Below are 42,537 nucleotides of genomic sequence, written 5' to 3'. Positions count from 1 at the left end.
CGCCGAGGTTGCCGGTGGTGTCGACGGTGACGGGCCGGGTGGCCTCGGGTGAGGATCTGCGGTCCGCGGACTACTGGGTGGACCAGGTCCGCCGGCCCGTCCGCTACGCCGACGCCGTCACCACCCTCCACGACAACGGCGTGCGGGCCTTCGCCGAGATCGGCCCCGGCGGCGTACTCACCGCCCTCGCCCGGACCGTCCTCGCCGACAGGCAGGACACCACGGTCCAAGCCCTCCAGCGCCACGACAGGACCGAGCCGCACGCGCTGGTGGAGGGTATCGGCATCCTCCACGCCCGGGGCGTCTCCGTCGACTGGGAGGCGTTCTTCGCCGGCACCGGAGCCCGCCGGGTCCCGCTGCCCACCTACGCCTTCCGCCACCAGCGGTACTGGGTCGAGGCCGGCGGAGGCAGCGGCCGGGACGCCGGCGGCCTCGGCCTCGACACCACCGACCACCCCCTGATCGGCGCAGCGCTGTTCCCCGGCGACCGCGACGAGGCGTTGTTCACGGCCCGCCTGTCGGCCCGCACCGCCGGTTTCCACACTGCGCACACCGTCGCCGGCGAGACCGTCGTACCGAACACGGTCCTGGCCGAACTGGCCATCCGGGCCGGCGACGAGACCGGCTGCACGGCCGTCGACCAACTCACCCTCGACATACCGCTGGTGCTGCCCCGCACCGGTGCCGTGCACCTCCAGGTCCGCGTCGGCGAACCGGACACGGCGGGCCGGCGCGTCCTCACCGTCCACGCCCGGCCCGACGACACCGGCGCGTCCTGGACGCGCCACGCGCACGGACTGCTGAGCCAGACACCGCTCGTCCCGCCGACGGCCACCGAGCCGCCGGCGCAATGGCCGCCGGCGGACGCCGAACCGGTCACCGGCGAGGACGACGCGCCCGACGGTGCGTCCGGCGCGTCCGCGATGTACGAGCGCTTCGCCGCCGCCGGATCGGAGTACGGGTCCCAGTACCAGGGGGTCAGCCGGATGTGGCGGCGCGGCGACGAACTGTTCGCCGAAGTGGCCCTGACCGCCGAAATCGGCGCGCAAGGCGACGGCTTCGCCCTCCACCCGGCCCTGCTGGAGGCCGCCCTGCAGCCGCTGTACGCCACCGGCCTGCCCGGTCTTCCGCGCACCGCGACCCGGTGGCGCGGCCTGCGCCTGTACGCCACCGGCGCCGACACCCTGCGCGTCCACATCGCCCCGCTCCCCGGCGCCGCCGACACCTACGCGGTGCACCTCACCGACCCGGCCGGGCAGACCGTCGCGGTGGTCGACGCCGTGACCATCGGTCCCGTCCACGCGGAAACGCTGCGGGCGGCCCGCTCGCGTCACCACGACGCGCTGCACCACATCGAGTGGCTCGCGCGGCCCCTGCCCGCCGCCGCCCTGCGCTGGATCACCCTCGGCTCGGACGCGTACCCGGACGTGCCCTCCGTGACCGCCGCCGTGGCAGCCGGCGACGGGATCGACGCCGTACACCTGGATCTGACTACCCACGCCGGACTCGTCGCCGAGGACGCCGTTAGGGACACGGTGGGCCGGGCCCTGGCATGGGCCCAGCAGTGGCTCGCCCAGGACACCCTGTCCGCGACGCCGCTGGTCGTCGTGACCCGCGGCGCCGTGGCCGTCACCGAGGACGAGGACATCACCGACCCGGCCTCGGCCGCCGCCTGGGGCCTGCTGCGCTCGGCGCAGTCGGAGGCACCGGGACGCATCGTCCTGGCGGACGTGGATGCCGGTTCGGGCACCGTTGCGGACGCCCTGTCCGCCGTGGTCGCCGCCGGCGAACCGCAGGCCGCGGTTCGCGGCACCGACACCACCGGCGCCCCCGGGATCCGCGTACCGCGCCTGTCGCGCACGCCGAGGCAGGCGCCCCCCGCGCCCGCCGGCCCGCAGACGGACTGGGACCCCGACGGCACCGTCCTGATCACCGGCGGTACCGGATCGCTCGGTGCGCACTTCGCGCGCCACCTGGTCACCTGGCACGGAGTGCGCCACCTGCTGCTGGCCGGCAGGCGTGGCCCGGACGCCCCGGGCGCCGAGGAACTGCGGGCCGAACTCCTGGCCCTGGGCGCGTCGGTGACCGTGGCCGCGTGCGACGTGGCCGACCGCACGGCACTCGCGCGGCTGCTGGCGTCGGTGCCGGCCGAGCATCCGCTGCGGGCCGTCGTCCACACCGCCGGCGTGCTCGACGACGGAGTCATCGCGTCGCAGACCCCACAGCGGCTCGACGCCGTGCTGCGGCCCAAGGCCGACGCGGCCTGGGCCCTGCACGAGCTGACCCGGGACGCCGGCCTGACGGCGTTCGTCCTGTTCTCGTCCGTCGCCGCGGCCATCGGCGGCCCCGGCCAGTCCACCTACGCCGCGGCCAACGCCCACCTTGACGCACTCGCCCGGCACCGCGCCGCGCTCGGCCTGCCCGCCACGTCCATCGCCTGGGGCCTGTGGGAGCAGGCGACCGGCCTGACGGGCGGCCTGACCGAGACGGACCTCAAGCGGATCGCCCGCAGCGGATTCCTCCCGGTCCGCCAGGAGCAGGGCACAGCCCTGTTCGACCTGGCCGTGCGGACCGGCCGCCCGTACACTGTGGCGACCCCGCTCGACGCCTCGGCCCTGCGCCGGCAGCCACAGGTTCCGGCGCTGCTCAGGTCCCTGGTGCGGGTGCCGGCCCGGGCCACGGCGAGTGGCGCGGCCGACGCGGGTCCCGCCCTCGCCGACCGGCTCGCCGGACTCGACGAACAGGCACAGCACACGGTCGTCCTCGAAGCCGTGACGGCGGAGATCGCCCGGGTTCTCGGCCGTGCCGACACCGCGGGCACCGACCCCGAACGCCCGCTGCAGAGCAGCGGCTTCGACTCGCTGACCTCCGTGGAACTGCGCAACCGGCTCGCCGCCGTCACCGGTCTGGGGCTGCCGGCGACCCTGATCTTCGACCACCCGACCCCCCGGGCCCTCGCCGCGCACCTGCGCACCGCGCTTCTCGCGTCCCAGGACGAGAACGAGAGCGCGGCGTCCGCCGAGGGCACGGCCGTCGACTACGGCGCCGACATCGAACTGCCCGACGACATCCGCCCGGCCGAGCAGGTCGTACGTACCGTCGTCGCCCCGGCCGACATCCTGCTCACCGGCGCGAGCGGGTTCCTCGGCGCGTTCCTGCTGCGTGATCTGATGCGCACCACGACCGCCCGCGTCCACTGCCTGGTGCGTGGCACGGACGACCGGGCGGCGTACGAGCGGCTGCGGGACAGCCTGGTCTGGTACCGCGTCTGGGACGAGATCGACGAGAGCAGGCTGCGCGTACTCGCCGGCGACCTGGCGAGCGAGCGTCTGGGACTGACCGAGGAGGCGTACGACAGCCTGGCCCGCACCGCCGACGTGGTCTACCACGCGGGCGCCACCGTGCACTGGCTGCACCCCTACGAGGCGCTGCGGACCGCCAACGTCCTGGGCACCCGGGAGATCCTGCGCCTGGCGGCCCGCCATCGCACGGTTCCGGTGCACTACATCTCGACGGTCGGCGTGTTCAACGGGCCGGTCACCCCGGGCGTTCCGCTGAAGGTGACCGACCCGACCGGTCCCGCCGAAGTGCTGCCGAGCGGGTATCTGCAGTCCAAGTGGGTCGCCGAACAGATAGTGGGCCTCGCCCGGGACCGGGGTCTGCCGGTGTCCGTGCACCGCGTCGACGTCATCTCCGGCGACACACGCAACGGGGCCTGCCAGACACGGGACTTCGTCTGGCTCAGCCTCAAGGGCCTTCTCCAGGCGCAGGCCGCGCCCGCGGGAGCCGGCGGACGTTTCCATCTTCTGCCGGTCGACTACGTCAGCGCTGCCATCGTCGGCATCTCGCTGCGGGGGGAGGCCGGTGGCACCTTCCACCTGTTCAACCGCAGCGCGCTGAGCCTCGCGGACTGTGTGTCGTACCTGCGCGAACTCGGCTACCGGCTCGACGAGCCGGACTGGGAGCGGTGGAGCGCGGCGGTGCGGGCCGACCGGGACAACGCCCTGCTCCCGCTGCTGCACGCGTTCGAGATGATGACCTCCGACACCGACGGCTTCTATCCGCCCATCGACACGACGGAGACCGAGGCGGCTCTCGCCGGCACGGACATCTCCTGCCCGCCCCTGACCCGTGAACTCTTCGGCCGGTACGTGGACTTCTTCGTCGAGGAAGGGCACTTCCCGCCCGCCCCGTGACCGCCCACGACCGCCGATCGGACGACCTCGTCCGGCCGTCCGGCCCCCGTCCGTTCGACTGTTCTCAGGGAGCAGCCGGACGGACGGCCCTTTTCCCCCGACTCCGTCCCCGAATCCGAGGTTCCGTCATGGGCGCTGCACAGGTGCGTTCGTTCGCCGAGATCGAGGCCGCCTTCGTCGAGTACGTCCAGCAGATCGTCTACTGCACGATGATCACCGTCGACCGTGCGAACCGCCCCCGGGCCCGGGTTGTCCTGCCCGTCTGGGAGGTGGTCGACGCGCGTCCCGTGGGTTGGCTGGCCGCCTACCGGACCCCGGTCAAAGCGGCCCACCTGGCGAACAACCCCCACACGACGTACTCGTACTGGCACCCGTGCCAGAACGCGGTGGCCGTCGACAGCGTCTCCGCCTGGGTGCACGACCCGGACACCAAACTGCGAGCCTGGGAGCTGTACCACCACAACAGCCCCCCTGGCGTCGGCTACGACCCCCACACCTTCTGGAGCGACGGCCCCACCAGCTCCGACTACCACCTGCTGCGCATCGATCCCTGGCGCGTCCAGGTCCTGCGCGGCTCCGACCTGGCCAGCCGTATCTGGGCCGACGAACCCCCCGAATGAGGCCGGTGTGCGCCGAGGACATGAAGGGATGTGACCGGCGCGCGCCGCTCCCAGCCGCCCCGCACGACCTTCGTACGTACCGTGGTCTTCATCTGTCTGCCAGGCCAACTGCCCAGCCGACACCCGAGGTCGGAAACGGCTCAGTGGCTGAGGAGCTGGGTTGTCTGGAGGGAAAACCTCCCTCCAGACAACCGACTTGCAGCTCTAGAAGAACCCAAGTTTCTTCGGACTGTATGAAACAAGAAGGTTCTTCGTCTGCTGATAGTGCTCCAGCATCATCTTGTGGTTCTCCCGGCCGATCCCGGACTGCTTGTAGCCGCCGAACGCCGCGTGCGCGGGATAGGCGTGGTAGCAGTTGGTCCACACCCGGCCCGCCTGGATCGCGCGGCCCGCCCGGTACGCGGTGTTCATGTCCCGGGTCCACACGCCCGCCCCGAGACCGTACAGCGTGTCGTTCGCGGTCTTGATCGCGTCGTCGAAGTCGTCGAACGAGGTCACGGACACCACAGGCCCGAAGATCTCCTCCTGGAAGATCCGCATCCGGTTGTCACCCTCGAAGATGGTCGGCTGGACGTAGTACCCGCCCTTCAACTCACCGTCGTACTCGATGCGTTCACCACCCGTGAGGATCCTGGCCCCCTCCTGCCGGCCGATGTCCAGATACGAAAGGATCTTCTCCAACTGGTCGTTGGACGCCTGCGCGCCGATCATCGTGTCCGTGTCGAGCGGGTGCCCCGGCTTGATGAGCTCGGTGCGGGCGACCGCGGCCTGGAGGAAATCGGCGTAGTTGCCGCGCTGGATCAGTGCTCGGGACGGGCAGGTGCACACCTCGCCCTGGTTGAGCGCGAACATGGTGAAGCCCTCGAGCGCCTTGTCACGGAAGTCGTCGTCCGCCGCCCACACGTCGTCGAAGAAGATGTTCGGCGACTTGCCGCCCAGCTCCAGCGTGACCGGCTTGATGTTCTCCGAGGCGTACTGCATGATCAGCCGCCCCGTCGTGGTCTCACCCGTGAACGCCACCTTCGCCACCCGCGCACTCGACGCGAGCGGCTTGCCCGCCTCCGCCCCGAAGCCGTTGACGATGTTCACGACACCCGCCGGCAGCAGGTCCGAGACCAGGCTCATCCAGTAGTGGAGGGACGCCGGCGTCTGCTCGGCAGGCTTGATCACGACCGCGTTGCCCGCCGCGAGCGCGGGCGCCAGCTTCCAGACCGCCATCAGGATGGGGAAGTTCCACGGGATGATCTGCGCGACCACACCGAGCGGCTCATGGAAGTGGTACGCCACCGTGTCGTCGTCGAGTTCGCCGAGCGACCCCTCCTGCGCGCGGATCGCGCCCGCGAAGTAGCGGAAGTGGTCGATGGCGAGCGGGATGTCGGCGGCAAGGGTCTCCCGTACCGGTTTGCCGTTCTCCCAGGTCTCGGCGACCGCCAGTGCTTCGAGGTTCGCCTCCATCCGGTCGGCGATCTTCAGCAGGATGCCGGACCGCTGGGTCACCGACGTACGGCCCCACGCCGGCGCCGCCGCGTGCGCCGCGTCGAGCGCGAGCTCCACATCCTCGGCGGTGCCCCGCGCGATCTCCGTGAACGGCTGCCCGTTCACCGGACTCGGGTTCTCGAAGTACTGCCCCCGGGTCGGCGGCACGTACTCGCCGCCGATGAAGTGGTCGTACCGCGCCTGGTAGGAGACGATCGCGCCGTCGGTACCGGGCGCCGAGTAACGGGTCATGCTGGCCTGCCTCCTTCAGCAGAGCCGCCCGCCGTTGGGCCGCTCTCGCCGCGAGGCTAGAAGCAGCGAGGTTGCAGACAGGTTGCGCACCGGTCCGTGGGCGCTGGGGCCGGGCTGGGTGCGTGCAGGGTCAGCCACGATCGCGGGAGGTGTACAAGGGCGCCGCCGCGTGGGCCGACAGGTGCCTGATACCCGCGTGAGTCGTGGAACCTGCGCCCCGGCCTCCGGCGTCGGTGTTCCGTCAGCGCCGGGCGGCCGGATGCGCCCAACCCCGTGGCGCCGCCTGTTCCGACTCCAGCTCGTTCAGGCGTGCCCCTACGGCCGCCGTCGGTCGCACTGCCGCGAGCGCACGCCATACGTCGAGGTCGTCCTCGCCCCACGGCGCGTGGGCCCAGTCGGCCAGCAGGTCCGGGTCCCGGCGGGCCACCAGCGCGGTGCGCAGGCCGTCGGCGAGCCTGCGCCGCAGCCGGGCCACCGCCGGTGCCCGGGAACCGGGCAGCAGCGGACCGGCATACGCCCGCACCGCCGTCGTGACCGCACCGGTCTCGATCGAGCGCTCCACGACGGCGATGTCCGACTCGACCCGCACCGTCAGCCGGTACGGGCGCGAAGCCAGCAACCCGGGCGCCAGGACACGGCGCAGCCGGGCCAGTTCGGCGCGCAGCGTCACCGGTGTCACCGACTCGTCCTCGTACAGCGCGCACAGCAGCTCGTCGCCGGTCAGCCCTTCCGGATGGCGGGTGAGCAGGACGAGAAGTTCGCTGTGCCGACGGCTGAGCCGCAACGCGCGCCCGGCGACAAGCAGATGAGCCTCGTCACGGCCCAGCGCGGTCAGTTCGAGCGCTTCCGTGGCGGGGCCGGCCGGGGCGAGCAGCGCCAGCTGGGACTCGGCGGCCCGCGCCACCGCCTGCACGAACCCGAGGCTGTGCGGATGCGCGAGCCCGTCCCGGCCGGTGATGTCCACGGCACCGAGCACCCGTCCCGTGCGCGGATCGTGCACCGGAGCCGCCGCGCACGTCCACGGCTGCACCTGCCGGATGAAGTGCTCGGCCGCGAACACCTGCACCGGCCGGTCCACGGCGACCGCCGTACCCGGCGCGTTCGTACCGACCGCGGACTCCGCCCAGCGCGCCCCCGGTACGAAGTTGATCCGCCCCGCCTGCCGTCTGGTGGTCGGATGCCCCTCGACCCACATCAGCCTGCCCTGCGCGTCGCACACCGCGAGCAGATGCTCGCCGTCGGCGGCGAAGGTGCCCATGAGCTCACGGAACAGGGGCATCACCCGGGCCAGCGGATGCTCCGCACGGTAGGCGCCGAGGTCGCCGTCCATCAGATCCACGCTCGCGGTGCCGTCCGGCCCCACCCCTGCCCGGGCGGAACGTCTCCAGGAGTCCGCCACCACGGAACGCACCGGCAGTGTCACCGTCCCCGCCTCGGTGAACGTCTCGTGCGCGCGACGCAGCACGCGTCCCCGTTCGACGGGGTCGGCTCCCTGTTCCAGGGCCACCCATGGATCGGTCAACTGGGCCTCCCGGAAGGCGATGCGGCTGGTGACATCGTCACTCGGGGGATGGACTGGGACAACCGTTTCGACGCCAGGAGACCGGTCGACGGCACCATCGCTTCGCTCAGGCGGCGTTGACGAGGCGTATGTAACGCGTCCAGTCCCAGTCGGGCCCCGGATCGGTGTGATCGGTACCAGGAACTTCGTAGTGCCCGATGATGTGCGTGCGCTCCTTCGGTATGCCGTAGCGCGTGCAGACCGTCGCGGTGAGCCTCGCCGACTTCTCGTACAGGGCGTCCGTGAAATAGCCGGGGCGGTCCACCCACCCTTCGTGTTCGATGCCGATGCTGCGCAGGTTGTGGTTCCAGTCGCCCGCGTGCCAGGCGATGTCGTGTTCCCGCACGCACTGCGCCACGTGTCCGTCGCCGGACCGCACGACGTAGTGCGCGGACACCTTCTTCCGCGGGTGCTGGAAGACGGCCAGGGTGTTGGCGTAGGAAGCCTGGGTGACATGGATGACGACGAGGTCGGGGACCCGGGTCACCGGGCGGCCGGACGCCGTGTAGTTGGCGGTGGTCGCTGGCTCCCAGGTGCCGAGCGGGTAGTCGAGCGACCGGGGCCGGGCGCCGACTCGGGGAGCGGGGAGCAGGGCGTAGAAGCCTGCGGTGAGCGCTGAGCTCTTCAACAGCCGTCGTCTGCTGGGGAACGACATGGTCCGCTCCATGCGTGAAATTCCTTTCGACTACGGGCGGGGGCTGGGGACTGGTAGGGGACTGGGGGCTACCGCGTATGAGACGCGTTGGTGTGGCAGGAGGATGCGGAGGCCTGAGAAGTGCTCGGCTCAGCGCTGGAGTGCCGTCGCCGTCTCGCGCAACTGTGCGTGCAGCCCACGATGGGTCTCGCGGGCCGGCAGCCACTCCTTGCGGATCTTCGCCACGCATGTGTAATTGGTGTCGCAAACGTTGGCCAGCGGGGACTCGACGGCCTGGGACGCGAACTGGTACGCGTCCAGTTCACTGAACCCGTAGTCCCGCACCAGCCATCGCACCAGGTCGAGCTGGGATATCCGGAACGCGTCCTCCAACGGCCGGGCCGAGCCGGTCGAGATGATGTGCGTGTCGGACTCGATACGCGGCCAGGGGGTGGCAACTCCCTTGAGCAGCTCGACGATCACCACGGTGTTCATCGCGCACTCGACGGCGACCCCGCAGGTCTCGCCCTCGCCCTGGCGGGCGTGACCGTCGCCGAGGCTGAGCAGCGCACCCTCGACGTTCACCCCGAGATAGCAGGTGACACCGGCTCGCATCTCCGGCGTGTCCATGTTCCCGCCGTGCGCGTCGGGCACCAGCGCGGACCGCACCTCCAGGTTGGCGGGCGCCACGCCCACCGTGCCGTGCATCGGGTCCATCGGCAGCTCGATCTCGATGTCGCTGTCCCGCGCGCGGAACAGTGCCGTGCGCCGCGTCCGGTCGAGTTGCCAGATCCAGACCGTCTCCGGCAGCGGAGGCTGCAGTGTGGCCGTGGTGTGGGTGGAGGTGAGCGCCCCGAACAACGGGACCGTTGTCGACGCCGCCCAGTCCCTTGCCGGCTCGATGGACACGAAGTGCACCGCGACGGTGTCGCCCGGTTCCGCGCCCTCCACATGGAAGGGACCCGTCTGCGGGTTCAGGAACGGGAACTCGCAGACCTCGGACACCAGATCCTTCTCGGAACGCACGCGTCCGGCGAAGCAGTCCTCCGTATACAGGTCGAGAACAGTGCCTGGCGCGATCCGCGCGACGGGCGGCGCGCCGCCGAACGTCCAGGCGTACTCGCCCGGTTCGGGGCGCACGGTCAAAATCCTGGGGTCGGTCATCGCTGCACAGCTCCGTTCTGCGGAAGGTCGGCGGTGGGGGCGCACCAGGCGGGCAACGTGACGGGCTGCGCCTCACGTGGATCACGCTACGGCGCTTCGTGGTCGGGCAGGAAGAGCCCTTGGATTTCGGTGGATGACCGAGTGATTGTGGATAACTCGGCCACTCCAACGGGTGACGGTGGCGTGCCGTGCCGGGCATCGAAGCCGCGGTCGGGGCAGCTCAGCTCCGCCCCGCCACCGCCCCGGGATCGTCCAGCACCGCCCGCACCACCGAGTGCGCGGCGCCCAGCAGCGGACCCTCGGGTCCCAGGCGCGACACCGACACCGCACAGGCGGGTCCCGCCGTGCGTCGGGCCAGTTCCGCCTCCAGCGACGGCAGCAACCACGGCGCGAGCCCGGACAGCGCACCGCCCAGGACGACGACCTCGGGGTCCAGCAGATTGACCGCGCCGGTCAGCGCGATACCGAGTGCTGTGCCGGCCCCCTCCAGAGCCCGCCGTACGTCCATGTCGCCCTGGGCGGCGCGCTCCGCGAGCAGCCCGACGCGGTCCTCGCCCGGCTCGACCCCCGCTGCCCGTAGGACCGCCTCCTCACCCGCGTACTGCTCCAGGCATCCGCGCCCGCCGCACGCGCACTCCGGTCCCTCCGGACGGACCGGCACATGCCCCAACTCGCCCGCGAACCCCCGCGTTCCACGCAGCAGCCGCCCGTCCACGACCACCGCCGCGCCGATGCCGATCTCGGCCGACACATGCAGGAAGTCGGACGGAGTGCCATCTCCGAGCCAGAGTTCCGCCAGCGCGCCGAGATTGGCCTCGTTGTCCACGGTCAGCGGAAACCCGGCGGGCAGGAGCGCGCCGAGATCCGTGTCGTTCCAGTCGAGGTTGGGGGCGCGGACGACCGTGCGCCCGTCGCGGGCCACGAGCCCCGGCACGGCGACCGCGAGACCGGCCGGCCACAGGCCCTCGCGCTCCACCTCGGCGATCACCTCTCGCACCAACCCGGTCAGTTCCTCGATCACCGGTTCGGGGGAGCGCCCGCGGTTGGCGCCGTGTCGCACGGCGCGTGCCCGCACCGCGCCCCGCAGATCGACCGCGCAGACCGCGAGATGGTCGACGCCGACCTCCGCGCCGATCCCGGCAGGACCATGCCCGCTCACGGCGAGCGCCGATCCGGGGCGCCCGACGCGGCCGGGCCGCTCGGGGCCCAGCTCCTCGAGCAGCCCCGAGCGGATCAGCTCGTCCACGAGTGTCGACACCGCCGCCCGGGTCAGCCCGATGCGAGAGGCGACCCCGGCACGGGACAGCGGCCCCTCGGCGCTGACGGTGTGCATCACGCGTGCGAGGTTGCGTCGGCGCATGCCCTGCTGTGTGTCGGGCAGCCGGGCGCCGGCGCCGGGCGGGCGGGCCTCGTGCAGCGGTGCGGTCATGCCTCCGTCAGTCCTCGGTCGGTGTCCGTGAGCCGACGTTCGTGGACGGACGTACGTCGGCGTCAGGGGTGGTCGGCGTCCTTCGGCGGATGTCGGTTCGGTTCCGTCGATTCGTGTTCGTGCCTCGGGCCGTCAGACGGTGTCCGTCCCCCGCTCCAGCAGCGGCGATGCGTCGGAGAGTACCCCGGCGATCCGGTCCAGCGTCGCCTGGTCCCGCTCCACCGCGTCCAGTACCGGCCCTCGGGCTGTGTCCCAGCGGCGGGCCACCGCGGCCGGATCCTCGCCGGTCAGCAGGCCCGCCGCCTGTGCCGCGGCGCCGAGCGCGACCAGTTCCTTGGCCTCGGGCACCTGGACGGGCCGTCCGGACAGCCGGCGTACGGTCTCCTGCCAGGCCGTACCGCGCGCGCCGCCGCCGATCAGCAGCAGCGGTGCCGAGCGGTCCGCCTCCGAGTCGAGCACCAGATCGAGGGCGCCGAGCAGCGAGTGCACCGCCCCGTCGTACGCGGCCTGGAGCAGTTGTCCGCCCGTCGTGTCGTGACGCAGTCCGTGCAGCAGCCCCGAGGCGCCCGGCAGGTTCGGGGTCCGTTCGCCGTCCAGGTAGGGCAGGAGGGTGACGGCCGTACCGGGTTCGACGGCCTCGCGGTCGAGGCCGAGCAGGGCCGCGACGCGGTCGACGGCGAGCGTGCAGTTGAGGGTGCAGGCCAGCGGCAGCCAGTCACCACGTGCGTCGGCGAAGCCCGCGACGGTACCGGTCGGATCGGCGGGCCGATGCGTCGAGACCGCGTACACCGTGCCCGACGTGCCGAGGCTCAGTACCGGAGTGCCGGGGCGCAGCCCGAGGCCCAGCGCGGCGGCGGCGTTGTCCCCGGTGCCCGCAGCGACCAGAGTGCCCTTGGAGAAGGGCAGATCATGGCCGTCACGGACGGTCCCGGCGACCTCACCCGGCCGGACGACCCGGGGCAGCAGCGCGGGGTCGAGCCCCACGTGCGCGAGCACCTCGGCGTCGTACGCCTCCGTCCCGGACGCCCACCAGCCCGTCCCGGAGGCGTCGCCGCGGTCGGTGGTGCCCTGGCCCGTGAGGCGCTCGGTGAGGTAGTCGTGGGGGAGCCGTACGGCCTTGACGGCACGAACCGCCTCCGGTTCGTGCTCCGCCAGCCAGGCCCACTTCGTGACCGTGAAGGAGGCTCCCGGCACGCTTCCGGTGCGCTCCGCCCAGCTCTTCGCGCCGCCGAGTTCCTCGACCAGCCGGCGAGCCTGGGGCGCGGAGCGCACGTCGTTCCACAGCAGCGCCGGACGGACCGGGTCGCCATGGGCGTCCAGGGTGACGAGCCCGTGCTGCTGGCCGCCGATCGACACGGCGGCGGCCTCGCGGGCCGCGTCACCGCATTGGCTCAGTGCCTCGCACAGGGCGCTCCACCACTGCCGCGGGTCGCTCTCGCGTCCTGCCCCGGTGGTGACGGTGTGCGCTGCCTGGCCGCTCGCCACGACCTGGCCGGTGGCCGCGTCGACGACCAGCGCCTTGGTGGACTGGGTCGACGTGTCCACGCCGACAACGAGCGGACCCTCGGCTGCTGACATCGCGTTTCTCCCTCTTCCGCGGCTCCGCGGGATCTGGCCTGGTGTTTTCCGGTGCTTGTCCGGGTCGCGGCGACCCGTCCCCACCCTCAGTCTCTGCTCAGGGAAACGTTTCAGGGACACGTTGTCTCTTCCCAGAGATGCTTCCGCATACTAATTTGTAAACTGCCATGACGAAATAGTCGGAGCAAGCAAGGAGCCGCGGCATGAACTACCAGCCCACCCCCGAGGACAGGTTCACCTTCGGCCTGTGGACCGTCGGCTGGCAGGGACGGGATCCGTTCGGCGACGCCACCCGCCGTGCGCTCGACCCGGTCGAGACGGTCCAGCGTCTGTCCGAGCTCGGTGCCCACGGAGTGACCTTCCACGACGACGACCTGATCCCCTTCGGGTCCTCGGACACGGAGCGTGAGTCGCACATCAAGCGCTTCCGCCAGGCCCTCGACGCGACCGGCATGAAGGTGCCGATGGCCACCACCAACCTCTTCACGCACCCCGTCTTCAAGGACGGCGCGTTCACCGCCAACGACCGCGAAGTGCGCCGCTACGCGCTGCGCAAGACGATCCGCAACATCGACCTCGCGGTCGAACTCGGCGCCGAGACGTACGTCGCCTGGGGTGGCCGGGAAGGCGCCGAGTCCGGCGCCGCCAAGGACGTACGGGTCGCACTCGACCGTATGAAGGAGGCCTTCGACCTCCTCGGCGAGTACGTGATCTCCCAGGGCTACGACCTGAAGTTCGCGATCGAGCCCAAGCCGAACGAGCCGCGCGGTGACATCCTGCTGCCGACGGTCGGCCACGCCCTGGCCTTCATCGAGCGCCTGGAGCGCCCCGAGATGTACGGCGTCAACCCCGAGGTCGGCCACGAGCAGATGGCCGGGCTGAACTTCCCGCACGGCATCGCCCAGGCCCTGTGGGCGGGCAAGCTCTTCCACATCGACCTCAACGGCCAGTCCGGCATCAAGTACGACCAGGACCTGCGCTTCGGTGCCGGTGACCTGCGTGCCGCCTTCTGGCTGGTCGACCTCCTGGAGATCGCCGGGTACGCGGGCCCGAAGCACTTCGACTTCAAGCCGCCGAGGACCGAGGACCTCGACGGCGTGTGGGCTTCGGCGGCCGGCTGCATGCGCAACTACCTCATCCTGAAGGAGCGTACGGCCGCCTTCCGTGCCGACCCGGAGGTCCAGGCGGCGCTGCGCGCCTCGCGTCTGGACGAGCTGGCGCAGCAGACGGCGGCGGACGGTCTGGCGGGCCTGCTCGCGGACCGCTCGGCCTTCGAGGAGTTCGACGTGGAGGCGACCGCCGCGCGCGGGATGGCCTTCGAGCAGCTCGACCAGCTGGCCATGGATCATCTGCTGGGCGCGCGAGGCTGAGTCGTGAGCCGGGGGCGCCCGTCCACCGATGGGCGCCCCCGGTCACTGGTGCTTACAACTGCGCTCCGGTTGATCCCCTGTGACCGGTCCTGGCGCTGATTGCTCCGGAATCATGCGGTCCATGGCATGAGCCCGTATCAACTTCCGCGCGGGGGTCGCGCGCTGACCGGTTCGCGGCGAGTCTTGACGGTATGGCCATGCCGCCCGTACCGCCTCAGCCGCCCGGGCCCCCCGGAGACAGTCCGCCTCCGGGCGGTGGCTTCGGCCCGCCCTCCGGGGGAGGCTACGGAAGCGGGGGCTACGGCCCTCCTCCCGGAGGCTACGGCCCGCCTGCGCAGGGCGGCGGGGGCTGGATGCCGCCGTCGGTGCCGCCCGAACCGCCCGAGGGCCCGGGCGGACACCGGAGCCCCGGCCGACGTCCGAGCACTCTGTTCATCCTGCTCGCAGCGATCGTCGCGGTCGGAGCCATCACCGCGGTGGTGCTCATGGTCTCCGGAGGCGACGGCACCCCGGACAAGAACCCGCCCGGGAGCAGCCAGAGCTCAAGCCGAACCCCCGAGCCGTCGTTCAGCATCCCGACCGAACTGCCCACCAGGCTTCCCACCAAGCTGCCCACGTTGCCGTCCGGGCTTCCCACCGAACTTCCGTCCGAATTCCCCACCGACCTGCCGAGCGGGTTTCCGAGCGACCTGGAGTCGCTCGTCCCGCTGGCCGGCGACGAAGTGCCGTACTACATGCTGCGAACCGGCGACTGTTTCAACGCGGATGCCGCCCATCCCGGACAGGCCGCGAAGCGCGCATGCGGGGATCCGCACGACGCCGAGGTCGTGAAGGTGGTCGAACTCGAAGGCGGATACGCGACGGACACCGCACTGAAGAACGCCGCCTACTCCTTGTGCCGGCCATCCCTGGAACGCGAGGCGGCAGAACAGCCCGCAGGCAGCGTCAAGGGCAGCCTGGTGCAGTATCCGGACACCGCGGTCTACCGGTTGGGCATCGACAACGTGGCGTGCAGCCTGGCCGCCGACCTCGGCTCCGACACCCGGAAACTCACCACACCACTGGCCTGACGTCCCGGCGGATCGAGGTCCACGCGTGCGTGCCGATCGATGGGCCGCCTTTCGTCCCGGTTCGAACCGGGACGAAAGGCGGCCCGCCCTGTCGCCTCGTCCTCCTTGGTGAGGTCCCTAAGGAGATCCCTCCACGGTTGTCTGCTCCATCGAGGCCAGCGCGGTCCCCGGGTCCTGAGCCGCCCGTCCGGCGAGCACCCAACGGCCGCTCTGCTTCTGATACGGCCACCAGCGGCCGTCATGCCCCAGACGCAGCTGACTGCCCGCGCCGACCACCGTCCACCGGTTGCGGGCCGCCCGCAGCACCGGCCGCTCGGCCTCCTCCCAGGCCGAGTCGAGCGCGGCACGCGCGCGTGCGAGCACCTCGCCCTGGACCGTCCACTCCTCCTCCAGGACCGACAACGCCGCCGAGCCACCGAACCGCCAGGCCCGAACCGCCGACGCCAACTGGTCCCGGCCGCGCCCCGACCCCTCCGCGAGCCGGTCCGAAACAGCTTCCGAAGGGCTGTCCACGGCCAGTCGAACCGCGTCCTGAGCCATCGTCAACTCAGCCTCGACCGGCCGCTGTCCATGACCGGCCCCGAGCGCCTCGGCAAGCAGCCGATGTGCCTCTACGGCCGTCCGCGCGGCCAGGAACTCCAGCGCGCCGGCGTCCACCCCGGGCGCGGGCGGGACGTCGGTGTCCAGGGTCGGCGGTGCCCCGGGCCCATCGGGCAGCGGAGGCAGAGCAGGCAGCGTCGGGAGGATGCCCCCGGCCGCGTACGCCTCCGCCGCGTCCACGCCCTCCGGCCCGGCGGACCCGTCGGCGGGCATGGCGCCACGGCTCTGCAGGTCGTCCAGCAGGGCGCGTTCGCCGCGTCCCCTCATCAGCAGCAGGACGAAGGGGTCGTGGTCCAGCAGCCGCGCTACCTGGTAGCAGAGAGCGGCCGTGTGACCGCAGTGGTCCCAGGCGCCGCAGTCGCACTCCGGCTCCAGATCACCCATGCCGGGCAGGAGTTCGACTCCGGCGGCAGCAGAGTCCTCCACCAGGTGCGGGGGCATGTCCCGGTCGAGCAGGGCAGCGATGTGACCGGCCTGCTCGACCGCCATGTCCAGGAAACGGTCCCACTGTTCGTCGGACAGCTGCTGAAGCAGGACGTCGGAGCGGTGCGTGGTGAGGTCGCGGCCCTGGACGACGGCTGTGATGCGTCCCGGGCGCACCGACACGGCACCCACAGCTCCCGCGCGCGCGAGCCGGCGGCCCGCCCGCACCTGTTCCGAGTCCAGCGCCGCGTCCTCCAGCGACTTCAGCCAGGCACGCCCCCACCACGTCTCCGCGAAACCACGCCCTGGCGGGGGAGGCAGCGCGGCGAACGTGCGCTCCAGGTCGGCGCCGGCCGGGTCGCTCTCGTACGCCTCGCCTTCGTGGTCGTCACCGTTGTGCTCGTCGCCGTTGTCCTGGTCACTGTCGTGCTGATTCATCGAGCGTCCCCTCGCAGTCGCACCAGGTCGGCCAGTTCGGTGTCCGTGAGTTCGGTGAGCGCGGCCTCGCCGGAGCCGAGCACGGCGTCGGCCAGTGCCCGCTTGCGGTTCAGCATCTCGGCGATGCGGTCCTCGATCGTGCCCTCGGCGATCAGCCGGTGCACCTGCACGGGGCGGTTCTGGCCGATGCGGTACGCGCGGTCCGTGGCCTGGGCCTCGACTGCGGGGTTCCACCAGCGGTCGTAGTGCACCACGTGCTCGGCCCTGGTCAGGTTGAGGCCGGTGCCTGCGGCCTTCAACGACAGCAGGAAGACGGGTACTTCACCCTCCTGGAAACGCTCCACCATCGCCTCGCGTTCCGCGACGGGCGTGCCGCCGTGGAGGAACTGCGTGGGCACTCCGCGTGCTGCCAGATGCCGTTCCAGAAGCCGCGCCATCTGCACGTACTGGGTGAAGACCAGAACGCTCGCTCCCTCGGAGAGGATGGTGTCGAGCAACTCGTCCAGCAGTTCCAGCTTTCCGGAACGTCCCGCGATTTTCGGGCGGTCCTCCTTGAGGAACTGCGCCGGATGGTTGCAGATCTGCTTCAGGCCGGTCAGCAGCTTCACGATCAGCCCGCGCCGCACCATGTTGTCGGCGCCGGAGATCTCCGCGAGCGTCTCCCGTACCACGGCCTCGTACAGCCCTGTCTGCTCCTTGGTGAGCGACACGGCACGGTCGGTCTCCGTCTTCGGCGGCAGTTCGGGAGCGATACCCGGGTCCGACTTGCGCCGCCGCAGCAGGAACGGGCGTACGAGCCGGGTCAGACGCTCGGCGGCGGCCGGGTCCTGACCGCCCTCGACGGACTGCGCGTACTGCGAGCGGAATGTGCCGAGCCGGCCCAGCAGTCCCGGAGTCGTCCAGTCGAGGATCGCCCACAGTTCCGACAGGTTGTTCTCCACCGGGGTGCCGGTGAGCGCCACGCGTGCGCGTGCACCGATGGAACGCAGCTCCCGGGCCGTCTCCGAGTACGGGTTCTTGACGTGCTGGGCCTCGTCCGCCACGACCATGCCCCAGGGCACCTCGGCCAGCCGCCGCGCGTCCAGGCGCATCGTGCCGTACGTGGTGAGCACGAACTCGCCGTCGGCCAGGGCCTCCAGGCTGCGCCGGGATCCGTGGAAGCGGCTTACGGGCGTACCGGGCGCGAACCGTTCGATCTCTCGCTGCCAGTTGCCCATCAGGGACGTCGGACAGACGACGAGCGTGGGCCCCGCCGCCGAGGCGTCGGTCTGCCGGTGCAGATGCAACGCGATCAGCGTGACCGTCTTGCCGAGGCCCATGTCGTCGGCCAGACAGCAGCCGAGACCCAGGGACGTCATCCGGGCCAGCCAGTCGAGGCCCCGCAGCTGGTAGTCGCGCAGTGTGGCGGCGAGCGCGGCCGGCTGACCGACAGGGTCCTGGGCGTCCGGGTCCGAGATACGGTCCCGCAGGGCCGCCAGCCACCCGGTGGGCCGCACTTCGACCGAGCGGCCGTCGACCTCAGTGGAGCCCGTCAGAGCGGCGCTGAGGGCGTCGACGGGGGTGATCTTGCGGTCCTGCTGCGCGCGGGCGCGGCGCACCTCCCGAGGGTCTACGAGGACCCACTGGTCACGCAGCCGCACCACGGGGCGGTTCGCCTCGGCGAGCCGGTCCAGCTCCTCGCGTGTGAGCTGCTGGTCGCCCAGTGCGAACCACCAGTTGAAGGCGAGGAGCGCGTCGGCGGACAGGAACGACGGCGTGTCCGACGAGACCTTCCCGGTGCCCGTGCTGTCGTCGGGTGGGCCGACGACAGCACGGGCCGTCAGCTTGCGGGCCAGCTCCTTGGGCCAGTGCACCTCGACACCGGCGGCGGACAGGGCAAGGGCGCCTTCCCCGAGCAGCTCGGTGACCTCTTCGTCGGCCAGTTCGACGGCGTCCGGTACGGCTGCGGAGAGCAGGGGTGTGAGCGGCGGCCAGGTCCGGGCCGCGCGGCGCAGCGTGAGCAGAGTGTCCATCCGCGCGCGGGGGCCGAAGGCGCGGCCGGGGGCGCCGGCCGAAACCCACACGTCGGCCGCGTCCGCGACCAGCCCGGGCTCGCTCACACTGTGCACCTGGAGGACGGCCCGGAACCGCAGCGCCGTCTCGTCCGGTCCGGCCGACGCCAGCCCCGGTACCTCCACCCGCAGTGAGATCCGTACGCCCGCGTCGTGGCCGGCGGCGACCTCGGAGGCCCACACGCGCTGCTCCGGCACGTGCTGCGGGTCCCGCACCGCGTAGGCCGCCCCGCCCGCGGCGAGCGAGGCGGCTGGAGAGCGGGGCAGTGCGTCGGCCACCGCGTCCAGGAAGGCGCGCAGCAGCCGTTCCGGGTCGGGCAACCGTGGCGGCTCCGTGCCCTCCAACGGCACGGCATGCGCTTCCGGGGGCATCGCGGAGGCGAGTTCGCGGACGCGCTCCATGTCCGGCGCGTCGAGAGGCCCGGCCCGCCAGGCGTCGTGGTCCCCCGCGGAGACGCCGGGCAACAGCATTCCGCGCGCGGCCAGTTGCAGGGCGAGGACGGCGGCCGTACCCCAGAACGCCGTTGCTCTGTGGCCCAGCGTGGCGCCACGCGCCCGCGTGAGGACCGGCAACGCCGCACGCACCGGGAGCAGCACGGCGGTCACCCGAGTCGGTACGACACCACGGTCACCCGCCAGGATCACGGTCAGGTCGCCGACGGTTCCGGCGGCGACGGAGGGCGGCGCGTCTCCCTCGGGCCGCCAGAACGCGACCAGGCCGGTGCGGGCCGGATCGCCGGGCACGAACACGGCGCAGCAGCGGGCAAGTTCGGAGATCTCGGAGGGGGTTGCCGCGGGAATCCTCTGCACAGCGATGGCCGCATTCCTCAAATTTGACTACTGGGGTTCGAGTCGCCGAGGGTACAGCACCCTGGCGACCTGTCCGGCATCGCTGAGCCATGACTCGGGTCACCACTCCCATTCGTACGTTTCCTCAAGCCGGCCCGATCCCCGAAGAGACCCCCGGAGCCCGTCCATGCCCCGCCGCGACTGCGGCTCGCCCGGCCGATGTGCGCGCCTACTGCCGTGAGTTGGGTATTACCTGTACGGAGACGGGGCTCGTCGATTCGTACCGACAGGCCTTGCGGCACATCTACGAGGTGGGAGTGTCCCTCAGGGGCGAGTAGGGGTCGAGTCTCAGGGACGTCTCAGGGTCGCGGTCCGGAACTGTGGGAGGCGCGGACCCGTTTTTCATGGCAGAGAGCGGCACTGGCCGCGAAGGAGGCGACACTCATGTCGAGGAACGCGAAGATCGCCGCAGGGGGCGTGGCAGCCGGGATCATCCTGTGGATCTGGTTGCCCTGGTGGGCCGCGCTGCTGATAGTGCTGGGAGTTCCGGCGGCTGCCTATCTCGCGCTGGACCCCGCACAGCGGCGGAGGCTGCGCCGCGTCACACGCAAGGAGATCGGCCGCTGAGGCGGCGCCATTCGATGCCGCGCGTGCCGCACTCCGGCTGACACCCCGCGTGGCCCGCAGCACGATCGCCTTACCGAACGCCGCCCGGAACCAAGGGATCCGGGCGGCGTCGGTCGGCGGCGCTCAGCTGGGGCGTACGGCCATCCTGTCGAGCGCCTCGAGGAGACCGGGCAGCTCCGGCCCCCGGCCCACCGGCAGCACCTCGCCGGGCTCGTCGTCGAGCAGGACGAAGGCGATGTCGTCGGTCCTGGCCACCATCGACCAGCCTGGACCGTCGGCGCGCAGTGTCCGCGCGTCGCCTGGAGCGAACGAGGAGCGGACGCGGCCGAGAGGCGGAGGGGTCTCCACGTACGCGCGTGCCTCCGCGAGGACGCGCCGGATACCGGAACGGGGCCGGTTCACGGTGTCCTCGGCATGCCCCGGGTTGTTCTCGGGCGGGGTCTCGGCGTCCCCAGCCGGGTCTGTTGCGCCCGCAATCCGATCCGTGCCCACCTCGGCCCCGTCCGGCTCGCCCTCGGGCGCCGCTGACCTGCCACCCGGAAGAGTGAAGTCTTTGTCACTGAGCTGTTCCCGCCAGATCACCCACTGGCGCGCGATCTCGTCGGCGCCGAGACGCCGCTGCGCCGGCCCCCACGAGGTGGTGTCCGGCGGAGCGAGCGGTGGCCGGTCCGTGAGTTCGGGGCCCGGATCGTGCGGGGCGGGCACGTCGGGAGCCGCGACGGCGACCGCGAGGGGCCAGCCGGGCAGGGCCGCGACGACCGTGTGCTCCTCGGGCGACAGGTCGTACTCCATGCCGCAGTCCCACGAAGCGATCGCGACCGCGACCAGGGAAACGTCGTCGATGGCCACTGTCCACCGCGCGCCGTCGCCGTCCTGACCGAGCACCAGCCCGTACCCGTCGGCGAGAGGCGCGAGGCCGAGCGCCTCACATGCCTCCGGATAGTCGTCGCCCAGCACACTCGGGAACTGCGCGGGCGTCAGCAGCATCGCCGTGAGCACATAGAGCGCGTCGTCCGCGGTGGCGACGGCTTCCTCGTCCGTCTCTGCCATCCCAGTCTCCCCATCTGTTCGTCCATCGGCGCGCACCCTAATCCGATCGGAAGGCTGCTGTCACGACTCCCACCCCACCCGGAGCTGCTGGTTCCTGCCGGGCAGGGGGGAATCGACCGGATGTACCCGCTTCGGTCAGGTCGGCGGCAGTCCGAGGAGTTCCCGGGCGACCGTCCGCGGCGACTCGTCGCGCTCTCTGGCCAGGGCGATGACGGCACGGCACGCCAGCTCGTTCACCCCGAACGACAGAGCCTCCGGCGACACCCAGGCCAAGGCCTCGTCCATCTGATCCTGGTCGTCCTCCGCACACGCCGACACGTACACAGCAGCGGCCTCGAAGAGATTGTGCGTGCGCTTCTCCCGCACCGCGCTCGCTTCCGAGCGCCAGGAACGGAGAAAACTGGTGAACGATTTCTGGATACCGCCGAACATGCGGACCACCTTCCCCCTGTGTGGTTGCCACGGTTGATCGTTCATCTGCTGCTGTCCAACGTAGAGACGGAGTTCCGGCGGCAGAAGAGGGCAGGTGCGGTGAGGGGTGCGGTGCGCCGACGACCGCCGGCTCAGATCGGTCGCACGGCCAGCGCCAGAAACCGTGCGTCCTCGTCCACGTACGACGTCAGCTGCCACCCGGAACCGGCGAGCAGCGGACCGAGACCGGCCTCCGCGCGCAGGTCATCAGGGGTGATCCGCCGACCCTGCCGGGCGGCCAGAGCGGCCCTGCCGATCGGGTGGAACAGCGCCAGGGTGCCGCCGGGGCGTACCACGCGCGCGAGTTCCCGAAGATTCTCGCCGGGCTGCGGCAGGTGCGCGATCAGGCCCGCCGCGAACACGGCGTCGAGGGACTCCGAACGCAGCGGAAGAGCGGCCGCGTCGGCGAGCAGCAGCTGTCCGTCGAGGCCCCGTCCGGCGCGTACCGCGGCATCCAGCATGGCCGGGGTCAGATCCACTCCCAGGACCACTCCCGAGGGCCCCACGGCGTCACGCAGCGGCGCCAGGGCCCGCCCGGTGCCACAGCCGGCGTCCAGCACTCGGGCCCCCTCGCGCAGCCGCAACTCGGCGACCGCTGCGGCGTAGGCGGGCCCGTCGTCCGGGAACCTGCTGTCCCAGTGGGCCGCGCGGGCGGCGAAGAAATCCTGGACGTGTGTGTGGTCGTCGCTCATGTTCCGCATGATCCCGCACGGACGAGAAGTACCCCACGGCGCACACGTTCGAGCGGGACTCGATCGTTCAGGCGTCATTCCCTGCCATATTTCAATACCTTTCGAAATGCGCCCCCTTTGTGCTCCTGTGCCCCCACTAGCGTCCCGTCGTCATGGGACACCTGGACCACGCCGCCTTCGGCTGGCTGACCCCCGCACTGTCATACGTGATGGCCTGCATAGGCGCCGCCCTCGGGCTGCGCTGTACCGTCCGTGCGCTCGGCGCGACCGGCCGCTCGCGACGCAACTGGCTCGTCACCGCGGCCTCCGCGATCGGTACCGGCATCTGGACCATGCACTTCGTGGCCATGCTCGGCTTCAGCGTCCGCGGCACCGACATCCGCTACGACGTGCCGCTGACCATTCTCAGCCTCCTCGTCGCCATGGCCGTCGTCTCCGCCGGGGTCTTCGCCGTCGGATACGGGCACGACCGCGCTCGCGCGCTCTTCGTCGGTGGACTCACCACCGGGCTGGGCGTGGCGAGCATGCACTACCTCGGCATGGCCGCGGTACGGCTGCACGGTGACGTGAAGTACGACCCGGCCCTCGTCGCGCTCTCCGTGGTGATCGCCGTCGTCGCGGCCACCGCGGCCCTGTGGGCGGCGCTGAACATCAAGTCACCGATCGCGGTGACCGTCGCCTCGCTCGTCATGGGGGCGGCCGTCAGCAGCATGCACTACACCGGGATGTTTGCGGTGCACGTGGACGTCACACCCTCCGGCGAGACGCTGCCCGGGGCCACGGCGATGCAGTTCATCTTCCCCCTCGCCGTCGGCCTCGGGTCCTATCTCTTCCTGACCTCGGCGTTCGTCGCGTTGTCGCCGACGGCCGGGGAACGTGAGGCATCCGCGTCAGCCCAGCGGCCGGTCGACAGCGTCGCTGCCCGGTAGGCGCGCGCACCGGGTCGACGACGCCCGCAAGCGCACCCCGAACCACTACGAGCGAGGAGGCCATGCGCACACCCCGTAGGACCCCGATACCTGGCGCCGGGACGGCGCCCCCGCCGCGCGGACGCCGCGCACACGCCGGTCCGCCGGCCGACGAAGACTCCGAGGAATCGTTCGGAGCCCTGCCCGACGAGGTGCCCACGCGCGCGGGACGCTGGCGCGTGCGGCCGGGAACCGTCCGCGCCAAGATCGTCTGCCTCCTGATGGTGCCGGTTGTCTCCCTGCTCGCGCTGTGGGCGTACGCCACCGTCACCACAGCCCAGGACGTCGCCCGGCTGCGGCAGTTGCAGCGCGTCGACTCCCAGGTGCGCGCGCCGGTCGCCGCGGCCGTCGCCGCGCTCCAGGCCGAACGCACGGCCGCAGTACGCCACGCCACCGATCCGGCGGCGGTACCGGGCGTCGACCTCAGGGCGCTCGGGGAGCGCACCGACCGGACCGTGGCGAAGCTGCGCCTCGGAGGCCGCAACACCGTCGCCGACGGCGAGGAACTGCCCGCCGGAGTCGCGGAGCGCCTGGAGAGCTTTGTCGCCGGTGTCGAACAACTGCGCACGCTGCGGACCTCGGTACTCGGCCGGCGTACCGGATGGGCCGAGACGTACGCGCAGTACACCAGGAGCATCTCGGCGGCCTTCGCCGTGGGCGGCGCGCTCACCGGCATCCAGGACGCCGAACTCGGCTCCGACGCGCGCGTACTGCTCGAATTCTCCCGCGCGGGAGAGGCCTTGGCCCAGGAGGACGCCGTTCTCGCCGGGGCGCGTCTCGCCGGGCGCCTGGACGGACCGCGGCTGCGGCTGTTCACCGGAGCCGTCGACACCCGCCGCACCCTCCTCGAAGCCACCGCCTCCGACCTGCGCGGCCCGGAACGAGCCACCTGGCAGAGTCTCGCGGCAGGCACCGCCTACGCCACTCTTGCCGCCGTCGAGGACAAGGTGCTCGGCGCCCGCCCGGGCGCCAGGGCGATCGCAGCCGCGCCCGACGCCACCTGGACCAAGGCACACGCACGCGTGCAGGGCGGCATGCGTGCCATCGAGGCGGACGCGGGCCACGACGTCGCGGACCGGGCCGATCCCTTCACCCGGGGCCTGCTCACCCCGGCCGGCGCCGCGGTGCTGTTCGGCCTGGCCTCCGTCGTCGCGTCCCTGGTGATCTCCGTACGCATCGGACGCGGCCTCGTCGTCGAGCTGGTGAGTCTGCGCAACACCGCCCTGGAGATCGCCAGGCACAAACTCCCGCAGGCCATGCTGAAGCTGCGCGCGGGAGAGGAGATCGACATCCGGGCCGAGGCACCCCCCGGACCGCCCGCCGAGGACGAGACCGAACAGGTCGCGGAGGCCCTGGGCACCGTGCACCGCGCGGCCCTGCGCGCCGCAGTGGAACGCGCGGAACTGGCCAGCGGCATCTCCGGGGTCTTCGTCAACCTCGCGCGACGCAGCCAGGTCCTCGTACACCGCCAACTGAGCCTCCTCGACAGCATGGAGCGCAGATCAGACGACCCGAACGAGCTCAGCGACCTGTTCCGGCTCGACCACCTCACCACCCGTATGCGGCGCCACGCGGAGAGCCTGATCATCCTCTCCGGAGCGGCACCTGGACGGGCCTGGCGGCTGCCGGTCTCCCTGACGAACGTGGTCCGCGCCGCCGTCTCCGAAGTCGAGGACTACGCGCGCGTGGAGGTACGTCAGTTCCCCGAGGCGTCCGTCACCGGCGCCGCGGTCGCCGACCTCACGCACCTCCTGGCCGAGCTCGTCGAGAACGCCGCCCAGTTCTCACCCCCGCACACCAGGGTGCGCATCACCGGCGAACCGGTCGGCAACGGCTACGCCGTGGAGGTCGAGGACCGGGGACTCGGGATGGGCAAGGAGACCCTCGCCGAGGCGAACCGCCGCATCGAACAGTCCGAGACGCTCGACCTGTTCGACAGCGACCGGCTCGGCCTCTTCGTGGTCAGCAGACTCGCCGCGCGACACAGCATCAAGGTGCACCTGCGGACCTCGCCCTATGGCGGCACCACCGCGGTCGTCCTGCTGCCCACGGCCCTGCTGCACGGTGGCGCGGCGGAACGCTCCCCCCGCGCGGCGGTGGACCGGGAGCCGGCCGTCGAACGCGAGTACGCGCGCGTGCCCGCTGCCGCCCCGCACCAGGAACCGGTCCGGGCTTCGGCGGACCGCCCCGCACTGGTGGCGACCGCACAGGCCCCGGCGGAGACCGCCCCCGAAACCCCACCACCAGGAGTGACCGCCCTGCGACTGCACCGGACGCCCGAGGAACCCGGCGACGCGGAGGAGTCCGACGACCTCCCACGCCGCGTCCGGCAGGCGCACCTCGCCCCGCAACTGCGCGAACAGCGCCCCGAGGAGCCGACCCGCACGCCGGGTTCCCGGAGCAAGGAGAAGCGCACCCCCGAGGCCGTACGGGACCGCATGGTGGCCTACCGCGACGGCTGGGTGCGAGGCGGCGGCAGTTCACCCGGTGGTGGAGCCACCCGAGGCCGCGAAACCGGCAGAGACAGCAGCGAAGGAGACCGCGCATGATCAAGGACCCGAGCACGAGGGCGGATCGGCGGTCCGGTGAACTCGACTGGCTGCTGGACGACCTGGTACTGCGCGTCAGCGAGGTACGGCACGCGGTGGTGCTGTCCAACGACGGCCTCGCGGTGGGAGCCTCCACCGATCTCAAACGTGAGGACGCGGAGCACCTCGCCGCGGTCGCCTCCGGCTTCCACAGCCTGGCCAAGGGCGCGGGACGCCACTTCGGCGCCGGCGGCGTGCGCCAGACCATGGTGGAGATGGACGACGGCTTCCTGTTCGTCGCCGCCGCGGGCGACGGCTCCTGCCTCGCGGTGCTCACCGCCGCGACCGCCGACATCGGCCTCGTGGCGTACGAGATGGCGCGGCTGGTGAAACGTGTGGGCGAGCACCTCCACACGGCGCCGCGGGCAGCGGGCCGCCCGCCCGCCGCCGGATGAGGCGAGAGGGCGGTCCGGGCAGATGACCGAGGACACGACAGGCACCATGCAGGAGTCGGGCAGCCAGTGGTACGACAACGAGGCCGGGCCCCTCGTCCGCCCTTACGCCATGACGGGCGGACGCACCAGATCCGGCCCCACGGGGGTCCGCTTCGACCTGATCGCGCTCGTCACGCTCGACACGGGCGCGCCCGCCATGGACGACGACACCGCGCTCGGCCCCGAGCACCGGGTGCTCATCGACCTGTGCCGTACGGAGACGCAGTCCGTCGCCGAACTCGCCGCGGACGCAGACCTCCCCGTAGGGGTGGTGAGGGTGTTGCTCGGCGACCTGCTGGAGCTGGGCTGCGTCACCGTCAGCCGTCCGGTGCCGCCCGCGCAACTGCCCGACGAACGCATTCTGCGCGAGGTGATCGAAGGACTGAGGGCGCTGTAGATGAGAGACACGGAACCATCCGGACCACGCCGAGTTGTGCACCCTTCCGGACACCGAACAGGTGCGAGCCGGTCACATCGGTCTAATAGCGGTCCAATTCCCCGGCTGGGAGCGGTAGTTGTCATGATGCTGACTTCGCCCACACTCGGCGACGCCGCGCGCGGATCCACCGTGAGGGCGCGGCGCGCACCTATGAACGTCGACCGTTGCCGGCCCTCCCGAGAGAAGTGATCGATGGTCTCCGAGCACTCCGACGCCGCGGACGACGAGACGTCCGCCCTGGCGTTGAAGATACTGGTCGCCGGCGGGTTCGGCGTGGGCAAGACCACCATGGTGGGCGCGGTCAGTGAGATCAGGCCGCTGCGCACCGAGGAACTGCTGAGCGAGGCCGGCCAGTTGGTGGACGACACCGACGGCGTGGACCAGAAGGTCACGACGACCGTCGCCATGGACTTCGGCCGCATCACCATCCGCTCAGGCCTCTCGCTGTACCTGTTCGGTACGCCGGGCCAGGACCGTTTCTGGTTTCTGTGGGACGAACTGTCGCAGGGCGCCCTCGGCGCCGTCGTCCTCGCGGACACTCGCCGACTGGAGGACTGCTTCCCCGCCGTCGACTACTTCGAGCACCGGCACATCCCGTTCGTGGTGGCTGTCAACTGCTTCGCGGGTGCCCGCTCCTACGGCGCCCAGGACGTGTCGCGCGCCCTTGACCTCGACCAGGGCACGCCCGTGGTGCTCTGCGACGCCCGCAACCGCGACTCGGGCAAGGAAGTGCTGATCCGGCTGGTCGAGTACGCCGGGCGGATGCACACCGCCCGGCTGCTCGACTCCGTGAGCTGAAGCGAGGAGGACGCGGCTGAGCCGCGTCCTCCCTCAGTGGGCGACGGCGGCCTGCGCCAGCACCTTCTCGATGCGCACGCGGACGAGCAGTTCCCCCGGCACGCCGTTGCGGGCGCCGAACTCCTCGGCCCGCTCCTCGCCCATGTAGCGCGCGCCGATGCGCGCGGCCCAGTGCCGGACGTCGTCGAGTTCCTCCGACAACGTCGCCCGGCCCTGAATCACCACAAACGTGAACGGTGGCTGGTCGTCGTCCACGCACAGGGCGACCCGGCCGTCACGGGCCAGGTTGCGCCCCTTCACCGTGTCCTTTCCCGTGTTGAACACAAGGTCGTCACCGTCGAGCAGAAACCAGATCGGGGCCACGTGAGGGCTCCCATCGGCTCGGACGGTCGACAGTTTTCCGGTGCGGGTGCCGTGCGAGACGAAGGCCCGCCATTCCTCGTCAGTCATCTTCTGTGCCATGCACCCATCCTCCTTGCTCGGAGAGCGGCCGTGGGTGAGGCTGACTGACCGGATCCTTCGGCTTGGAGGACCTGCCGCACGGGGAGATCAGAAACATGGCGCAGAACCAAGGACTTGGCTGGCTGCTCGACGATCTGACCGAGCGTGTCGAGCACATACGACATGCGCTGGTCCTGTCGAACGACGGGCTGGTGACAGGCGCCAGCACAGGACTGCGACGCGAGGACGCCGAGCATCTCGCAGCCGTGTCCTCGGGTCTGCACAGCCTGGCGAAAGGCTCGGGACGCCACTTCGGTGCGGGCAAGGTGCGTCAGACGATGATCGAGTTCGATGACGCGGTGCTGTTCGTCACGGCGGCCGGCACCGGCAGCTGTCTGTGCGTACTCAGCGCCGCGGAGGCCGACATCGGCCAGATCGCCTACGAGATGACACTGCTCGTCAATCGGGTCGGCGAACACCTCGACGTGGATGCCAGGCAACCCGAACAAACTCCGTCATCAGACAGCTGACCTGCGGGTATGGCGTCACGCGAGAGAGTTATCCACAGGCTCGGCGGTCGGGGCGCCGAACCGGCTACGGTTTTTCCCGAGGCCGGCGCACACGGCGCGGGCCATCCACTCCACGGGGGAGACCGACCATGTCCGGCGTCAGCATCACACGACCCACCCAGACGGCCACCGCACCGGCCGCCGGCACGCTCCGCACCTCTGGCGCGCCCTTCGCGCCCAGCCGCGCCGCACGCGAGCTGGGCCTGAAACGCAGTGAGTTCGACCTCGCGGTCCATCTCGGGTGTGTCCGGACCGTCCCTGACGAAGGGGGTGGCGGCCGACGCGTCGGCCGCGACGAGATCGACCGGCTGCGCAACGACACACGTTTCCCCGAGACACTGCGAGAACGCGTCCGGTCCGTGGGTACGGCGGATGGCGCGAAGCTCATGGATGTGACGCCCACCCGGTTCACCCGCCTGGCACGGCTGGGCCTGGTGACGCCGGTGACCTTCTACCTCAACCGCTACCGGGCCGTGGTCTGGCTGTATCTCGCCGACGAACTAGGGCAGTTCGCCGCAGGCACGGACTCCGCCCCGCTGCTGACCGGCCGCACTTCCCCGAGTCTGCGGGACCAACTCGCAGCAGGCATTGACCGGCGGCCCCGGAACTGGCGGGGACGACAACTGGGATTCCTGCTTCGAACGGCCGACGATCCGTGGGCGCGGGCCGCCGTCGTGGCATCCTTCCTCGATCCCGGCCAGGTAACGGAGATCGCCAACGACCCGTACGAACGCGCTTACTTGAACCGCTTCCGGCCGGAGCAGCCGGCCCACGGGGTGCCGGGTTCACCCGCCGCCCGTCTCGCGGAACGGATCATGACGGCGGACGACCCGGACGAGATCGGCTGGCTCCGCGCGGACCTGACCGGAAGCCTGGCCGAGGCCCGCGACCATCGGCCCGCACCGCGCCCGGGGGCGGAACAGGTTCCGCCCCCGGCCGAAAAGCTCGAACAGGAGGCTGGCCGGTCCGTGCCCCCGCAACAGGACAGTCACCCCGGGGCACCCGAGCGAACCCGCGGTCTGTTGAGCCGCCTGCGCGGCAGAAACCCACGCCCCGCCCGGGACCGGAAGCGCGCCGCGCGAGTCTGAACAGGACGAGACTCCTCAGCTCAGCTCAGCTTCCGGAACAGCCCCTCCTGGACGACGGAGACGAGAAGCCTGCCCTCGACGTCGTAGATCCGGCCGCGGGCCAGCCCGCGCCCGCCCGTGGCGATGGGGGACTCCTGGTCGTACAGGAACCACTCGTCCGCGCGGAACGGCCGGTGGAACCACATGGCGTGGTCCAGCGAGGCCATGTCGAAGGTCCGCGGGCCGAACAGGGGCTCCACCGGGAGGCGGACGGCGTCGAGCAGCGTCATGTCGCTGGCGTACGTCAACGCGCACGTGTGGACGAGCGGGTCGTCCCCCAGCGGGCCGACCGTGCGCATCCACACCGCGCTGCGCGGCTCCAACTGCTGGACCTCCTCAGTGGTCCAGAGCAATCGGTCCACATAACGGATGTCGAAGGGCTGACGGCGTGCCATTCGCTCGAACTGCTCGGGCAGCGCGCCGAGATGCTCCTTGATCTCCTGGGTGACGTTCGGCAGGGACTCCGGATCGGGGACCTTCCGGGCCGGCGGCAACTGATGTTCGAAGCTGCCTTCCTCGGGCTTGTGAAAGGAGGCGGTGAGATTGAAGATCGTGCGGCCCTGCTGCACGGCCGTGACCCGCCGGGTCGTGAACGACCGGCCGTCACGGACCCGTTCGACCTGGTACACGATCGGCACGCCCGGACGGCCCGGGCGCAGGAAGTACGCGTGCAGCGAGTGCACCGGGCGCTCGCCGTCCGTGGTGCGCCCGGCGGCGACCAGCGCCTGGCCCGCCACCTGGCCACCGAAGACCCGCTGGAGGGACTCGTCGGGGCTGCGGCCACGGAAGATGTTGACCTCGATCTGCTCCAGGTCGAGCAGGTCGACGAGTCTCTCGGCTGGGTTCGTCATGGGTGCGATTCTCCTGTGCTCACAGCTGGCCGACGGCGGTGACCTTGATGACCGCTCGGCCCTCCGCGTCGGAGGCCACGAGGTCTACCTCCGCGCTGATGCCCCAGTCATGGTCACCGTTCGGGTCGGCGAAGGCCTGCCGGACGCGCCACAGCCTGTTCTGCGGCTCCTCCTCGATCATCAGCAGCCGGGGGCCGCGGGCGTCGGGGCCGGTGCCGAGGTCCTCGTACTCGTCCCAGTACTTGTCCATCGCCTCGCCCCACGCGTCGGCGTCCCAGCCGGCCTCCGAGTCCAACTCGCCCAGGGCCCCCACCTGGTCGAGCGCGGCAAGCTCGACGCGGCGGAACATGGCGTTGCGGACGAGGACACGGAAGGCCCGCGCGTTGGCGGTGACCGGCTTGACCTGGTCCGCCTTCTCCTGGGCCTCCTCGGCAGTCATGACCTCCGGGTTGGCGAGCTGCTCCCACTCGTCCAGGAGGCTGGAGTCGACCTGGCGCACCATCTCGCCCAGCCAGGCGATCAGATCCTGCAGGTCCTCGGACTTGAGGTCGTCGGGGACGGTGTGGTCGAGGGCCTTGAAGGCGCCGGCGAGATAGCGCAGCACGATGCCCTCGGTGCGGGCCAGATCGTAGTGCGACACCAACTCGGTGAAGGACATGGCTCGTTCGTACATGTCACGGATGACGGATTTGGGGGAGAGAGGATGATCGCCGACCCACGGGTGGCTCTTGCGGTACGTGTTGTAGGCGTGGAAGAGCAGCTCTTCCAACGGCTTCGGGTACGAGACGTCCTGGAGGCGCTCCATGCGCTCCTCGTACTCGACGCCGTCCGCCTTCATCGCCCCGACGGCCTCACCGCGCGCCTTGTTCTGCTGGGCCGCGAGAATCTGGCGCGGGTCGTCCAGCGTGGACTCGACCACCGACACCATGTCCAGAGCGTACGAAGGCGACTCCGGGTCCAGAAGCTCGAACGCGGCCAGCGCGAAGGTGGACAGCGGCTGGTTGAGCGCGAAGTCCTGCTGGAGGTCCACGGTCAGACGCACGATGCGTCCGGTCGCGTCCGGCTCGTCCAGCTTCTCGACGACGCCGCCGTCCAGCAGCGAGCGGTAGATGGCGATCGCGCGCCGGATGTGCCGCAACTGCTGCTTGCGCGGCTCGTGATTGTCCTCCAGCAGGTGCCGCATCGCGTCGAAGGCGTTGCCGGGGCGGGCGATCACCGACAGCAGCATCGTGTGGGTCACCCGGAAGCGGGACGTCAGCGGCTCCGGATCGGAGGTGATGAGCTTCTCGAAGGTGTTGTCCGTCCAGCCGACAAAACCCTCGGGCGCCTTCTTGCGGACCACCTTGCGGCGCTTCTTCGCGTCGTCGCCCGCCTTGGCGAGCGACTTCTCGTTCTCGATGACGTGCTCGGGAGCCTGTGCGACGACGAAACCAGCCGTGTCGAAGCCCGCGCGGCCCGCCCGGCCGGCGATCTGGTGGAACTCACGCGCGCGCAGGTTCCGTACGCGATTGCCGTCGTACTTCGTCAGCGCGGTGAACAGCACCGTGCGGATGGGCACGTTGACGCCGACGCCGAGAGTGTCCGTGCCGCAGATGACCTTCAACAGGCCCGCCTGGGCCAGCTTCTCGACCAGACGGCGGTATTTGGGGAGCATGCCGGCGTGGTGGACACCGATACCGTGCCGGACGTAACGGGACAAGTGCTGGCCGAACTTGGTGGTGAAGCGGAAGTTGCCGATCAGCTCGGCGATCTTGTCCTTCTCCTCGCGCGTGCACATGTTGATGCTCATCAGGGCCTGCGCCCGCTCCACCGCCTGCGCCTGCGTGAAGTGCACGATGTAGACGGGCGCCTGCCGGGTCTCCAGGAGTTCGGTGAGGGTCTCGGTCATCGGGGTCAGCTTGTACTCGTACGACAGCGGGACCGGGCGGATCGCCGAGCGGACCACCGAGGTCGGGCGGCCGGTGCGGCGGGTGAGGTCCTGCTCGAACATCGAGACGTCGCCCAGCGTCGCCGACATCAGGATGAACTGCGCCTGCGGCAGCTCCAGGATCGGGATCTGCCAGGCCCAGCCGCGATCGGCCTCGGCGTAGAAGTGGAACTCGTCCATCACGACCTGGCCGACATCCGCCTGCTTGCCGTCGCGCAGCGCGATGGACGCCAACACCTCGGCCGTGCAGCAGATGACGGGGGCATCCGAGTTGACCGAGGCGTCGCCGGTCAGCATCCCGACGTTCTCCGTGCCGAAGATCTTGCACAGCTCGAAGAACTTCTCCGAGACCAGGGCCTTGATCGGAGCGGTGTAGAAGGTGACCTCGTCCCGGGCCAGCGCGGCGAAGTGCGCGCCCGCCGCGATCATGCTCTTGCCGGAGCCGGTGGGCGTCGACACGATCACGTTCGCACCCGAGACAGCCTCGATCAGCGCCTCCTCCTGGTGCGGGTAGAGCGTGAGACCGCGCTCCTGGGACCACGACTCGAAGGCTTCGTAGAGGGCGTCGGGGTCTGCGGTCTTCGGCAGCTGATCGATGAGGGTCACACCCCCATCTTGCCTGTGATCCCAGGTGAAGGGGGAATCGGATGCCCGTCCGAAGATCACGGCGGCTACGCTGTGTCGCCGACGGAGCGTCAGCGCACCCGGTCAACTGGACAGCGGCGTACGAGGAATAGGGCGGAACACGGCCATGATGGGACCAGCACACTCACTCTCGGGGGCCGCGGCCTGGCTCGGGGTCGGAGCCGCCGCGGCCGCGGCCGGCAAGCCGATGCCCTGGCCGGTGCTCCTGGTCGGTGCCCTGATCTGCGCCGGTGCCGCACTCGCCCCGGACCTCGACCACAAGGCGGCGACCATTTCGAACGCCTTCGGCCCGATCTCGCGCGGCCTGTGCGAGATCGTCGACAAGCTCTCCTACGCCGTCTACAAGGCGACGAAGAAGCAGGGCGACGCGCGCCGCTCGGGCGGGCACCGGACACTGACGCACACCTGGCTGTGGGCGGTTCTGACCGGTGGGGGCGCCTCCGCGGTGGCGATCGCCGGCGGCCGTTGGGCGGTGCTGGCGATCCTCTTCGTGCACATCGTGCTCGCCATCGAAGGCTTGCTGTGGCGGGCGACGCGCGGCTCCAGCGCCGACGTCCTGGTCTGGCTGCTGGCAGCGACCAGCGCCTGGATCCTGGCCGGCGTCCTGGACAAGCCGGGCAACGGCGCGGACTGGCTGTTCACGGACCCGGGGCAGACGTACCTGTGGCTCGGGCTGCCGATCGTGCTCGGCGCGCTGGTGCACGACATCGGGGACGCGCTGACGGTGTCCGGCTGCCCGGTCCTGTGGCCCATCCCGATCGGCCGCAAGCGCTGGTACCCCATCGGCCCGCCGAAGGCGCTGCGGTTCCGGGCGGGCAGCTGGGTCGAGCTGAAGGTGCTCATGCCGGCGTTCATGCTGCTCGGGGGAGTGGGCTGCGCGGCGGCGCTCAACCTCATCTGAGGCCGGCCGCCGGGACAGCCGTCTCAGCTCTGGTCCTCACCGCCGCCGTATCGCCGCTCGAAGGCGGCGACGCGGCCCTCGGTGTCCACCGTCCGGGCCTTGCCGGTGTAGAACGGGTGGCTCTCCGAGGAGATCTCCACGTCCACGACCGGGTACGTCTCGCCGTCGTCCCACTCGATGGTCTGCTCGCTCGTCGCGGTGGACCGGGTCAGGAAGGCGTATCCGGCGGTCCGGTCCCGGAAGACGACCGGCTGGTAGGCGGGCTGCTTGTCCTGCTGCATGCGCGTGCTCCTGGTTCGGGCTGTCGGCCCCGCGGGGCCCTTGCGTCAGGGAGAGGACCAGCCGGACAGGGCGTCCTCATCGACGATGTGCATAGCGGCCTCCTCGGCCGAGGCCGCGGCGCCGTCGATGCCCACGTCGGTGGCGATCAGCCCGCTCTCCCCGTCCTCGTGCGCCCCCTCGTTGGGGGCCACCAGACGACCGGAGCGGACCGCGCCCACCTCGTTGTCCAGCGGCTCGCCGTCCGTGCCCGCGCAGTCGCCGATGCCGTCGCCGTCCGGTGCCGCGACGTCCGGCAGTTCCTCGGCGAGGCGCTGGTCCAGGGTCTCGCCCCGCTGGCGCTCCGCCGCCGTCACACCGGTGCGCTCCACCGCCCAGGGCCGGTCCGGAGGGGACCAGCCGCGGTCGAGAGGATCATCGACCCCGTCGGTGACCAGGGTGTCCTCGGCGTCCAAAAGGCCCGCGTCGTCCTGAACCTCGGATCCGTCGGGCTGGTAGACGTCGTCTCCCCATCCCTCGTCACTGTCCACGGGTACCTCCAGATGGGTCGGGACCGGCCCCGGCGCCGCCAGGATGGGCGGGCAGCCGCCTCCAGCGTTCCACCCACCGCCGGGACCGCGCAACGGGACGGAGCCGGCCCGGCCCCGCCCCGCTGCCCGATCACCGGTGTGTCACCCGTGCCACGACCGCCACAGCGCCGCGTACGCGCCGTCCGCCGCGACCAGCTCGTCGTGGCTGCCCAGCTCGCTGATCCGGCCGTTCTCCACGACGGCGATGACGTCCGCGTCATGGGCCGTGTGCAGCCGGTGGGCGATGGCGACGACCGTACGGCCGTCCAGGACCCGGGCCAGGGACCGCTCCAGATGACGGGCCGCACGCGGGTCGAGAAGCGAGGTCGCCTCGTCCAGGACCAGTGTGTGCGGGTCGGCCAGGACCAGCCGGGCCAACGCGATCTGCTGGGCCTGCGCCGGCGTGAGAGCGAACCCGCCCGAGCCGACCTCGGTGTCCAGGCCCTCGTCCAGCGCCCGGGCCCAGCCGTCCGCGTCGACCGCGCCCAGCGCCGCCCACAGCTCGGTGTCCCCGGCATCCGTGCTGGCCAGCAGCAGGTTGTCGCGCAGGGAGCCGACGAAGACGTGGTGCTCCTGGTTGACCAGCGCGACGTGCGAGCGGACCGCCTCGGCGGGCATCTTCGACAGGTCGGCGCCGCCCAGGGTGATGTGGCCGGTCCGGGGCGCGTAGATCCCGGCGAGCAGCCTGCCCAGCGTGGACTTGCCCGCGCCCGAGGGGCCCACCAGGGCCAGCCGGGTGCCGGGCGCGACCTCCAGGGACACCTCGCGCAGCACGTCCACGCCCTCCCGGTAGCCGAAGTGCACCCTGGTCCGCGTGCACGTCCCGCCCGTCCGGGGCCAGCGAGGGGTCACCGGCGTCCGGCTCGATGTCCCGGACGCCGACCAGCCGGGCCAGCGACACCTGGGCGACCTGGAGCTCGTCGTACCAGCGCAGGATGATCCCCACCGGGTCGACGAGCATCTGGGCCAGCAGTGCGCTCGTGGTCAGCTGCCCCACGTCGATCCAGCCCTGGAGCACGAAGACCCCGCCGACCATCAGAACCGAGCACAGCACGGTCACATGGGTGGCGTTGATGACGGGGAAGAGCACGCACCGCAGCCACAGCGTGTAGCGCTCCCAGGCCGTCCACTCGCTGACCCGCCGGTCGGACAGTTCGATCCGGCGGTCGCCCAGACGGTGGGCCTCGATGGTCCGTCCTGCGTCCACGGTCTCCGCGAGCACGGCGGCGACAGCGGCATACCCGGCGGCCTCCGAGCGGTAGCCGGAGGGTGCGCGCCGGAAGTACCAGCGGCAGCCGACCACCAGCAGCGGGACCGCGAGGAGCACGGCCGGAGCCAGCGGCGGTGCCGTGACGACAAGACCGCCGAGCAGCAGCGCAGCCCACACCACACCGATGGCGAGCTGGGGCACTGCCTCGCGCATCGCGTTGGCGAGCCGGTCGATGTCGGTAGTGATGCGGGAGAGCAGATCACCCGTGCCCGCCCGCTCCAGGACACCCGGCGGCAGCCCGACCGCGCGGACGAGGAAGTCCTCGCGCAGGTCGGCCAGCATCCGCTCGCCGAGCATCGCGCCGCGCAGCCGCACCTGCCGTACGAACACGGCCTGCACGACCAGCGCGGCGGCGAACAGGCCGACGGTGAGCTCCAGATGGAGTTCGCGGGCGTTGTCCGAGACTCCCTCGACGAGGTCGCCCAGCAGGTACGGACCGACCATGGAGGCCACCACGGAGACCGTGTTGACGGTGACCAGCAGCAGGAAGGCACGCCGGTGCCTGCGGAACAGTTCGGCCACGTAGGCGCGTACGGTCGCGGGGGCGCCGACCGGCAGGGTGCTCGCCGTTGTCGGGGCCGCCGGGTCGTACGCCGGTGGCGCCACGCCGATCATGCCGTCTCTCCGATTTCCTTGAGTTCTGCGAGTTCTTCCAGGTCGTCGAGATCGTTCAGGTCGCGGCCGATCGCTTCCTCGTCCTCGTTCTCCCTGGTCACCACGGCCCGGTACCGCGGTTCCGTGTGCACCAGTTCACGGTGCACACCGACGGCCGCGACCTCGCCCTCGTGGATCAGCACGACCCGGTCCGCCTGGTCCAGGAGCAACGGCGATGAGGTGAACACCACCGTGGTCCGGCCTGCACGCAACTTCCTTACCCCGTCCGCGATCCGGGCCTCGGTGTGCGAGTCGACGGCCGACGTGGGTTCGTCGAGCACGAGCACCTCGGGGTCCGTGATCAGCGACCGTGCCAGCGCCAGCCGTTGGCGCTGCCCGCCCGACAACGACCGCCCGCGCTCGGTGATCCGCGCGTCCAACGGGTCCTCGGCGTCCAGGGACCCCTGCACGAGCGCCTCCAGCACGTCGCCGCACTGTGCGGCGGCCAGCGCCGCTGTCGCGCTCACCGCACCCGAGGCGGGCACGTCGAGCAGCTCGTGCAGCGAACCGGAGAGCAGTACCGGGTCCTTGTCCTGGACGAGGACGGCCGTGCGGGTGCTGGAGAGCGGCAGCTCGTCCAGCGGTACGCCACCGAGGAGCGCCGACGTGCCCTTCTCGGAAGGATGGCCGCCGAGCCGTTCCGCCAGCACACCCGCCGCGTCCGGATCGCCGCACACCACTGCGGTCAGACATCCGGCGGGTGCCAGCAGGCCGGTCGCGGGGTCGTACAGATCCCCGGCCGGCGCGACCGCCTCGCGCGAGCCCGCCGTGTCCGTGGCGCGCTCCAGGGACAGCACCCGTGCTGCCCGTTTCGCGGAGGGCCGGGAGAAGGAGTACGCCATGGCGATCTCCTCGAAGTGCCGCAGCGGATACGTCAGCAGCATGACCGCGCTGTACACGGTGACCAGCTCGCCGACGGTGATCCGGCCCTGCCTGGCCAGGTGCACACCGTGCCAGACGACCGCGATCATCAGCAGACCCGGCAGCAGCACCTGGATCGCCGAGATCAGCGCCCACATACGGGCGCTGCGCACGGCCGCGTGCCGTACTTCCTGCGAGGCCCGGCGATAGCGGTCGAGGAAGAGTTCCTCGCCGCCGATGCCACGCAGCACCCGGAGTCCCGCGACGGTGTCCGAGGCCAGTTCGGTCGCGCGGCCCGCCTTCTCCCGCTGGAAGTCGGCCCGCCGGGTGGCGCGCGGCAGCAGCGGGAGTACGGCGACGGCGAGGACCGGGATGCCCACGGCGACGACGATGCCGAGCGCCGGCTGGTAGACGTACAGCCCGACGCAGACCAGCACGATGGTCAGCGCGGCGGCGGTGAACCGCGAGAAGGCCTCCACGAACCAGCCGATCTTCTCCACGTCCCCGGTGGAGACCGCGACGATCTCACCGGCCGCGACCCGCCGAGTCAAGGCCGAGCCCAGCTGGGCGGTCCTGCGGGCCAGCAGTTGCTGGACGCGGGCCGCCGCCGTGATCCAGTTGGTGACCGCGGCCCGGTGCAGCATGCTGTCGCCGAGTGCGATGGCGACGCCGCACAGCACCATCAGCCCGCCCGCGAGAGCCAGCCGCCGGCCCGAGCGTTCGACAACGGCCTGGACGGCGAACCCGACGCCGAACGGCAGTCCGGAGACGGCCACGAAGTGCACCAGTCCCCAGGCCAGGGCGTTGAGCTGCCCGCCGAGCTGGTTGCGGAAGAGCCACCACAGAAATCTGGGGCCCGAGCGCGCGTCCGGTACACCCGGGTCTCGGTACGGAAGGTCTTGGATCTTCATGACGTCCCAGTGGCTCGAATCTCGCATGAGGGGGTGGATGTGGGGGTGGGAGGGGCCGGGAAGGCCGACAACGGGCCGTGAAAGGTTCGCGTCACCGTGTGGTCGGAGGCAAACGATTTTCCGGCGAGAGGCATGGTTTCGGCCTGTTTGGCGGCTGTTCGCCTCATTGCCGCGCGGGGCCGACTGCCCGTAGAACACCGGCCATGAGAAGCCGGATCACCATGTCCATGCTTGCCGGAGCGGCCCTCCTGGCGAGCACCCTCCTGGGAGCGAACCCCGCTCGGTCGGCCGAGGCTGCGGCCCAGCCCGTCGACGTACCCGCCGAGTTCGGCACCGACTGGCACGACCCGGTCACCGCGGCGCCCGCGGTCACGCGGCCCGTCGGCTCCAGATCCTGCGAAGTCACCATCGCCGACGCCCAGTTCAAGGACTTCACGCCCTACGAGGGCACGTACAGGCCTCCGAGCGGCTGCGGCGCGAGCTGGAGCAAGGTCGTGCTGCGGATGGACGGCAAGGTCAAGGGGCGTCAGTACGACCGCCTCGGCTACCTGCACATCGGCGGCGTCGAAGTCCTCCGTACCTCCACTCCGCAGCCCTCGCCCGACGGCATCTCCTGGTCCGTCGAGAAGGACGTCACGCGCTACAGCGACACCCTGAGCAAGGCACAGCCCGTGGAGATGCTCATCGGAAACGTTGTCAACGACACCTATACCGGCATCCTCGACGTCAAGGTCACGCTGACGTTCTACGCGGGGAAACCCGCCGCGAAGGTCACTCCCGACCGTGTCCTCACCCTCCAGGACGGCACCCTCACCACTCCGCGCAACAGCGAACGTATCGTCGCCGAGGTGTACGCGACCGGTTCCGGCGGCGGTTGCGAGGAGTACTGGTACCTCACCGTCCCCGACGCGGCCCCCTACTCCTGCAAGGCCACGGACGGCCCGTACCGCGAGGTGCAGATCAAGGTCGACGGTCAACTGGCCGGAATAGCAGCCCCGTTCCCGACCGTGTGGACCGGCGGCTGGTCCAACCCCTTTCTCTGGTACGTGGTGCCGGGACCGCGCGCCTTCGACATCAAGCCGATCGAATACGATCTGACCCCCTTCGCCGGGCTCCTCAACGATGGCCGGCCGCATGACGTGGAGGTCTCCGTCGTCGGCGTCCCGGAAGGACAGGCGGGCTGGAGCACCCCCGTCAACGTCCTCGTCTGGCAGGACGCCGAGCGCGCGCGGGTCACCGGCGGGCTCACCGTCCACCATGCCGGCGACCTCGCCAACTCCTCGACGTACACACCCGGCTCGGCCGGCCGGCAACACCGCCTCGACACCGACGGCGGTCACCGGCTGACCGTCGCCGGCTACGTCGACACCTCGCACGGCCGGGTCGTCACCACCGTCAGCCGTGCCCTGACCAGTACCTCCGTGCACCGCTGGACCGACGGCGAGAACACCGACGGACTCACCGCCACCTGGACGGACGCCGAGAACGTCACCGCCGACGGACGCGGCCCGGCCACAACGACCCGTACGCAACGGACGTACACGATGGACGGCACGACCACACTCGGCGCCGGCGACCGGCTGCGGACCGCGCTGACCCTTGGTGACCGGGAGGCCGTCACCGAGACGTTCGCGGGCCGGCGTAGGGCGTGGTCGTGGCTCGACGACTCGTACGCGGGCGACGCGACATACACGGCGAACGTGCCGCGCGACCAGCGCCACGCCGTCGGGACGACGAGCGAGCGCTACCGGCTGTACGGCTCGGCCGGCTGCCACGACCGCTCTCTGGTGACCGTGCAGGGGGTGCTCACGGAGGACCACGACGGCTGCTGAGAGGGCTGTGCTCGCGGTGGGGACGGCCGATGATTTACACCGCTGAAATGCGGGGGTTGCAGACGGGATCCATGACTCCTCAATAGTGTGCGACGCGGAATCACTTTTCCGCATCTCAGAAACTTCCTGGAGGAGTGCTCGTGCCGCAGTCCGTACCGTCCCTGCCGCGACGCGTCGCACGCATACTGCGTACCTCACTGTTCGCGCAGGTTGCCGTCGCGCTTGTGCTCGGCATCGTTGTCGGCAAGCTGTGGCCCGACGTGGCCACGGATCTCAAGCCGCTCGGCGACGGTTTCACCCGGCTCATCAAGACGATCATCTCGCCGCTCGTGTTCTGCGTGGTCGTCGTCGGCATCGCCAAAGCCGGAGATCTCAAGGCGTTCGGCCGGATCGGGCTCAAAGCCCTGATCTGGTTCGAGGTGGCGAGCACGCTCGCCCTGGTCATCGGGCTCCTCGCCGCCAACATCGTGCAGCCCGGCTCGGGCATGAACGTCGACCCGTCCACGCTCGACACCTCGGCGATCGACGCGAAGACGGGCGGCGGCTCGCTGCCCTCGACGACCGAGTTCGTCGTCAACGCGATTCCCACCAGTTTCGTCGGCGCCTTCGCCGAGAACGAACTCCTCCAGGTGCTGATCCTGGCCTGCCTGGTGGGCGCCGCGCTGCTCCACCTCGGCCACACCAGGGTGCCGAAGGTGCTGCCCGCCATCGAGCAGGCCCAGGAGATCATCTTCGCGGTCGTCGGCTTCATCATGCGACTCGCCCCGATCGCAGTGTTCGGCGCGATGGCGGTCCTGATCGGCCAGTACGGACTCGGTGTTATCGAGACGTACGCCAAACTGATCATCCTCTGCTACGCGGCTGCCGCGCTCTTCGTCGCGCTGCTCGGCGTCGCTCTCAAGATGGTCACCGGGCTCAGCCTCTGGAAGTTCCTCCGCTACATCCGCGAGGAGATGCTCCTCGCGCTAGGCACCGCCTCCACCGAGTCCGTGATGCCGCGCGTGATGCTGAAGCTGCGCAAGGCCGGCGCCCGCGACGACGCCGTGGGTCTGGTGCTGCCCACGGGGTACTCCTTCAACCTCGACGGTGCGTCCCTCTATCTCTCCATCGGTACCCTGTTCATCGCCCAGGCCGTGGGCGTGGACCTCAGCCTCGGCCAGCAGATCACCGTGGTCCTGGTGCTCATGCTCACCAGCAAGGGCATGGCCGGCATCCCCGGTTCGGCCTTCCTCGCCCTGTCCGCGACCGCTTCCTCGCTCGGGGCCATCCCGGCAGGGGCCGTCGCCCTGCTGCTCGGTGTCGACCGCATCATGGACTCGATGCGCGTCGTCACGAACCTGCTCGGCAACTGCGTCGCCGTCTTCGCGGTCTCCCGCTGGGAGGGCGCCCTGGACCTGGAGCGCGCGAAGAAGGTGCTGGACCGGGAGATCGTGATCTCGGAGGAGGACGACTCGGCCGACGCGAAGGAACCCGTGGAGGCGGCGGTTCCGGCCCAGGTGGCCGCAGCCAAGGAACCCGCGAGCTGACCTGCGGCAACTGTGATATTCGAAATTCGAACGGGCCGTGGGTTCGCCTGCAGGACTGCTGGAGGCGAACCCACGGCCCGTTCGTCTGCAAGGACCAGTGTCGCTCCGGTTCAGCAGCGTCCCTCGGGCGGCGCCCCGCCCCCGTCCATCAGCGTGTCCAGCAGCCCGCCCAGTACATTGCGCTCCAAGTCCGTCAGCGGCGCGAGAATCTCCTCCGCCGCCGCCCTGCGCGCTCCGCGCAGCTCGCTCAGCGCCTTGCGTCCGTCGTCCGTGAGTTCGATCCGGATGACCCGGCGGTTGTCGGGGTCTGGCACCCGGCGCACCTTGCCGCTCGCCTCCAGCGCGTCCACCAGCGTCGTCACCGCCCGGGGTACGACCTCCAGTCGCTCCGCCAGATCGGTCATCCGCGGTGGGGAACCGTGGTGCTGGAGGTGGTGCGAAAGGGTGCGCAGCAGC

General features: G+C 71.0%; 33 protein-coding genes and 2 pseudogenes (1 of these 35 cut by a window edge). 16 read left to right on the top strand and 19 right to left on the bottom strand.

Going from position 1 to position 42,537, the window contains the following annotated elements:
- Positions 1–17 precede the first annotated feature (17 nt).
- Together G3I56_RS22460 and G3I56_RS22455 are read left to right on the top strand one after the other, a co-directional pair.
- Positions 18–4,196, top strand: a complete 4,179-nt coding sequence (locus G3I56_RS22460) for a thioester reductase domain-containing protein (RefSeq protein ID WP_343240025.1) — start codon at positions 18–20, stop codon at positions 4,194–4,196.
- Between the two features lie 128 nt (positions 4,197–4,324).
- Positions 4,325–4,816 carry a pyridoxamine 5'-phosphate oxidase family protein gene (locus tag G3I56_RS22455; RefSeq protein WP_164411635.1) on the top strand — a complete coding sequence of 164 codons (492 nt, stop codon included), beginning with the start codon at positions 4,325–4,327 and terminating at the stop codon, positions 4,814–4,816.
- Between the two features lie 204 nt (positions 4,817–5,020).
- Here G3I56_RS22455 and G3I56_RS22450 read toward each other — a convergent pair whose 3' ends face one another.
- The 6 genes from G3I56_RS22450 to xylB all read right to left on the bottom strand — a co-directional run bounded on the left by G3I56_RS22450 (position 5,021) and on the right by xylB (position 12,910).
- A complete protein-coding gene (locus G3I56_RS22450) occupies positions 5,021–6,544 on the bottom strand; it encodes an aldehyde dehydrogenase family protein (RefSeq protein ID WP_164411633.1) in 1,524 nt (507 codons plus the stop codon).
- Between the two features lie 241 nt (positions 6,545–6,785).
- Positions 6,786–8,066, bottom strand: a complete 1,281-nt coding sequence (locus tag G3I56_RS22445; RefSeq protein WP_203690399.1) for a GAF domain-containing protein — start codon at positions 8,064–8,066, stop codon at positions 6,786–6,788.
- A gap of 106 nt (positions 8,067–8,172) precedes the next feature.
- The gene (locus G3I56_RS22440) at positions 8,173–8,772 is read right to left on the bottom strand and encodes an N-acetylmuramoyl-L-alanine amidase (RefSeq protein ID WP_164411630.1); all 600 of its coding nucleotides are present in this window, start codon (positions 8,770–8,772) and stop codon (positions 8,173–8,175) included.
- A 117-nt stretch (positions 8,773–8,889) separates the two neighbouring features.
- Positions 8,890–9,903 (bottom strand): acetamidase/formamidase family protein, encoded by a 1,014-nt coding sequence (locus tag G3I56_RS22435; RefSeq protein ID WP_164411628.1) that lies wholly within the window; start codon positions 9,901–9,903, stop codon positions 8,890–8,892.
- Between the two features lie 220 nt (positions 9,904–10,123).
- Positions 10,124–11,332: an ROK family transcriptional regulator gene (locus tag G3I56_RS22430; RefSeq protein WP_164411626.1), complete on the bottom strand. Its 1,209-nt coding sequence runs from the start codon at positions 11,330–11,332 to the stop codon at positions 10,124–10,126.
- 132 nt (positions 11,333–11,464) lie between these two features.
- Positions 11,465–12,910, bottom strand: coding sequence for a xylulokinase (gene xylB / locus G3I56_RS22425; RefSeq protein WP_164411624.1), 1,446 nt, complete (start codon positions 12,908–12,910; stop codon positions 11,465–11,467).
- A gap of 203 nt (positions 12,911–13,113) precedes the next feature.
- Between xylB and xylA the strand changes: the two genes are divergently transcribed.
- A complete protein-coding gene (xylA, locus tag G3I56_RS22420; RefSeq protein WP_164411622.1) occupies positions 13,114–14,280 on the top strand; it encodes a xylose isomerase in 1,167 nt (388 codons plus the stop codon).
- A 353-nt stretch (positions 14,281–14,633) separates the two neighbouring features.
- Positions 14,634–15,350: a hypothetical protein gene (locus G3I56_RS44015; RefSeq protein WP_239135022.1), complete on the top strand. Its 717-nt coding sequence runs from the start codon at positions 14,634–14,636 to the stop codon at positions 15,348–15,350.
- A 117-nt stretch (positions 15,351–15,467) separates the two neighbouring features.
- Here G3I56_RS44015 and G3I56_RS22410 read toward each other — a convergent pair whose 3' ends face one another.
- Both G3I56_RS22410 and G3I56_RS22405 read right to left on the bottom strand, forming a co-directional pair.
- Positions 15,468–16,811 carry an SWF or SNF family helicase gene (locus tag G3I56_RS22410; RefSeq protein WP_239135021.1) on the bottom strand — a complete coding sequence of 448 codons (1,344 nt, stop codon included), beginning with the start codon at positions 16,809–16,811 and terminating at the stop codon, positions 15,468–15,470.
- Complete coding sequence (locus G3I56_RS22405) at positions 16,808–19,672, bottom strand: DEAD/DEAH box helicase (RefSeq protein ID WP_164411620.1); 2,865 nt, start codon at positions 19,670–19,672, stop codon at positions 16,808–16,810. Before G3I56_RS22405 ends, G3I56_RS22410 begins: the two co-directional genes overlap by 4 nt.
- 185 nt (positions 19,673–19,857) lie before the next feature.
- Between G3I56_RS22405 and G3I56_RS44010 the strand changes: the two are divergent.
- Both G3I56_RS44010 and G3I56_RS22400 read left to right on the top strand, forming a co-directional pair.
- Positions 19,858–19,989, top strand: a pseudogene (locus G3I56_RS44010) (acyl-CoA desaturase); the annotation flags it as partial.
- Between the two features lie 106 nt (positions 19,990–20,095).
- On the top strand, positions 20,096–20,278 hold the full coding sequence (locus G3I56_RS22400) for a hypothetical protein (protein ID WP_164316518.1): 183 nt from the start codon (positions 20,096–20,098) through the stop codon (positions 20,276–20,278).
- A gap of 123 nt (positions 20,279–20,401) precedes the next feature.
- Here the strand turns inward: G3I56_RS22400 and G3I56_RS22395 are convergent, their stop codons facing one another.
- From G3I56_RS22395 to G3I56_RS22385, 3 genes are all read right to left on the bottom strand, one after another.
- A complete protein-coding gene (locus tag G3I56_RS22395) occupies positions 20,402–21,328 on the bottom strand; it encodes a hypothetical protein (RefSeq protein WP_164411618.1) in 927 nt (308 codons plus the stop codon).
- 135 nt (positions 21,329–21,463) lie between these two features.
- Entirely contained in the window at positions 21,464–21,760 is a 297-nt protein-coding gene (locus G3I56_RS22390; protein WP_164411616.1) for a hypothetical protein, read from the bottom strand.
- Positions 21,761–21,891: 131 nt separating this feature from the next.
- Positions 21,892–22,500 (bottom strand): methyltransferase domain-containing protein, encoded by a 609-nt coding sequence (locus tag G3I56_RS22385; protein ID WP_203690396.1) that lies wholly within the window; start codon positions 22,498–22,500, stop codon positions 21,892–21,894.
- Between the two features lie 143 nt (positions 22,501–22,643).
- On the opposite strand from G3I56_RS22385, the gene G3I56_RS22380 reads away from it, so the two are divergent.
- The 5 genes from G3I56_RS22380 to G3I56_RS22360 all read left to right on the top strand — a co-directional run bounded on the left by G3I56_RS22380 (position 22,644) and on the right by G3I56_RS22360 (position 27,718).
- Entirely contained in the window at positions 22,644–23,420 is a 777-nt protein-coding gene (locus tag G3I56_RS22380) for an MHYT domain-containing protein (protein WP_164411612.1), read from the top strand.
- Between the two features lie 62 nt (positions 23,421–23,482).
- Positions 23,483–26,008 (top strand): nitrate- and nitrite sensing domain-containing protein, encoded by a 2,526-nt coding sequence (locus G3I56_RS22375; RefSeq protein WP_164411610.1) that lies wholly within the window; start codon positions 23,483–23,485, stop codon positions 26,006–26,008.
- Positions 26,005–26,442, top strand: coding sequence for a roadblock/LC7 domain-containing protein (locus G3I56_RS22370; protein ID WP_164411608.1), 438 nt, complete (start codon positions 26,005–26,007; stop codon positions 26,440–26,442). The genes G3I56_RS22375 and G3I56_RS22370 overlap by 4 nt, the downstream gene beginning before the upstream one ends.
- Positions 26,443–26,464: 22 nt before the next feature.
- The gene (locus tag G3I56_RS22365; protein ID WP_164411606.1) at positions 26,465–26,878 is read left to right on the top strand and encodes a DUF742 domain-containing protein; all 414 of its coding nucleotides are present in this window, start codon (positions 26,465–26,467) and stop codon (positions 26,876–26,878) included.
- Between the two features lie 234 nt (positions 26,879–27,112).
- The gene (locus G3I56_RS22360; protein WP_164411604.1) at positions 27,113–27,718 is read left to right on the top strand and encodes an ATP/GTP-binding protein; all 606 of its coding nucleotides are present in this window, start codon (positions 27,113–27,115) and stop codon (positions 27,716–27,718) included.
- Between the two features lie 33 nt (positions 27,719–27,751).
- On the opposite strand, the gene G3I56_RS22355 is transcribed toward G3I56_RS22360, so the two are convergent.
- Positions 27,752–28,180, bottom strand: coding sequence for a PPOX class F420-dependent oxidoreductase (locus G3I56_RS22355; protein ID WP_164411602.1), 429 nt, complete (start codon positions 28,178–28,180; stop codon positions 27,752–27,754).
- Positions 28,181–28,275: 95 nt separating this feature from the next.
- On the opposite strand from G3I56_RS22355, the gene G3I56_RS22350 reads away from it, so the two are divergent.
- Together G3I56_RS22350 and G3I56_RS22345 are read left to right on the top strand one after the other, a co-directional pair.
- Positions 28,276–28,689: a roadblock/LC7 domain-containing protein gene (locus G3I56_RS22350; protein ID WP_164411669.1), complete on the top strand. Its 414-nt coding sequence runs from the start codon at positions 28,276–28,278 to the stop codon at positions 28,687–28,689.
- 128 nt (positions 28,690–28,817) lie between these two features.
- The gene (locus G3I56_RS22345; RefSeq protein WP_164411600.1) at positions 28,818–29,816 is read left to right on the top strand and encodes a DUF6397 family protein; all 999 of its coding nucleotides are present in this window, start codon (positions 28,818–28,820) and stop codon (positions 29,814–29,816) included.
- A gap of 20 nt (positions 29,817–29,836) precedes the next feature.
- Here the strand turns inward: G3I56_RS22345 and G3I56_RS22340 are convergent, their stop codons facing one another.
- Both G3I56_RS22340 and G3I56_RS22335 read right to left on the bottom strand, forming a co-directional pair.
- Entirely contained in the window at positions 29,837–30,706 is an 870-nt protein-coding gene (locus G3I56_RS22340; protein WP_164411598.1) for an acyl-CoA thioesterase II, read from the bottom strand.
- Positions 30,707–30,725: 19 nt separating this feature from the next.
- Positions 30,726–33,239: a DEAD/DEAH box helicase gene (locus G3I56_RS22335; protein WP_164411595.1), complete on the bottom strand. Its 2,514-nt coding sequence runs from the start codon at positions 33,237–33,239 to the stop codon at positions 30,726–30,728.
- 145 nt (positions 33,240–33,384) lie between these two features.
- Here G3I56_RS22335 and G3I56_RS22330 point away from each other — a divergent pair, with 145 nt between their 5' ends.
- A complete protein-coding gene (locus G3I56_RS22330; protein WP_164411593.1) occupies positions 33,385–34,179 on the top strand; it encodes a metal-dependent hydrolase in 795 nt (264 codons plus the stop codon).
- Between the two features lie 23 nt (positions 34,180–34,202).
- Here the strand turns inward: G3I56_RS22330 and G3I56_RS22325 are convergent, their stop codons facing one another.
- From G3I56_RS22325 to G3I56_RS22310, 4 genes and pseudogenes are all read right to left on the bottom strand, one after another.
- On the bottom strand, positions 34,203–34,460 hold the full coding sequence (locus G3I56_RS22325; RefSeq protein ID WP_164411591.1) for a type B 50S ribosomal protein L31: 258 nt from the start codon (positions 34,458–34,460) through the stop codon (positions 34,203–34,205).
- A 45-nt stretch (positions 34,461–34,505) separates the two neighbouring features.
- A complete protein-coding gene (locus G3I56_RS22320) occupies positions 34,506–34,988 on the bottom strand; it encodes a DUF5709 domain-containing protein (RefSeq protein ID WP_164411590.1) in 483 nt (160 codons plus the stop codon).
- 141 nt (positions 34,989–35,129) lie between these two features.
- Positions 35,130–36,912: pseudogene (locus G3I56_RS22315) on the bottom strand (ABC transporter ATP-binding protein).
- The gene (locus G3I56_RS22310; RefSeq protein WP_164411667.1) at positions 36,909–38,723 is read right to left on the bottom strand and encodes an ABC transporter ATP-binding protein; all 1,815 of its coding nucleotides are present in this window, start codon (positions 38,721–38,723) and stop codon (positions 36,909–36,911) included. Before G3I56_RS22310 ends, G3I56_RS22315 begins: the two are co-directional and overlap by 4 nt.
- 203 nt (positions 38,724–38,926) lie before the next feature.
- Between G3I56_RS22310 and G3I56_RS22305 the strand changes: the two genes are divergently transcribed.
- Together G3I56_RS22305 and G3I56_RS22300 are read left to right on the top strand one after the other, a co-directional pair.
- Complete coding sequence (locus G3I56_RS22305) at positions 38,927–40,555, top strand: peptide-N4-asparagine amidase (RefSeq protein WP_164411588.1); 1,629 nt, start codon at positions 38,927–38,929, stop codon at positions 40,553–40,555.
- A gap of 140 nt (positions 40,556–40,695) precedes the next feature.
- Positions 40,696–42,081: a cation:dicarboxylase symporter family transporter gene (locus tag G3I56_RS22300; RefSeq protein ID WP_164411586.1), complete on the top strand. Its 1,386-nt coding sequence runs from the start codon at positions 40,696–40,698 to the stop codon at positions 42,079–42,081.
- Between the two features lie 110 nt (positions 42,082–42,191).
- Here G3I56_RS22300 and G3I56_RS22295 read toward each other — a convergent pair whose 3' ends face one another.
- Positions 42,192–42,537: the 3' portion of a MarR family transcriptional regulator gene (locus tag G3I56_RS22295; protein ID WP_164411584.1), read on the bottom strand. It continues 125 nt past the right edge of the window; the window shows 346 of its 471 coding nt (coding positions 126–471); its start codon lies beyond the right edge, outside the window; its stop codon occupies positions 42,192–42,194.

Origin of the sequence: Streptomyces sp. SID12488 (assembly GCF_010548275.1) — a bacterium.
Lineage (GTDB): Bacteria > Actinomycetota > Actinomycetes > Streptomycetales > Streptomycetaceae > Streptomyces.
This window is presented reverse-complemented; position numbering and strand designations above follow the sequence as displayed.

Coding starts and splice junctions, on each gene's coding strand:
- G3I56_RS22455 (WP_164411635.1), top strand. CDS start 4,325: ATGGGCGCTGCACAGGTGCGTTCGTTCGCCGAGATCGAGGCCGCCTTC.
- G3I56_RS22450 (WP_164411633.1), bottom strand. CDS start 6,544: ATGACCCGTTACTCGGCGCCCGGTACCGACGGCGCGATCGTCTCCTAC.
- G3I56_RS22440 (WP_164411630.1), bottom strand. CDS start 8,772: ATGGAGCGGACCATGTCGTTCCCCAGCAGACGACGGCTGTTGAAGAGC.
- G3I56_RS22435 (WP_164411628.1), bottom strand. CDS start 9,903: ATGACCGACCCCAGGATTTTGACCGTGCGCCCCGAACCGGGCGAGTAC.
- G3I56_RS22430 (WP_164411626.1), bottom strand. CDS start 11,332: ATGACCGCACCGCTGCACGAGGCCCGCCCGCCCGGCGCCGGCGCCCGG.
- xylB (WP_164411624.1), bottom strand. CDS start 12,910: ATGTCAGCAGCCGAGGGTCCGCTCGTTGTCGGCGTGGACACGTCGACC.
- xylA (WP_164411622.1), top strand. CDS start 13,114: ATGAACTACCAGCCCACCCCCGAGGACAGGTTCACCTTCGGCCTGTGG.
- G3I56_RS44015 (WP_239135022.1), top strand. CDS start 14,634: ATGCCGCCGTCGGTGCCGCCCGAACCGCCCGAGGGCCCGGGCGGACAC.
- G3I56_RS22410 (WP_239135021.1), bottom strand. CDS start 16,811: ATGAATCAGCACGACAGTGACCAGGACAACGGCGACGAGCACAACGGT.
- G3I56_RS22400 (WP_164316518.1), top strand. CDS start 20,096: ATGTCGAGGAACGCGAAGATCGCCGCAGGGGGCGTGGCAGCCGGGATC.
- G3I56_RS22395 (WP_164411618.1), bottom strand. CDS start 21,328: ATGGCAGAGACGGACGAGGAAGCCGTCGCCACCGCGGACGACGCGCTC.
- G3I56_RS22390 (WP_164411616.1), bottom strand. CDS start 21,760: ATGTTCGGCGGTATCCAGAAATCGTTCACCAGTTTTCTCCGTTCCTGG.
- G3I56_RS22385 (WP_203690396.1), bottom strand. CDS start 22,500: ATGCGGAACATGAGCGACGACCACACACACGTCCAGGATTTCTTCGCC.
- G3I56_RS22380 (WP_164411612.1), top strand. CDS start 22,644: ATGGGACACCTGGACCACGCCGCCTTCGGCTGGCTGACCCCCGCACTG.
- G3I56_RS22375 (WP_164411610.1), top strand. CDS start 23,483: ATGCGCACACCCCGTAGGACCCCGATACCTGGCGCCGGGACGGCGCCC.
- G3I56_RS22370 (WP_164411608.1), top strand. CDS start 26,005: ATGATCAAGGACCCGAGCACGAGGGCGGATCGGCGGTCCGGTGAACTC.
- G3I56_RS22365 (WP_164411606.1), top strand. CDS start 26,465: ATGACCGAGGACACGACAGGCACCATGCAGGAGTCGGGCAGCCAGTGG.
- G3I56_RS22360 (WP_164411604.1), top strand. CDS start 27,113: ATGGTCTCCGAGCACTCCGACGCCGCGGACGACGAGACGTCCGCCCTG.
- G3I56_RS22355 (WP_164411602.1), bottom strand. CDS start 28,180: ATGGCACAGAAGATGACTGACGAGGAATGGCGGGCCTTCGTCTCGCAC.
- G3I56_RS22350 (WP_164411669.1), top strand. CDS start 28,276: ATGGCGCAGAACCAAGGACTTGGCTGGCTGCTCGACGATCTGACCGAG.
- G3I56_RS22345 (WP_164411600.1), top strand. CDS start 28,818: ATGTCCGGCGTCAGCATCACACGACCCACCCAGACGGCCACCGCACCG.
- G3I56_RS22340 (WP_164411598.1), bottom strand. CDS start 30,706: ATGACGAACCCAGCCGAGAGACTCGTCGACCTGCTCGACCTGGAGCAG.
- G3I56_RS22330 (WP_164411593.1), top strand. CDS start 33,385: ATGATGGGACCAGCACACTCACTCTCGGGGGCCGCGGCCTGGCTCGGG.
- G3I56_RS22325 (WP_164411591.1), bottom strand. CDS start 34,460: ATGCAGCAGGACAAGCAGCCCGCCTACCAGCCGGTCGTCTTCCGGGAC.
- G3I56_RS22310 (WP_164411667.1), bottom strand. CDS start 38,723: ATGAAGATCCAAGACCTTCCGTACCGAGACCCGGGTGTACCGGACGCG.
- G3I56_RS22305 (WP_164411588.1), top strand. CDS start 38,927: ATGAGAAGCCGGATCACCATGTCCATGCTTGCCGGAGCGGCCCTCCTG.